At 62.2% G+C, this 45,993-nt stretch carries 47 protein-coding genes; 29 read left to right on the top strand and 18 right to left on the bottom strand.

Features of this window, described 5'->3' with window-relative positions:
• Nucleotides 1-293: transposase (locus tag CHB90_RS18130; RefSeq protein ID WP_141135827.1), on the top strand; the 293-nt coding region annotated here is incomplete at its 5' end.
• Here the strand turns inward: CHB90_RS18130 and yaaA are convergent.
• Nucleotides 251-1,051 (bottom strand): peroxide stress protein YaaA, encoded by an 801-nt coding sequence (gene yaaA, locus CHB90_RS18135; protein WP_089279266.1) that lies wholly within the window; start codon nucleotides 1,049-1,051, stop codon nucleotides 251-253. The genes CHB90_RS18130 and yaaA overlap by 43 nt on opposite strands.
• Nucleotides 1,052-1,227: 176 nt before the next feature.
• On the opposite strand from yaaA, the gene CHB90_RS18140 reads away from it, so the two are divergent.
• Nucleotides 1,228-1,479: a hypothetical protein gene (locus CHB90_RS18140; protein ID WP_089279267.1), complete on the top strand. Its 252-nt coding sequence runs from the start codon at nucleotides 1,228-1,230 to the stop codon at nucleotides 1,477-1,479.
• 71 nt (nucleotides 1,480-1,550) lie between these two features.
• On the opposite strand, the gene recQ is transcribed toward CHB90_RS18140, so the two are convergent.
• Entirely contained in the window at nucleotides 1,551-3,608 is a 2,058-nt protein-coding gene (gene recQ, locus CHB90_RS18145; RefSeq protein ID WP_089279268.1) for a DNA helicase RecQ, read from the bottom strand.
• Nucleotides 3,609-3,815: 207 nt separating this feature from the next.
• Nucleotides 3,816-4,109 carry a YggT family protein gene (locus tag CHB90_RS18150; protein ID WP_089279269.1) on the bottom strand — a complete coding sequence of 98 codons (294 nt, stop codon included), beginning with the start codon at nucleotides 4,107-4,109 and terminating at the stop codon, nucleotides 3,816-3,818.
• Nucleotides 4,110-4,242: 133 nt separating this feature from the next.
• Here CHB90_RS18150 and CHB90_RS18155 point away from each other — a divergent pair, with 133 nt between their 5' ends.
• From CHB90_RS18155 to arfB, 6 genes are all read left to right on the top strand, one after another.
• On the top strand, nucleotides 4,243-4,824 hold the full coding sequence (locus CHB90_RS18155) for an acyl-CoA thioesterase (protein ID WP_089279270.1): 582 nt from the start codon (nucleotides 4,243-4,245) through the stop codon (nucleotides 4,822-4,824).
• 99 nt (nucleotides 4,825-4,923) lie between these two features.
• Nucleotides 4,924-6,294, top strand: coding sequence for an MFS transporter (locus CHB90_RS18160; RefSeq protein WP_089279271.1), 1,371 nt, complete (start codon nucleotides 4,924-4,926; stop codon nucleotides 6,292-6,294).
• Nucleotides 6,291-7,208 (top strand): penicillin-insensitive murein endopeptidase, encoded by a 918-nt coding sequence (mepA, locus tag CHB90_RS18165; protein WP_089279272.1) that lies wholly within the window; start codon nucleotides 6,291-6,293, stop codon nucleotides 7,206-7,208. Before CHB90_RS18160 ends, mepA begins: the two co-directional genes overlap by 4 nt.
• Before the next feature lie 7 nt (nucleotides 7,209-7,215).
• A complete protein-coding gene (locus CHB90_RS18170; protein ID WP_245823292.1) occupies nucleotides 7,216-8,115 on the top strand; it encodes an esterase-like activity of phytase family protein in 900 nt (299 codons plus the stop codon).
• Nucleotides 8,116-8,215: 100 nt separating this feature from the next.
• Nucleotides 8,216-8,857, top strand: a complete 642-nt coding sequence (locus CHB90_RS18175) for a queuosine precursor transporter (protein ID WP_089279273.1) — start codon at nucleotides 8,216-8,218, stop codon at nucleotides 8,855-8,857.
• A 252-nt stretch (nucleotides 8,858-9,109) separates the two neighbouring features.
• The gene (gene arfB, locus CHB90_RS18180) at nucleotides 9,110-9,529 is read left to right on the top strand and encodes an alternative ribosome rescue aminoacyl-tRNA hydrolase ArfB (protein WP_089279307.1); all 420 of its coding nucleotides are present in this window, start codon (nucleotides 9,110-9,112) and stop codon (nucleotides 9,527-9,529) included.
• 114 nt (nucleotides 9,530-9,643) lie between these two features.
• Here the strand turns inward: arfB and CHB90_RS18185 are convergent, their stop codons facing one another.
• The 5 genes from CHB90_RS18185 to argH all read right to left on the bottom strand — a co-directional run bounded on the left by CHB90_RS18185 (nucleotide 9,644) and on the right by argH (nucleotide 15,461).
• The gene (locus tag CHB90_RS18185) at nucleotides 9,644-12,187 is read right to left on the bottom strand and encodes a DUF4175 domain-containing protein (protein ID WP_245823293.1); all 2,544 of its coding nucleotides are present in this window, start codon (nucleotides 12,185-12,187) and stop codon (nucleotides 9,644-9,646) included.
• 37 nt (nucleotides 12,188-12,224) lie between these two features.
• Nucleotides 12,225-13,490 carry a diaminopimelate decarboxylase gene (lysA, locus tag CHB90_RS18190; RefSeq protein WP_089279274.1) on the bottom strand — a complete coding sequence of 422 codons (1,266 nt, stop codon included), beginning with the start codon at nucleotides 13,488-13,490 and terminating at the stop codon, nucleotides 12,225-12,227.
• A 134-nt stretch (nucleotides 13,491-13,624) separates the two neighbouring features.
• The gene (locus tag CHB90_RS18195) at nucleotides 13,625-13,933 is read right to left on the bottom strand and encodes a DUF2834 domain-containing protein (protein WP_089279275.1); all 309 of its coding nucleotides are present in this window, start codon (nucleotides 13,931-13,933) and stop codon (nucleotides 13,625-13,627) included.
• Nucleotides 13,933-14,073, bottom strand: coding sequence for an argininosuccinate lyase (locus CHB90_RS26275; protein ID WP_141135921.1), 141 nt, complete (start codon nucleotides 14,071-14,073; stop codon nucleotides 13,933-13,935). The genes CHB90_RS18195 and CHB90_RS26275 overlap by 1 nt, the downstream gene beginning before the upstream one ends.
• The gene (gene argH, locus CHB90_RS18200) at nucleotides 14,070-15,461 is read right to left on the bottom strand and encodes an argininosuccinate lyase (protein WP_089279276.1); all 1,392 of its coding nucleotides are present in this window, start codon (nucleotides 15,459-15,461) and stop codon (nucleotides 14,070-14,072) included. The genes CHB90_RS26275 and argH overlap by 4 nt, the downstream gene beginning before the upstream one ends.
• A 21-nt stretch (nucleotides 15,462-15,482) precedes the next feature.
• Between argH and CHB90_RS18205 the strand changes: the two genes are divergently transcribed.
• The 5 genes from CHB90_RS18205 to CHB90_RS18225 all read left to right on the top strand — a co-directional run bounded on the left by CHB90_RS18205 (nucleotide 15,483) and on the right by CHB90_RS18225 (nucleotide 20,616).
• Nucleotides 15,483-16,049 carry a TlpA family protein disulfide reductase gene (locus CHB90_RS18205; protein ID WP_089279277.1) on the top strand — a complete coding sequence of 189 codons (567 nt, stop codon included), beginning with the start codon at nucleotides 15,483-15,485 and terminating at the stop codon, nucleotides 16,047-16,049.
• Between the two features lie 556 nt (nucleotides 16,050-16,605).
• Nucleotides 16,606-16,995 carry a hypothetical protein gene (locus CHB90_RS18210; protein ID WP_089279278.1) on the top strand — a complete coding sequence of 130 codons (390 nt, stop codon included), beginning with the start codon at nucleotides 16,606-16,608 and terminating at the stop codon, nucleotides 16,993-16,995.
• Nucleotides 16,992-17,918, top strand: coding sequence for a sterol desaturase family protein (locus tag CHB90_RS18215; RefSeq protein ID WP_089279279.1), 927 nt, complete (start codon nucleotides 16,992-16,994; stop codon nucleotides 17,916-17,918). The genes CHB90_RS18210 and CHB90_RS18215 overlap by 4 nt, the downstream gene beginning before the upstream one ends.
• A gap of 196 nt (nucleotides 17,919-18,114) precedes the next feature.
• Nucleotides 18,115-18,891, top strand: coding sequence for an OB-fold-containig protein (locus CHB90_RS18220; protein WP_089279280.1), 777 nt, complete (start codon nucleotides 18,115-18,117; stop codon nucleotides 18,889-18,891).
• A 24-nt stretch (nucleotides 18,892-18,915) separates the two neighbouring features.
• On the top strand, nucleotides 18,916-20,616 hold the full coding sequence (locus CHB90_RS18225) for a flotillin family protein (protein ID WP_089279281.1): 1,701 nt from the start codon (nucleotides 18,916-18,918) through the stop codon (nucleotides 20,614-20,616).
• A gap of 214 nt (nucleotides 20,617-20,830) precedes the next feature.
• Here CHB90_RS18225 and CHB90_RS18230 read toward each other — a convergent pair whose 3' ends face one another.
• The 3 genes from CHB90_RS18230 to hisC are packed head-to-tail and all read right to left on the bottom strand — an operon-like array spanning nucleotide 20,831 to nucleotide 23,468.
• Entirely contained in the window at nucleotides 20,831-21,469 is a 639-nt protein-coding gene (locus CHB90_RS18230) for an extensin-like domain-containing protein (RefSeq protein ID WP_245823294.1), read from the bottom strand.
• The gene (locus CHB90_RS18235) at nucleotides 21,466-22,386 is read right to left on the bottom strand and encodes a prephenate/arogenate dehydrogenase family protein (protein WP_089279283.1); all 921 of its coding nucleotides are present in this window, start codon (nucleotides 22,384-22,386) and stop codon (nucleotides 21,466-21,468) included. Before CHB90_RS18235 ends, CHB90_RS18230 begins: the two co-directional genes overlap by 4 nt.
• Nucleotides 22,383-23,468: a histidinol-phosphate transaminase gene (gene hisC, locus CHB90_RS18240; protein WP_089279284.1), complete on the bottom strand. Its 1,086-nt coding sequence runs from the start codon at nucleotides 23,466-23,468 to the stop codon at nucleotides 22,383-22,385. Before hisC ends, CHB90_RS18235 begins: the two co-directional genes overlap by 4 nt.
• Before the next feature lie 120 nt (nucleotides 23,469-23,588).
• Between hisC and CHB90_RS18245 the strand changes: the two genes are divergently transcribed.
• Complete coding sequence (locus CHB90_RS18245) at nucleotides 23,589-25,199, top strand: vWA domain-containing protein (protein WP_170941107.1); 1,611 nt, start codon at nucleotides 23,589-23,591, stop codon at nucleotides 25,197-25,199.
• A gap of 221 nt (nucleotides 25,200-25,420) precedes the next feature.
• On the opposite strand, the gene pncB is transcribed toward CHB90_RS18245, so the two are convergent.
• Together pncB and pncA are read right to left on the bottom strand one after the other, a co-directional pair.
• A complete protein-coding gene (gene pncB, locus CHB90_RS18250; RefSeq protein WP_089279286.1) occupies nucleotides 25,421-26,713 on the bottom strand; it encodes a nicotinate phosphoribosyltransferase in 1,293 nt (430 codons plus the stop codon).
• Between the two features lie 49 nt (nucleotides 26,714-26,762).
• Nucleotides 26,763-27,356, bottom strand: a complete 594-nt coding sequence (pncA, locus tag CHB90_RS18255) for a bifunctional nicotinamidase/pyrazinamidase (protein WP_089279287.1) — start codon at nucleotides 27,354-27,356, stop codon at nucleotides 26,763-26,765.
• 109 nt (nucleotides 27,357-27,465) lie between these two features.
• Here pncA and CHB90_RS18260 point away from each other — a divergent pair, with 109 nt between their 5' ends.
• Genes CHB90_RS18260 through CHB90_RS18270 form a run of 3 tightly spaced genes read left to right on the top strand, consistent with a single transcriptional unit; the run spans nucleotide 27,466 to nucleotide 30,658 of the window.
• A complete protein-coding gene (locus CHB90_RS18260) occupies nucleotides 27,466-28,683 on the top strand; it encodes an Hsp70 family protein (protein ID WP_089279288.1) in 1,218 nt (405 codons plus the stop codon).
• Nucleotides 28,684-28,723: 40 nt separating this feature from the next.
• A complete protein-coding gene (trhO, locus tag CHB90_RS18265) occupies nucleotides 28,724-29,644 on the top strand; it encodes an oxygen-dependent tRNA uridine(34) hydroxylase TrhO (protein ID WP_089279289.1) in 921 nt (306 codons plus the stop codon).
• A gap of 60 nt (nucleotides 29,645-29,704) precedes the next feature.
• Nucleotides 29,705-30,658, top strand: a complete 954-nt coding sequence (locus tag CHB90_RS18270; protein ID WP_089279290.1) for an aldose epimerase family protein — start codon at nucleotides 29,705-29,707, stop codon at nucleotides 30,656-30,658.
• A 106-nt stretch (nucleotides 30,659-30,764) separates the two neighbouring features.
• On the opposite strand, the gene fliP is transcribed toward CHB90_RS18270, so the two are convergent.
• From fliP to fliF, 4 genes are read right to left on the bottom strand one after another with little or no spacing between them, the layout of a single operon-like run.
• Entirely contained in the window at nucleotides 30,765-31,490 is a 726-nt protein-coding gene (gene fliP / locus CHB90_RS18275) for a flagellar type III secretion system pore protein FliP (RefSeq protein WP_089279291.1), read from the bottom strand.
• Nucleotides 31,491-31,495: 5 nt separating this feature from the next.
• A complete protein-coding gene (locus tag CHB90_RS18280; RefSeq protein ID WP_089279292.1) occupies nucleotides 31,496-31,783 on the bottom strand; it encodes a FliM/FliN family flagellar motor switch protein in 288 nt (95 codons plus the stop codon).
• Nucleotides 31,776-32,396, bottom strand: coding sequence for a FliH/SctL family protein (locus CHB90_RS18285; RefSeq protein WP_089279293.1), 621 nt, complete (start codon nucleotides 32,394-32,396; stop codon nucleotides 31,776-31,778). Before CHB90_RS18285 ends, CHB90_RS18280 begins: the two co-directional genes overlap by 8 nt.
• Nucleotides 32,393-34,021 (bottom strand): flagellar basal-body MS-ring/collar protein FliF, encoded by a 1,629-nt coding sequence (gene fliF, locus CHB90_RS18290; RefSeq protein WP_281256115.1) that lies wholly within the window; start codon nucleotides 34,019-34,021, stop codon nucleotides 32,393-32,395. The genes CHB90_RS18285 and fliF overlap by 4 nt, the downstream gene beginning before the upstream one ends.
• 116 nt (nucleotides 34,022-34,137) lie before the next feature.
• Here fliF and CHB90_RS18295 point away from each other — a divergent pair, with 116 nt between their 5' ends.
• The 6 genes from CHB90_RS18295 (at nucleotide 34,138) to CHB90_RS18320 (ending at nucleotide 37,836) form a co-directional block, all read left to right on the top strand.
• Complete coding sequence (locus tag CHB90_RS18295; RefSeq protein WP_089279295.1) at nucleotides 34,138-34,650, top strand: flagellar basal body-associated FliL family protein; 513 nt, start codon at nucleotides 34,138-34,140, stop codon at nucleotides 34,648-34,650.
• 11 nt (nucleotides 34,651-34,661) lie between these two features.
• Complete coding sequence (locus CHB90_RS18300; RefSeq protein ID WP_089279296.1) at nucleotides 34,662-35,009, top strand: hypothetical protein; 348 nt, start codon at nucleotides 34,662-34,664, stop codon at nucleotides 35,007-35,009.
• 36 nt (nucleotides 35,010-35,045) lie between these two features.
• Complete coding sequence (locus CHB90_RS18305) at nucleotides 35,046-35,693, top strand: MotE family protein (protein ID WP_089279297.1); 648 nt, start codon at nucleotides 35,046-35,048, stop codon at nucleotides 35,691-35,693.
• A 138-nt stretch (nucleotides 35,694-35,831) separates the two neighbouring features.
• Nucleotides 35,832-36,386 carry a L,D-transpeptidase gene (locus CHB90_RS18310; protein ID WP_089279298.1) on the top strand — a complete coding sequence of 185 codons (555 nt, stop codon included), beginning with the start codon at nucleotides 35,832-35,834 and terminating at the stop codon, nucleotides 36,384-36,386.
• Nucleotides 36,383-37,552, top strand: a complete 1,170-nt coding sequence (locus tag CHB90_RS18315; protein ID WP_245823295.1) for a geranylgeranyl reductase family protein — start codon at nucleotides 36,383-36,385, stop codon at nucleotides 37,550-37,552. Before CHB90_RS18310 ends, CHB90_RS18315 begins: the two co-directional genes overlap by 4 nt.
• A complete protein-coding gene (locus CHB90_RS18320; RefSeq protein WP_141135923.1) occupies nucleotides 37,549-37,836 on the top strand; it encodes a hypothetical protein in 288 nt (95 codons plus the stop codon). The genes CHB90_RS18315 and CHB90_RS18320 overlap by 4 nt, the downstream gene beginning before the upstream one ends.
• 15 nt (nucleotides 37,837-37,851) lie before the next feature.
• Here CHB90_RS18320 and CHB90_RS18325 read toward each other — a convergent pair whose 3' ends face one another.
• Nucleotides 37,852-38,523 (bottom strand): arylesterase, encoded by a 672-nt coding sequence (locus CHB90_RS18325; RefSeq protein WP_089279300.1) that lies wholly within the window; start codon nucleotides 38,521-38,523, stop codon nucleotides 37,852-37,854.
• 15 nt (nucleotides 38,524-38,538) lie between these two features.
• Between CHB90_RS18325 and CHB90_RS18330 the strand changes: the two genes are divergently transcribed.
• The 6 genes from CHB90_RS18330 to CHB90_RS18355 all read left to right on the top strand — a co-directional run.
• Nucleotides 38,539-39,231, top strand: coding sequence for an ABC transporter ATP-binding protein (locus CHB90_RS18330; protein WP_089279301.1), 693 nt, complete (start codon nucleotides 38,539-38,541; stop codon nucleotides 39,229-39,231).
• Nucleotides 39,228-41,744 carry an ABC transporter permease gene (locus CHB90_RS18335; protein WP_089279302.1) on the top strand — a complete coding sequence of 839 codons (2,517 nt, stop codon included), beginning with the start codon at nucleotides 39,228-39,230 and terminating at the stop codon, nucleotides 41,742-41,744. Before CHB90_RS18330 ends, CHB90_RS18335 begins: the two co-directional genes overlap by 4 nt.
• Nucleotides 41,745-41,831: 87 nt before the next feature.
• Nucleotides 41,832-42,746 carry an inositol monophosphatase family protein gene (locus CHB90_RS18340; protein WP_089279303.1) on the top strand — a complete coding sequence of 305 codons (915 nt, stop codon included), beginning with the start codon at nucleotides 41,832-41,834 and terminating at the stop codon, nucleotides 42,744-42,746.
• 319 nt (nucleotides 42,747-43,065) lie between these two features.
• Nucleotides 43,066-45,180 (top strand): ATP-binding protein, encoded by a 2,115-nt coding sequence (locus CHB90_RS18345; protein WP_170941108.1) that lies wholly within the window; start codon nucleotides 43,066-43,068, stop codon nucleotides 45,178-45,180.
• Nucleotides 45,174-45,509 carry a response regulator gene (locus CHB90_RS18350; protein ID WP_089279305.1) on the top strand — a complete coding sequence of 112 codons (336 nt, stop codon included), beginning with the start codon at nucleotides 45,174-45,176 and terminating at the stop codon, nucleotides 45,507-45,509. The genes CHB90_RS18345 and CHB90_RS18350 overlap by 7 nt, the downstream gene beginning before the upstream one ends.
• Before the next feature lie 247 nt (nucleotides 45,510-45,756).
• On the top strand, nucleotides 45,757-45,993 hold a 237-nt coding region (locus CHB90_RS18355; RefSeq protein ID WP_141135852.1), incomplete at its 3' end, for a transposase.

The raw sequence follows: 45,993 nt of genomic DNA on the forward strand, positions 1-45,993 counted from the left end.
CCGTCATACCGCCGCGCAAGAATGCCAAGCCGTGGAAGCCATCGACTGCAGGGGCTATCGCTCGGAACGAGGCGCTGCGCGCTTCGAAATACCTTGGCCGCGCCATCTGGAGAAAATGGAGCGGATACCACCGACGAAGCCGCGCCGAGACGAAGATGCATTGCGTGAAGCTGCTGGGGCAGAGCCTCATGGCGCGCGACTTCGATCGTCAGGTCGCCGAACTTCAGATCCGCGCCGCCGTGCTCAACGGCTACACCGCGCTCGGCATACCCGTCACAGAGCCTGTGGGATAATTGCGTCCGGGGAAAGGGGAACTCCGGACGTTACCGACTTTGCGCAACAAAGCCCCGCCAAGGTCGAAGTCGCGCAAACCTTCGATGTCAGTCAGACGTTTCTGAATGATAAAGCGCGCCATTGCCCCACGCGCCCGCTTGGCGAAAAAGCTTACAATCTTCGGCCCGCCTGGCTTGTCCTCCATGAATTGCGGCGTGATCACCCGCAATTTCAACGCCTTTTGCTGAACTGCGCCAAAATACTCCTGGCTGGCGCAATTCACCAGAACGTCTGTGCCCATGGCCTCTGCCTGTGCGTTCAGCGCCTTGGCGATCTGATCGCCCCAGTAGTCATACAGGGTGCCGCCGCGCCGCGTTTTCAGGCGAGAGCCCATTTCAAGCCGGTACGCCTGAAAGCCATCGCGCGGCCGCAGCAGACCATACAAGCCGGACAAGATGCGCAAGTGCTCCTGCGCCCAATCCAGTTCCTCACGCTCCAGCGACCCGGCCTCAAGCCCGATATAGGTGTCCCCGGCAAAAGCCAGCGCAGCAGGACGCAGATCCTCCTGACCGGGCTGGTCGGTGAAGGCACGGAACCGATCCCGGTTGAGCCGCGCCAAGTCATCCGACAGATCCATCAAACCCTTGAGGTCCTTCAGCGTCAGGTTGCGCGCCGTGCGCGCCAAACGCTGCGCATCGCTCTCGAACGCGGGCACTGTCATCTCGACCGCCCGCTCTTGCCAGTCCAGCCGCTTGGCCGGCGAAATCACGACAAGCATTCCGCGCCCCCTGTCCTTGTTTCGGTGTCCCTGATCTAGACCGGCGGCGGGTCAAGGTCCAGCAGGCGCGACCCTGTGTCAGGTCGGGAATACTGCCCGGAAAAGGGAAGGACTTTGCCAGTTTCAATTTGCGCTTATCCTGTCAATACCGTCCATTTCGAATCGGAGTTCCCATTATGAAACTGATGACTTTCGCAAAACTGATTGCCCTTGCCGCCGCTGTATCCGCCAGTCCGGCGCTTGCATGGAAAACCGTCCACAATCCTTTTGGGCACGACACCAAATGCGACAAGGTGAACTGCTTCACGCCGGGCACCGCCTACGAAATGGGTCACTACCACTATCTGAAATGCAAAGACCCCAAGAAATACCTGACCTATCGCGGCAACGTACTGCAATGCGTGCCTTACGCACATATTGCAAAATAAATCTCCTGCGTTCTTGCAAGACAGAGGCGCGCCATTCCGTGGCCCGCCTCATTCCACGTCAATCGCCTGTCCTACCCGGACCCGTTCTGCAAGACACCCCAAAAGGCCGCGCCAAACCTGTCGGCGCGCTTGTCGCCCAGCAGCGCACCCAAGGCATCTTCGCTTTGCGGCGGTCGATCTGCCAGTTTCGCCAACATGGAAGCCGAACAGGACAGCGGTTTCTGCGTGCCGTCCTGACCACGCAACAGGCTGGCCTGCGCTTCCATCAGCGCATCATAGACTCCCCCCGCCCCCGTGGCCGCCAGTTTGCGCCGCCGGGGGTGAACCTCTTCGACAGCCCCGTTCAGAACCTCCAGAAACGCCTCGCCGTACCGCTCCAGCTTTTTCGCGCCGATGCCGTTGACCCGCATCATATCGTCCAGCGAGGCCGGGCGCCGCTCTGCCATCTCGATCAGGGTCCGGTCTGGAAAGATCATGTAGGGCGGCACCTGCGCCTCGCGCGCTAGCGCCGTGCGCTTGGCCTTCAGGGCCGAAAACAGTGGCGCGTCCTCTTCCGGAACCAGTTCCCTGACCGCCGGACGCCGCTCAGTGGCCTTTGTCACGGCGTCCTTGCGCAAAGAGATCGTCTGTTCGCCCCGCAGGATCGGGCGGGCACGATCCGTCATCACCAGCGCCCCGTGCCGTTCCGCATCCGGGCGCATCAGGTCATGGCCCATCATCTGCCGGAACACCGCCTGCCATTGCCCCCGGCTGAAATCCTTGCCCACTCCGTAGGTGGGCAGGCTGTCATGACCGCGCTGACGGATCTTGTCGGTGTCCTTGCCCATCAGAATGTCGATCAGATGCCCGGCGCCAAAACTTTCGTCGGTACGCAACGCCGCCGACAGCGCCTTGCGCACCGCCAACGTGCCGTCGAACAATTCCGGCGGACTGTCGCACAGATCGCAGTTCCCACAGTTCCCGGCCTCTTCGCCGAAATATCCCAGCAAGACCTTGCGCCGACAGCCCTGCGCCTCTGCCAGCCCCAACAGCGCGTTCAGCCGCCCGTGATCGGCGGCACGGCGTTCCGGCGGGGCCATCCCCTCATCGATCTGCGACCGGCGCAGGCGGATGTCCTCAGGCCCATACAGGGTCAGCGTTTCCGCAGGCGCTCCGTCGCGCCCGCCGCGCCCGATCTCCTGATAATAGGACTCGATCGACTTGGGCAGATCCGCGTGGGCGACCCAACGGATGTCCGGCTTGTCGACCCCCATGCCAAAGGCCACCGTCGCCACCACAATCAAACCGTCCTCACGGGCAAAGCGTTCTTCGACATGGCGGCGGTCGCCCGCCTCCATCCCGCCGTGATAATGACAGGCCGAATGCCCCTCATCGCGCAGTGCCTTGGCAATGCCCTCGGTCTTGGCACGGGTGCCGCAATAGACGATACCGGACTGCCCTTTGCGGGCCGCGGCAAAGCTCAGGATCTGGGCGCGCGGCCCGTCCTTGGGTTGAAAGGCAAGGTGGATGTTCGGTCGGTCAAAGCCGCGCAAAAAGGTGGTCGGGGCCTCGCCGTCAAACAGCCGGGTGACGATCTCCTCGCGTGTCTCGACATCCGCGGTGGCCGTAAAGGCGGCCAGTGGCACGTCCAGCGCGCGCCGCAGTTCACCGATGCGCAGATAATCCGGGCGGAAATCATGGCCCCACTGGCTGACGCAATGCGCCTCGTCCACCGCGATCAGGGAAACGCCCGCCTGCGCCAGCATCCGCTGTGTTCCGCCATTGGCCAGTCGCTCTGGCGCCAGATACAGCAGCTTCAGTTCACCTGAATGCAGCATGTCCCAGACCGCGTCCGTCTCTTCGGGCGTATTGCCAGAGGTCAGCGCACCTGCGGCCACCCCAGCCTCACGCAACCCTCTTACCTGGTCGCGCATCAAGGCGATCAGCGGTGAGATCACCACGGTCACGCCCCCGCGCATCAGCGCAGGCAATTGAAAACACAAGGACTTGCCGCCACCCGTGGGCATGATGGCCAACACGTTCTGACCGCTCGCCACCGCATCAACGATCTCCCCCTGACCGGGGCGAAAGGCGTCAAAGCCGAAGATATCCTTGAGAAGCGCCTCGGCGGTCCCGGCGTCACGCGGCATGGGTAACCCTGTCGATGTGTCTGGATCTGCTCGTGCCCGGACAATCACACACTACGATTTGGTGAATCAACCCCTCCGAGCCGCAATATGAGCCATCACACCGCGCGAAGCCCCGGTTTCTTCTGTCCAGAAATATCCCGGGGGTGAGGCCGCAGGCCGAGGGGGTCATGCTGAAATCAGGCCTAGGGCATGACGCCCCCTGCCCGATCAATACCCGTAGAAAAAGCCCGCGTTGTTCCGCAGGATGATCTGCAGCGCATAAATGCCGACCAGCGTGATCAACGGCGCCAGATCCAGACCCCCCATCGGCGGCAGGATACTGCGGATGCGCGAATAGACCGGCTCCAGTAGCCGGTTCAGCCCTTCCCAGATAGAGGCAACGATCGGCTGCCGCAGGTTGAGGATCTGGAAATTGATCAGCCAGCTCATGATCACGTGGGCGACGATAACAAAGACCGCAATGCTGAGGATCATGTTCAGGATTTGAAAGAGCGACTGCATCCGATTGGCCTTTGTTCCGCGCGTTTTGCTGGCACAGACCTATGCGCAGACGCCCCCAAGAACAAGTGTGCCGCGAGGTCTTGATTGACGCGCCCGCCGCAGCGCAGCAACAAGGCCACAAAGGAGTCGTCTCATGTATCCCTTTCTGCGCCTCTTCTGGCAAAGCTTTCTTGCCCGCCGCGCCACGCGCATCGGCCTGTTTGACACTCAGGTCACCACCCACCTGTGCATGCCCTGGGATCTTGACATGTGGATGGAACTGAACAACGGGCGCACGCTGACGATCTACGATCTGGGCCGCATCCCTCTGGCCTACCGGATCGGGTTGATTGACACCCTCAAAAGCAAACGTTGGGGCCTGACTGTCGCAGGGTCGGTTGTTCGGTATCGCCGCCGCGTGCGCATGTTCGACAAGGTGCAGATCCACTCTCGTGTACTGGGCTGGGACAAGCGGTTCATCTACATCGACCAGTCGATGTGGAAATCGAACGGAGACTGTGCCAGCCACGCGGTCTATCGGACCGCCCTGACGGACGCCCAGGGCATCGTGTCAACGGATCGGTCGGCTGCTGCCCTTGGGGTCCCGGTCGACAGCCCGCCGCTGCCGAACTGGGTGCTCAAGTGGATCGAGGCAGAAGACGCCCGCCCCTGGCCGCCGCAGACCCAAAATCCGCCCGACACGATCGCCGCCAGCCGGGCCGAGGACGCCGCCTAGGCGTAAACCTCTGTTCCGCGCACAGGTTTCCCTTGCGCAAGCCCCCTTGCCACGCCATGCCGCGACAGGTTCTATCGCCGCAACGGGCAGGGGGCAGCCATGGCACAACCAACAAAAAGACAACGCATCTGGGGATGGATGTTCTTTGACTGGGCGCAACAGCCCTATGCCACCCTTGGCCTGACCTTTATCTTTGGCCCCTATTTCGCCGCCGTCGCCGCCGACTATTTTCTGGCGCAGGGCGCCGGAAGTGACGCCGCCAAGGCCGGCGCGCAAAGCCTGTGGTCCTCTGCCCAGACCGTTGCTGGACTTGCCATCGCCTTTTCCGCGCCGCTGCTCGGCGCTTGGGCCGATGCCACCGGGCGCAAACGACCGTGGTTCTGGCTGTTCACCGGGGTCGCCATTGCAGCGGCCTGTTCGCTGTGGATGCTGCAACCGGACGGCACCGGGCTGTACTTTGTGCTGGCGCTGTTCTGGCTGGGCTTTGTGGCCAGCGAATCCGCCTTTAACCTCAACAACGCGATTCTGCCCAGCCTTGGCACCCCGACAGAGGTGGGCCGCATCTCTGGCACCGCCACGGCCTTTGGCTATTGGGGCGGGGTGCTGTCGCTGTTCCTGATGCTGCTGTTCTTTGCCGAGAATGAGACTGGCAAGACGCTGATCGGCCTTTCCCCGGCCTTTGGCCTCGACCCCGAGGCACGCGAAGGCACCCGCTTTGTCGGGCCGTTCATCGGATTGTGGTTTGCCCTTTTCCTGATCCCGTTTTTCATGTGGAACCGGGACGATCCGCTAGAGCGCAAGACCCCTGAAAGCGTCCGTCGGGTGCTGTCGGACTTGCGTGGGTACGTCGGCAACGTCTGGCACCGCAAATCCTGCCGCAGCTTTCTGCTGTCCTCGCTGTTCTATCGCGACGCCCTGACCGCGCTTTATGCCTATGGCGGCATCTATGCGACTCTTGTGCTGGACTGGAAGGTGATCCAGGTCGGTGTTTTCGGCATCGTCGCGGCCATCGCCGCCGCCGTTCTGTCTTGGGCTGGTGGCTTGGCCGATCAACGGTTTGGCCCCAAGACGGTGATCCGCCTGTGCATCTGGATCCTGATCCTGGTCAGCACGATCATCGTCGGCATGTCCCGCGAAAACCTGTTTGGCATACCCTTGGCCGAAGGCTCTGCCGTGCCAGACGTGATCTTTTACATCTGTGGCGCGGCCATTGGCGGCGCTGGTGGCGCGCTCTACTCCGCGTCGCGGTCGATGATGGTACGTCACTGCGATCCGCTGCGCCCGGCAGAGGGGTTCGGCCTGTTTGCGCTGGCGGGCAAGGCCACCGCCTTTCTCGCCCCGGCAATGATCACCGTCTTTACCTATACCACCCAATCCAACCAGTTGGGCTTTCTCCCCGTCATCGGGCTTTTCCTGTTGGGCCTCATTCTGCTAGTCTGGGTCAATCCCGAGGGAGAAAGACCCGAATGATCCGATTTGTGACTGCCATTTCCCTTGTCCTCGCCTTGGCCGCCTGTGGCGGCGGGGGACGCGACATTTCTGGCGAGCGCACGGCGCTGCGCCCGCTCGACCCAGTGCTGTCGTCCAAACAGGCCAAACAACTGTTCGGCGCCAAGGCGCAGGGGTCGGACCAGTCCGCGGCCCCGCTTGGCGGATATGCCAAGGGATGCCTCGCCGGGGGGATGCAACTGCCAGAAACCGGCCCGACATGGCAGGCCATGCGCCTGTCGCGCAACCGCAACTGGGGCCACCCCGAACTGATCGACTATGTGCAAGACCTCAGCCGCAAGGCTGCAGCGCAACCCGGCTGGAACGGGCTGTACCTGGGTGATTTCAGCCAACCGCGCGGCGGCCCGATGCTGACCGGCCACGCCAGTCATCAAATCGGGCTGGATGCCGATATCTGGCTGCTGCCCGCCGACAACCTGAATCTATCGGTCAAGGCGCGCGAAAACATCTCTTCGATCTCGATGCGTCGCGCGTCAGGCGCCTATACCAACGACAAATGGACCAAACAGCACCACGAAATCCTCAAGGCCGCCGCCAGCGACCCCCGTGTGGCGCGGATCTTTATCTTTCCCGGCGCCAAGGTGCAGATGTGCAACGATGAAAAGGGTGACAAATCATGGCTGCGCAAGGTGCGGCCATGGTGGGGGCACCACTACCACTTTCACGTCCGGCTCAGCTGTCCCAAAGGGGCAACCGGCTGCGTCGATCAGGCCGCCCCGCCACCCGGTGACGGCTGCAAAGAGGCCGAGGGCTGGGTCGCCCGCATCCTGAATCCGCCGCCGCCTGACCCCAACGCCAAACCCTCGCCGCCAAAGCGGGAATTGACGCTGGGCGATCTGCCACGCCAATGCGCCGACGTTCTGTCCGCGAACTGATCATCGCGTGACATCGTCCTTGCACCGCCACCTGCGGACAGTTCTTGGCGTGGGCGCTGTTCTGTTGTCTCTGGCAGGATGCGTCGCGCAATCGGGCGACAAGGTGGAATTCCTCGGCCGCCTCGACTGGCCTGCACAGGCGCACGACATTGGTGGTTTTTCGGGACTGGAGCTGAGCGACGATGGCCGCCGGTTTGTCGCCCTGTCCGACCGGGCAAGTCTGATCGAGGGACAGCTGGTCCGCGAAGGCCCCCGCTTGACGCGCATCGAACAAGACGCGCCGCGCCGCCTGCGGGACCGCGCCGGCGCGCCCCTCACCGGGTCAAAAGCGGATTCCGAAGGGCTTGCCATCGGCCGCGACGGACAGATGTTCATCTCTTTCGAAGGCCATCACCGCGTCTGGTCTTACGACGGCCCGGGCCGACCACAGACGCTGAACAGCCCACGCGCCTTTTTGGGTTTTGAGGGCAACGGCGGTCTTGAGGCGCTGGCTATCGACACTCAAGGACGCCTGTACACCCTGCCCGAACGGTCTGGCCAGTTGATCCGTCCCTTTCCCGTGTGGCGCTTTGACAGCGGGCGCTGGCAGCAGGTCTATTCGATACCGCGCCAAGGCGGGTTTCTGCCCGTGGGCGCGGATTTCGGTCCTGACGGGCTGTTCTACCTGCTGGAACGGGAATTCACCGGCCTGGCGTTCCGGTCCCGGGTACGACGGTTTTCCTTCGGAGAGGACCGCGTCCTCTCCGAAGAAACCCTGCTGGAAACGCCAGCCCACAAACACGGCAACCTTGAAGGTCTCGCTGTCTGGCGCGACGAAACGGGTGCGATCCGTCTGACCATGGTGTCGGATGACAACTTTCAGGGCTTCCAGCGCAGCGAGTTTGTCGAATACCGCGTGACAGACTAACCCGCAGATCGCTTGACGCGGCACCACGCGCCCTTTAACAGCGCCCAATCCGGAAAAGCCGGATCAAGTCCCCGCAACCTTGTCAAAAACGGGTCACATCATGACACGCGCACATCTTCCCGGCATCCTTGCCATGGCCGCCATCGTTCTGGCGTCCAACATCCTCGTCCAGTTTCTGTTTGGCCAATGGCTGACATGGGGGGCGTTCACCTACCCGCTGGCCTTCCTGGTCACCGACCTGATGAACCGCCTCTACGGCCCCGGCCCGGCGCGGCAGGTGGTCTTTGCCGGCTTTGTCGTCGGCGTCATCTGCTCGCTGATCGGCACCCAAATCATGCTGCAAGGCGACGGGTTCACCTATCCGGCGGTCACGCTGAGGATCGCTATCGGCTCTGGTCTGGCGTTCCTGACCGCACAACTGATGGACGTGGCGATCTTTGACCGGCTGCGGCAAGGCACTTGGTGGCGCGCGCCGCTGGCCTCGACACTGGTCGGCTCAACGCTGGACACAGCGCTGTTCTTCACCATCGCCTTTTCGTCTGGCCTGACATGGATTGAGCCTGCAAATGACGTCAGCTGGGCCAACGAGGTGCTGCCCTTCCTCAACGTCGGACCCGACGCGCCGCTGTGGATGTCGCTCGCCGTGGCGGACTGGATGGTGAAACTCAGCCTCGCCCTTGTCGCCCTTATTCCCTTCCGAATGATCGTTTCAAAGGCACGCCCACAGCAGAAATCGGCTTGATACGCAAAAAAACCTTTGTGGTTCGCGATCCCCGTGGCACCATCATCTTGCGTTTTCAACAGCTGAAAGGAGGTGATCCAGTGTCGAGAGAAGCATTGGAGAGAGGTGTCGGAACAGTTCGGGAGGATGCGCTCTAGGGCAGCCCCTGGGGTCTAAATCCCCCGAATTGGCAGTGCCTAACCGGTCCCGCCTCCGTATTCTCGAAGGGCCGCTGATCTGGCGGCCCTTTTTCTTTTGCCCTACGTTATCCCCATGCTGCATGTCACCGATCATATCACCATTGAGGACTGGGAACTGACCGAACAGTTCATCCGCTCCTCTGGCCCTGGCGGGCAAAACGTGAACAAGGTGTCCACCGCCGTCGAATTGCGGTTCGAGGCAGAGCGCTCACCAAACCTGCCCCCCGCCGTCAAAACCCGCCTTCGTAAGCTGGCCGGTCGCCGCTGGACCAAGGAAGGCGCGCTGGTCATTCAGGTCGAAGATACCCGCAGTCAGGCCCGCAACCGCGAAATCGCACGCCAGCGCCTTGTGGAACTGGTGCAGAAAGCCACCGAAAAACCCAAACGCCGGATTCCGACCAAACCCACCTTGGGGTCCAAACGCCGCCGCCTCGATGCCAAGAAACAACGCGGCGCGGTCAAGGCAACACGCGGCAAGGTCGATCCCGACTGACGCGCCCCTAGCTTCTCTTTTGTAAAAATACTCCCGCCGGAGGCCCCCGAGGGACCGGCCAAAGGCCGGCCCCGAGAAAACCAGCGCGCGTCAGCGCTCTATTGGTTCCGCCTCTCAGAACCGCTCCAGCAGTCGATCCAGATAGTTGCGCTCTTCCTCGGGTCGGTCCAGTTCCCCCGACCGTTTGCGCAATTCGCCCAGCAGTTCCTCGGCACGGCGATAGACATCCTGCCCCTGCAACAGCCCCTCGTCGGTGCCGACCCGGCCAGTATTGCCAGAGTTGCGGCCCAAAGGATCGCGTTGTTGCGCCGGGTCGCCGCCTTGTGCAAATCCCTGCTCGCCCGTGCGCTGTTGCTGCTGTTCAGCCAGTGCCTCACCAAGGTTGCGCATCCCCTCACGAAGCGCCTCCATGGCACTCGACTGCCGGTCGATCGCCTCGGCCAGATCGCCGTCGCGCAAGGCGCGCTCGGCCCCGTCCATGGCCCCGTCCGCCCGTTCCAACGCCTCGGCGGCCCGTTCACCGGCCTCGGTGCCTTGGCCCGGCAGAGCCTGTCGCTGGCGGTTCAACTCATCGCGCAAGGCGCGTTGCCGTTCTGCAAGATCGCCCGCCAGATCGCCGCCGTCCCCCTGACCCGGATCGCGGCCACCTTCTCCCTGTCCGGGTTGGCGGTCTTGTGGTCCGGGCTGGCCCTGTCCGGGCTGCCGATCCCCCTGACCGCGCTGGCCATCGTTGAGATCACGGAACGACTCGTCCGACAGTTCCTGCTGCTCCCGCAGGGTGTCGGCCAGGCCTTCCATCGCCTGTTCACCCGGCGATTGCCCACCGCCGCCAGGGCCTTGGGTCATCTGCATATTGTCCAGCATCTCTTGCAACTGGCGCATGGCTTCTTGCGCCTCGGCCATGCGGCCCTGCTCCATCAGCTCCTGAATCTTGTCCATCATCCGCTGGATGTCATCCTGAGACATCTGGATCATGTTTTGCGGGTCCATCTGCTGACCCTCGGGGTTGTCCTGCGCTTGCTGGCGGCTCAACTGGCGCATGTAGTCATCGGTTGCCTCACGCAACTCCTGCATCAGTTCGGCGATTTCCTGGTCGGAGGCCCCATTCTTCATCGCCTCTTCCAGCCGCTCACGCGCCCGTTGCAGCCGTTCAAGCGCATCCTGCAAATCACCCTCTTCCATCGACAGGGCAAGATCCCACATCGCCTGCGCCAAGGCGCCCTGCTTTTCGTCCGTGATTGCCCCGTAAGTCGCCAATAGTTCCAACCGTGTGGTCAGCGTGCGAAGGCGCAACTGCTCGACGTCCTTGCGGAACAGATCCTCCGGTTCATTCAGGATCGCCTTGAAGATCTGCACGATCATCGCCGCGTTTTCGCGGTTCCACAGCAGCGACTGGCGCTGTTCGATCAATGCCGCCGCAACCGGATCGAAAAAGCGCCGCCCCGGCAGGGTCAGCGCCTCGGGTTCCGAAAGGCCCTTCTGGCCACGCCCATCCTCAACCTCCAGTGTCAGCTTGACCGGCAAGTTGGCCCAAGGGTGCAACGAAAAGTTCCCGACCAGCGCATTGGCAAAATCCGCCCGATTGCCCGAAACCGGCATCGACAGCGGCACCTCGATCATCTTGCGCTGTTCCGGCGCGATGGTGCGGCCATAGCGGCGGTCGACGGCGTCCAGATCCAGCACAAACCGCGCCGCGCCTGTCACTACGCCGTGGTCGTCCGTCGCGGTGTAGGGGATCTGTGCCTCACCCTCATAGCTGACCTCGATCTCGCCGTCGCGTTTCACCGTCGGGGCGGCGTCGGGGATCATCGCAATCTGCCACAGGCGTCCCCCCGGCCCATCGACTGCCAGTTCCCCCGACCGAAGCACGGCAAAGTCCTGCGCCGTGTCTTGTGCTGCGTCTGGCGTCAAATCGCGGCCCGACACGTTTTCGCGGATGGTTAGCGCGCCCACTTCGCCGTACATGCGCAGTGTGATCTCGGCGCCTTCGGGCGCTTCGATCGACGCGGCGGTGATGTCATTCAGGTAAACCGACGGCAGCCGCGTATAGGCGGGCGGCTGCATCCATCCCTCCCACGCCGGGCCCTGCGCCAGATCGGGGCCACCCGCCCCCATGCCGGTCACCGATTGTACCCGCACCAAAGAGCCGAACAGGATCGCAACAGACAGTGTCAAAAGTGCAACGTAGCGCAGGGCCAGCGGATCGTTGCGTGAGACGCGCAGGTCCGGCTCTACCGCGCGCGCCTCGGCCAGACGGCTGCGCATCCGCGTCTGGTGCGCGCGCCAGACAGCGGTGGAGGCAGCATCGCCACCACCAATCGCCTGCGTGTCCAACGATGCCTGAATGGGGTTGCCCCGCAGCGTAGCGTCAAGGCGTAGCACCGCCGCCGCGCGGGACGGCCAGCGGAACCGCCGCGCCCCGTACCAGATCGCCCACAGCGCCCCTGCGCCCAGAACGGCGCCAGCCGCCCAGACCCATTCCACCGCAACCTCGTCCTGTACGCCCAGCATCAGCAGGGCCAGCGCGAAGATCACGATGGACCACAGCGGCCAGAAGGCGCGCGCCAACCGTTCGGCGGCCATGCCGAGCCGGGTCAGCGCCAGCGGCCAGCGCAGGATGCGGAAGATATCGGTTGAGGGGTCGCGGGTGGGGGGCATATCGCTCCTCGCAATCAGGGACTGCGAGGAGGATGCCTCACAGCCATTCCGGGATGGTATCGCGATTTATGATCTCGTCAAAGGTCGGCCGTGCGCGGATAACCGCGAATTGATCACCATGGACCAGCACTTCGGGGATCAGCGGGCGGGTGTTGTACTCGCTGGCCATCACCGCGCCATACGCCCCGGCAGAGCGGAAAGCGACCAGATCACCGGTTTGCAAGGGCGGCATAAGGCGGCCCTTGGCAAAAGTGTCGCCACTTTCGCAAACCGGCCCGACGATATCGTATGGTGTCAGCTCTGCCCCGGCGGTTGCCTCTTTGACGGGCACAATTTCGTGATGCGCCTCATACATGGCCGGTCGGATCAGGTCATTCATCGCCGCGTCGAGAATCAGAAAGTCGCGGCCCTCGCCATTTTTGACGTAAATGATATCGCTCACCAGCAGCCCGGCATTGCCGACAATCAGGCGGCCCGGCTCAATCTCGATCTCGCAGCCCAGATGGCCGACGGTGCGCTGGACCAGCGCGCCGTAGTCCATTGGCAGCGGTGGCGCCTCATTTGAACGGGCATAGGGAATGCCCAGACCGCCGCCCAGATCCAGCCGCGAGATGTCGTGCCCGTCAGCGCGCAGCGCCTCCGTCAGGTCGGCGACCTTTTTGTAAGCCTGCTCAAACGGTTCCAGCTGTGTCAGCTGCGACCCGATGTGCACGTCAATACCGATGACCTTCAGCCCCGGCAGGGCCGCCGCCTCTGCATAGACCTCGCCGGCGCGGGCGATCGGGATGCCGAACTTGTTTTCGGACTTGCCTGTGGCGATCTTGGCATGGGTTTTGGCGTCCACGTCCGGGTTCACCCGCACGGTGATCGGTGCTGTGAGCCCCATGGAGGAAGCCACCTCAGAAATGGCGCGCATCTCTGGCTCACTCTCGACGTTGAGCTGACGGATGCCGCCTTCGAGCACCATGCGGATCTCATCCCGTGTCTTGCCAACGCCGGAAAAGACGATGCGGTCACCGGGAACGCCTGCCGCCTTGGCGCGGGCGTATTCACCGCCTGACACAACGTCCATTCCTGCACCCTCTGCTGCGAGGGTTTTCAGGATCGCCTGGTTCGACGCCGCTTTCATCGCGTAACAGACAAGGTGCGGGCCCCAGGCCAGTGCCTCATCGAACAGGCGGAAATGTCGGACCAGCGTGGCCGTTGAATAGACGTAGAACGGCGTGCCGACAGCGGCCGCGATTTCGGCCACCGGGACATCTTCGGCAAAGAGTTGCCCGTCTTGATAGATGAAATGATCCATGTCCGCGCTTTAGCCGAGAGCGCGCAAGGGGGCCAGCCCCCTCTTGGCCTGCGGCCAATTCACCCCCGGAGTATTTGGGCAAAGAAGAAGCGCAGCGGTGCGCCGGCGTCGGGCGGGGTTCACCCCACCGTCGTTCAGATGCGCCGCGTCCGGAACCATAGATACAGCGGCAACCCGCAACTGACCCCGATGCAAAAGGTGGCCGGGATCGCGAGCAGAGCCAGCCAGTTGCGGCGCACTGCAACCTCAGTCAGCACCCAGATCGTCAGCACAATTGCCGCGATGGTCAGATCCCATGTCAGACCGCGCGTACTGTCATTGACATACCAAGCGTCTATGAGCGTGCTCAGGCTCCAGCCATTCCCGGACAAGAAGGTCAGGAAATAGTACATCGGGTGAACCGCCCCCCACAGCGCCAGCGCCAGCCAGAGCCATCGTAACATCAGCCCTTGATCCCGACCTCGGCCTTGCCGGTCACGGTAACGCTCACGCCCGGGCTCGACGGTCCTTCGGGTGTTTCGGGTTCGCCATCTGCGCCGCAGGCGGCCAGTGCAAGCAGTCCGAGCAGTGCCAGAGTTCTCATGCCAAGCGCCCTTTCCAGGTTGCGATCTGTTCGCGCACACGTTGCGGCGCTGTGCCGCCATAGCTCATCCTTGAGCGGACAGAGTTGTGTACGCCCAGCACATCATAGACCGAGGCGTCAATATTCCCATGCACTTCCTGCATATCTTCCAGTGTCAGGTCGGGCAGGTCGCATCCTCTGGCCTCGGCCTTGGCCACCAGCGTGCCGGTGACGTGGTGGGCATCGCGGAACGGCAGGCCGGTTTCACGCACCAGCCAATCGGCAAGGTCTGTTGCGGTGGAAAACCCTGTTGCGGCCGCGCCTTCGAGGTTGGCCACGTTGGCGGACATATCGCGCACCATGCCCTCCATCGCGGCCAGTGCCAGCATCCAGTTGTCGGCGGCGTCGAAGACCTGTTCCTTGTCTTCCTGCATGTCCTTGGAATAGGCCAGCGGCAACCCTTTCATCACCATCATCAGCGCGACATTGGCACCGAAAATGCGCCCGATCTTGGCCCGGATCAACTCCGCGGCGTCGGGGTTTTTCTTTTGCGGCATGATGCTGGACCCGGTCGAAAAGCGATCCGACAGAGTCACAAAGCGGAACTGGGCCGAGGACCAGATCACCAGCTCTTCGGCAAAGCGGCTGAGGTGCATGGCGCTGATGCTGGCGACCGACAGGAATTCCAGCGCGAAATCGCGGGCGCTGACGGCATCCAGCGAGTTGCCCATCGGCTGGTCAAAGCCCAGCGCCTCTGCTGTCATGTGGCGATCTATGGGAAAGCCAGTGCCCGCGAGCGCGGCAGCACCAAGTGGCGATTCGTTCACCCGTTTGCGTGCGTCGCGGACGCGGGACAGATCACGCCCGAACATCTCGACATAGGCCATCATGTGATGGCCCCATGTCACCGGCTGCGCCGTTTGCAGATGGGTAAATCCCGGCATGACCCAATCGGCGCCTGCCTCTGCCTGTCCCAGCAGCGCCTGCATCAGCGCGGTCAGCCCGCCCTCGGCGGCGTCCAGCTGATCGCGCACCCACAGGCGAAAATCCGTCGCCACCTGATCATTCCGCGACCGTCCGGTGTGCAACCTCCCTGCCGGTTCGCCGATCACCTCTTTCAGCCGCGCCTCCACATTCATGTGGATGTCTTCCAGCGCGGTCGAAAACTCGAAGGTTCCGCTGTCGATCTCTGACAAGACCGTGAGCAAACCTTCCCTGATCGCTTCGGCATCGCTATCAGTGATGATGTTCGTGGCCGCCAGCATGGCGGCATGGGCACGAGACCCGGCCACATCCTGGGGCGCCAACCGCTTGTCGTAGCCGATCGAGGCATTAATTGCCTCCATGATGGCATCGGGCCCGGCGGCAAAGCGGCCGCCCCACATCTGGTTCGAGGTCTTGTCAGACATTGGGTGTCCTTCGGAGGTCATATGAAACGTCTCACGCTTGCGGCTCTCTATACTGCCGCATTGATGCTTGCAAATCCGGTCGCCGCCGACGTCGCGGCCGCAAAGGCCGCGGCCACGGGCGACATGCGCAAGATGGTCTTTCACGCCGAACCCAAAGCCGTCGGCACCGCGGATTTCATGACCTTTGAGGGCGCGCCGCTGAACCTGTCGGAATGGCAGGGCAAATGGGTGGTTCTGAATTTCTGGGCGACATGGTGCGCACCGTGCCGCAAGGAAATGCCGATGCTCGCCGACCTGCAAAGGGAACTGGGCGGTGAGGACTTCGAGGTTCTGACCATTGCCACCTCGCGCAATCCGCCGCCCAAGATGAAAGCCTTTTTTGACGAGATCGGCGTCGACAATCTGCCACTGCACCGCGACCCCAAGTCAATGCTGGCGCGGCAAATGGGCGTCTTGGGCTTGCCCGTGACACTGATCCTGAACCCCGCGGGGCAAGAGGTCGGGCGGTTGACTGGTGATGCGGATTGGTCGTCGGATGACACACGCGCCGTTCTGGACGCCTTGATGGACGTTGACGGCGACGCCTGATCGCAAGGACGCAAGGCCAAAGAGAAAACCCCGCCCGGAGGTCCGGACGGGGTTTTGGAGAGAGAGAGAGAGAGTAATTCTGGTTGGCCGGGCGTTTAGCGCCTCTGGCCGAACCGGGCTGTGTGATGCACTGGTACCCGCTGCACTGCCACCTCTTGGCGCGACCGAGATTGCGACGTTACGGCCACCAAGGTCAGCAGGCAAAAGATGGTCAAGGTTGTGATCACGTTTTCTTAGCTCCAGTTCATCGGCCCCCACCGACAAGTCCGAACTTGGGCAAAAGCGGGGCGGAGCTCAATAGTTTTCGCCCAACTTCGGCCAAGAAGCCCCATTTGAGGCGACAGTGTGCCCTGCATGCCAAGGCTGTTTCCGAAACTTGCGGCTTTTGCGCCTCATTTCATCGGGCCTCGTGCCTGTTCCGCTCGAATCAGGACGCATTTCACAGGCTTTGCGAACCGAATCCTGTGAGCCTTCCGACTTTCACGGGCTTCGGCTGACGCACCGTCGCTTTTGACAGCTCGGGCGCACTGGGCAAGATGGAACGTCAGGAGGAGACATGCCGCTGACCGTACTCATAGCGCTGGTGGTTCTGGGCATCGCAGGGGTTGCGCTGCTGATACACACCACCGGCCTGTCGCAGCCCTGCCGTTTCACGACAGAGGCAGAGGCGCGCGCCGCATGGACCCGCGAATTTCCGTTGACCGACGTCACGGGTGTCACCCTGTGTCGTTCGGGCCGTGCGGCGTTGATTGCCACGCCAAACGGCCCCGGCGTCGTCTGGCCAATGGGCGCGGACAGCACTGCGCGGAAGCTAACGAATGCACGCGTGACACCCCGCGATGGCGGGTTGACCCTGCATTTGTCGGACTATGCGGCGCCGACCGTCCGCCTATACCTTGATCCGGACGAAACCGCCCTCTGGGCAGAAAGGATCGGCACGACATGAGCGATCAGATCACTTTTCCCGATGTCGTGCAGCTTGCCGTGCCGTTCTTCATCGCCGCCATTCTGGCAGAGCTGCTGTGGATTCGCGTTTCCGGCAAGGGCGGCAGATATGAAACCCGCGATGCCATCACCTCATTGCTCATGGGGGCGGGCAATGTAACCGCAGGCATTGCGTTGGGCTTTATCGCCTGGGGCTTTTTCATGTACCTGTGGGGCCTTACACCGCTGGATCTGGGCACCGCGTGGTGGGTGATCCTGCTGTGCTTTGTGCTGGATGACCTGCGCTACTATTGGGTCCATCGCTTTGGCCACCGCATCCGCTGGGTCTGGGCCAGCCATGTCAATCACCATTCCTCGCAGCATTACAACCTGACCACGGCGCTGCGGCAGACCTGGACCTATACCTTTACCTTCATGATGGTGGTGCGCGCGCCGCTGATCCTGCTGGGTTTTCATCCGGCGCTTGTGCTGTTCTGCGGTGGGCTGAACCTGATCTATCAGTTCTGGATTCACACCGAGACCATCGGCCGGATGCCGAAATGGGTCGAGGCGGTGATGAACACACCCAGCCACCACCGCGTCCACCATGGCCGCAACGCGCGCTATCTGGATGCCAATTACGCCGGTGTCTTTATCGTCTGGGACAAGATGTTCGGGACGTTTGTTCCCGAACTGGACAAGGAGAAACCGGACTACGGCCTTGTCCACAACCTTGGCACCTTCAACCCGATCCGCGTCGCCTTTCACGAATGGGTCGGCATCTGGCATGACGTCACACAGCCGGGTCTCAGCCTTCGGGATCGGCTGATGTACTGTGTGGCGCCCCCGGGGTGGAGCCATGATGGCAGCCGTGAAACCTCGGACCAGATCAAAACGCGGCACCTTGCGGCACATCCAGAACAGCGTGGCACGCCCGGCTTTTGACACGCGACCAGTCCGCACCGGACTGTGCAGCGCCGCGAAGTCGGGCATTCCGGACTTTCCCTTTGACTCAGGCAACGCCATGCCTGTCATGATCCTGTTGCAGGGTCGGTCGATTTTGCCATCATAGTCTTGTAACAGGATCGTGAGATCACCAAATGATATGTATACCATTGTATACGCTAATTTCGGAGAAGGCATGTTCGAACTGCTTCTGTCAGACGGAATGTTCCCGTTCACCCTTGCGCTGGCCCTGCTGTTTGGGCTGCTGACCCTCGAGGTCGTCTTTGGCATCCTGGGCGGTACGCTGCTTGGCGCAGGCGCGGACGGTCTTGACGTCGATGGACCCGATCTGGACATCGATATGCCGGACCTCGGCGATCTGAATATCGATCTGGGGCTGGACGGCACGGACATCGATATCGGCGATCTCGAACTGGCAAATCCAGATCTGGACGGCCCTGACATGGACGGCCCGGACCTGGACGGCGACATGCCCGACGGCGCGCCGGACGGTCTGGCCAGCGCCGCCGCATGGCTCGGCTTTGGCAAGATGCCCGCGCTGATCTGGCTGGCTGCAATCCTGCTGGCCTTTGGCCTGTCCGGCCTAGTGTTGCAGGTGTTCGCCACCAATATCTTTGGCGGCCCCCTGGCCGCCTGGCTGACCTCCGTACCCGCCGCAGCCGCCGCGATCTGGTTTGCCCGCCAGTTCGGTGCGCTTTTTGCGCGCCTGCTGCCGAAGATGGAAACAGAGGCTCTGTCAGAACGCCATCTGGGACGCCGCGCCGGAATCGTGACCCAGGGCACCGCCGCCCGTGGCCGCCCGGCGGAGGTGCGCGTCACCGACCGGTATGGCAACATGCACTATCTGCGGGCCGAACCCTTGCGCGACGACGTGACCATTCCGCAAGGCACAGAGGTCATGGTCCTGCGCCACCGATATGAGACCGGCTACCTGCTGGTCGCGCTAACCTGAATTTTCGAACCATAGGGAACACACATGGACAATATTACACCCATTCTCATTATCGTCGTGGCCCTGCTGGCCTTCATCGTACTGATCATGTTGGTCATGGCCCGCCTCTATCGCCGCGCCACCCGAGAGGTCAGCCTTGTCAGAACAGGCGCGGGCGGCAAAAAGGTGATCATGGACGGCGGCGTTATTGTCATCCCGCTGTTCCATGAGGTCAGCCCCGTCAACATGAAGACCCTCCGCCTGGAGGTGACACGCGATGGCGAGGCCGCACTTATCACCCAGGACCGCATGCGCGTCGACGTGGGCGTGGAATTCTACGTCTCTGTCATGCCCACCGAAGAGGGCATCGCCCGCGCCGCCCAAACGTTGGGTGACCGGACATTCTACATCGACCAGCTGCGCGAGATGATCGAAGGTAAACTGATTGACGCCCTGCGCGCTGTGGCAGCCCAGATGAGCATGGACCAGTTGCACGAAAACCGCGCCGATTTTGTGCAAGAGGTGCAGAACACCGTCTCCGAAGATCTCACCAAAAACGGTCTGTCGCTGGAAGCCGTCTCGCTGACCGGGCTGGACCAGACCCCGTTTGACGCCCTGGACGAAAACAACGCCTTCAACGCGGTTGGTATGCGTCGCCTGGCAGAGGTCATCACCAAGTCCCGCAAGGAACGCGCCAACATCGAGGCAGAGGCAGACGTCGCCGTGCGCCGCGCCGAGATGGAGGCTTCGCGCCAGAAGATCGCCATCGAGCAGGATGAGGAACAGGCCCGTATCGAGCAAATCCAGCGCATCCAGACCATGCGCATGGCACAGGAATCGGAAATCGCCGCCCGCACCGAAGACAGCAAGCGCGAAACAGAACGCTCGCGCATCGCGCGTGAAGAATCCGTTCGTGGCGCCGAGATCGAACGTGAACGCAAGATCCGAGAAGCCGAGATTGCCAAGGAACGCCAGCTTGAGGTAGCCGAACAAGACCGCCAGGTCATCATCGCGCAAAAATCCGAAGAAGAAAGCCGCGCCCGCGCCAGCGCCGATCTGGCCCGCGCCGAGGCGACCAAGGCGATGGAGGCGGTGGTCACCGCCCGAGAAGTGGCAGAGGCGGAGCGGACCAAGCAGATCGCCCTGATCGAGGCCGCGCGTGAGGCAGAACGCCTTGCCACCGGCATCCGCCTTTCGGCGCAGGCCGAAAAAGACGCCGCCAGCGACCGCGCCAGCGCCCGCCGCGAAGAGGCGCAGGCCGATGCCGACGCCATCACCATCCGCGCCGAGGCCAAAAAGATGGACCTGCTGGCCGAGGCCGAAGGCCGTCGCGCCATTGCCGACGCTGAAAACGTCCTGTCCGCCGGGCTGATCGCCATGAAGATCGACCTCGCCCGGATCGAGGCGCTGCCAAGAATACTGGCCGAGGCCGTCAAACCGGCGGAAAAGATCGACTCGATCCGCATTCACCACCTCTCGGGCCTGAACGGCACGCAGGGTGGCGCAGGCGGCACCGGCGCGGGAGACAAACCCCCGGTCAATCAGGCGCTCGATTCGATTCTGGGCATGGCTGTGCAACTGCCCGCTCTGAAAAAGCTGGGTGAAGAACTGGGAATGACGATGGATGGCACCATCGACGGGTTGATGGGCGGCAACCCCGCCACCCCGCAGGCCAACGCGACAGACGACCCTGCCCCAACCGATGAGGCGCCCAACCCGGACACGCCGCCCTCTCCTGCGGCCTGACGGCCCAACCAAACCGGCAACGCCTTTACAGGGGCGTTGCCGCTGCACACCGCCTCACGCGCAAGCGTCCCAGCCGCCCCCCTGCGTTTCTTCTGTCCTGAAATATCCCGGGGGGCTCCGCAGGAGCGGGGGCAGCGCCCCCCGCAACACGGCCACAAACGCAACGCAAACAGACCGCGGTGACCCCGCCTATCGCGTCACCGCGCCAGTCACGTTACCGGCAATAGGCACCGTTTCCGTGCCGCCGGGTGTCAAAATGGAAATGGTCGCGGTGAAACCGGTCTGATTCCGGCCCCAGCACCGTACCAAAGACCCCGCAGGCCTCCTTGTGCATCCTGCGCAGCGCTTTGCCGTCCTTGCGTCTGCCCCAGCCTTCCTCGACCGTGATGCTGGACCCGTCCTTGAGCAACACCGCCGAAATGTCGATCGCCTTGCCGCGTCCATGTTCGGAAATCGGCGCGCCCGGCTGGTTGTTGCGAGTCCGACAGGAATAATGCGCCGCAACCTTCAGCCCCGAAACCCCGCCGCCACGCCGACCCACCGCCGGTTTCGCGCCTTCACGGACCCAGACCTCCAGCGCGCGAGCCGTCTTGCAGTCCATCAGCGCACTTTGCGTCAGGCGCACGTTGCCCACAGACTGCAGACGCACAGCGTCCTTGATTCCGCACCCCGACAGCTTACCCGGCACATTGCCGACAATCTCGCCCTGTAGGGCCGGATCGCCACAAAGCCCGCCGCCTTCACTGCCGGCAAACGCGTTTCCGATCCTGTCCAACCCGTTCGACACCCGCTCTCGCGCGCCACAGGAGCCAAGCATCAAAAGACAGCACAGACCAAGAGCGAGTTGTTTCACCGTTTTACCTTAGCGCGACCGAAATCCGGTTCATTGGTATCCTGACCAGCCTGCAAGATGCCACGGCGAATGGCCCGCGTATGGGTGAAATAGGCGTGAAGCTGCTCACCGTCGCCGGTGCGGATGGCCCGCTGCAGCGCCATCAGCTCCTCGGTAAAGCGGCCAAGGATCTCTATCGTGGCCTCCTTGTTGGTCAAAAACACGTCGCGCCACATGGTCGGATCACTGGCTGCGATCCGGGTGAAATCCCGAAAGCCCGCCGCCGAGAACTTGATCACTTCCTGATCCGACACCCGTCGCAGGTCGTCAGCCACACCCACCATCGTGTAGGCGATCAGGTGCGGTACATGGCTGACCACGGCGCAGACAAGGTCGTGATGTTCCGGCTCCATCACTTCTGTGTTTGCGCCCATCGCCTGCCAATAGGTCTCGACCCGCGCGACCGCGTCGGTGTCGGCCTCTTCACCCGGCACGACAAGGCACCAGCGGTTGTCAAAGAGCGAGGCAAAGCCCGCCTCGGGGCCGGAATGTTCTGTCCCTGCCATCGGGTGACAGGGTACGAAATGCACATCCGCAGGGATATGCGGTCCAACCTCGTCGATCACCGTGCGCTTGACGCTGCCCACATCAATCACCGTGGCTCCGGGTTTCAGATGCGGCGCAATCTCTTCGGCGACACGGCCCATGACACCCACCGGCGTGGCCAAAACCACCAGATCGGCATCCTGCACAGCCGCGACCAGAGTGTCGACAACCGCGTCGCACAACCCGATCCGCCGCGCTGTCTCTCGCGTGTCCTCGGACCGGGCATATCCGGTGACGTGTTCCGCCAGACCGCTACGCTTCATCGCCCAGAACATCGACGAGGCGATCAACCCCAGCCCGATCAGCGCCACGCGCGGATAGATCACACTCATCGCGCGCCCGCCTTGAACAACCCCACATAATGCGCCACCTGTCGGCACGAGGGTTCATCCCCGACCGTGATGCGCAGGCAATGGGGCAGATTGTATCCTGCCACCCGCCGCACGATCAGCCCCTGCTTTTGCAGGTACAGGTCACAGGCTTCGGCCTCATCCTGATCGGCAAACCGCGCCAGCACGAAATTCGCGGTCGAGGTGTCGCTGGGAACGCCGTGTTCGGCCAGAGCCTCGGCCATCCAGCCCCGCAGGCGGGTGTTCTCGCTCCGGCATTTCTCGACAAAGGTCGTGTCGCGCACCGCCGCCTCTGCCGCCGCCAGCGCCGTGCCGGACAGGTTGAACGGTCCGCGCACCCGGTTGAGCACGTCAATCACCTCTTTCGGGCCATAGCCCCAGCCGACACGCAACCCGCCCAGGCCGTACAGTTTGGAAAAGGTCCGCGTCATCACCACGTTGTCGCGGTGTTCGACCAGCTTCGCTCCACCGTCATAGCCCTCGACAAATTCCGCGTAGGCACCATCCAGCACCAACAGGCACTGTTCCGGCAGGCCCTCGGCCAGACGCTCAACCTCGGCCAGACCGATCATCGTGCCGGTGGGGTTGTTGGGGTTGGCGATGAACACCAGCCGCGTCCTGTCGGTACAGCCCGCAAGGATTGCGTCCACATCCGTGACCCGTTCACGCTCACGCACCTCGACCGGGGTCGCCCCTGCGGCCAGCGCGCTGATGCGGTACATGGCAAAGCCGTGTTCGGTATACACGACTTCGGCCCCCGGCCCGGCATAAGCCTGGCACAGAAAGGTGATGATCTCATCCGAGCCGACGCCACAGATCACCCGTTCAGGGTCCACGCCATGGACCTCGCCGATGGCATCCCGCAACGCCCGGTGGTCGGTGGACGGATAGCGGTGCAGTTCATGCACCGACCGCTTGACGGCTTCCTGTGCGGCGGGGCTTGGCCCGAACGGATTCTCGTTCGAGCTGAGCTTCACCACATTTGTAACGCCTTCGACATGGGACTTCCCGCCCACATACAGCGCGATGTCCATGATACCCGGCTGCGGTTTGATCGCTGTCATTCTGACCTCCTGAAGCCACCCGTGCATAGCGCTGCGCCCGCGCTTAGAAAAGCCACAAACGGGTTCCATTCCGCGCCGCGCAAGATACGATGCCGTCAAGGAGATTTCCGGAGACGCATTATGAAGACATTGTCTTATACATTTGTGGCCTTGATGGTGATCCTCATCGGTCTTCTGATCCTGGATTCCGGCGTTCTGGAACCCCGCATGGTGCTGCGTATCGCGTCAGACCCTGAAAACCGGGCGTTGGAACCGCTTATTCAGGACTGGGCCGGGGAAAATGACACCGACATAGAAATCACCTATCGCAATTCGACCGGTATCGCGCGTGAACTGGCCAAGGGGACAGGCACTGACTTTGACGCTGTCTGGCCCGCCAGCTCCCTGTGGATCGCGCTCGGGGATACGCAGAAGGTGGTGCAACATGATGTCTCTGTGTCGCGTTCGCCGGTTGTGCTGGGCCTGCGCACCTCTATCGCGAAAGAGCTTGGGTGGATCGGCCGCAGCGATGTGACCGTGCAAGATATCCACACAGCGGCAAAGGAGGGCAAGTTCCGCTTGTCGATGACCTCTGCCACGCAATCGGATTCCGGTGCCCTTGCCTATTTCGGCTTTCTTCACGCGCTGTCCGACACATCCGATGCGCTGACCATGGAGACCCTCGTCGATACTACCGTTCTGGACGACATGCGTGATCTGTTGGCGCAGGTGGATCGGACTGCCGGGGACGCTGACTGGCTGGCACAGGCACTGATCGACAACGGTGCCGTCTTTGACGCCATGATCAACACAGAGGCCCTGCTGATCGACGCCAATCAAAAGCTGATCGCAGAGGGCAGAGAACCACTGTATGCGATCTACCCGGCCGACGGGCTTGCCATGGCCGACAGCCCGATTGGCTACATTTCCAAAGGTGATGCGGACAAGGAAGCCAGATTTCTGGAGCTTCGGGCCTTTTTGACCACGCCAGAGGTGCTGGCTGTGCCGGCAGGCCAGGGCCGCCGCGTCGATCTTGCTGAACCGGACACCCCGGACGCGGACCCCGCGATCTGGAACCCCGATTGGGGCATTGATCTGGACCGCACCCTTGTGCCTGCTCCGACGCCGTCGTCTGAGGTCACTGCAGAGGCGCTCCGGCTATACCAGACCGACCTGCGCAAACCGTCGCTGACGGTCTGGCTGCTGGATGTCTCGGGGTCGTCTGGCGGCACACCGATACAAGAGCTCAAGGACGCCGTGGCCACTCTGCTGGACCCGGACGCTGCGGCCGCTCGCCTGCTGCAACCTTCGCCCCGCGATGTGACGATCCTCATTCCCTATAACCACAACATTCTGGACCCGATCATAATCGAAGGCGACCAGACCACCGCATCCGAACAGGCGCGCCGACTGATCGACACCTTGCAGGCCGATGGGGGCATGGATGTGTTTTACGCCCTGTACGAAGGGTTTGAGGCCTTTCGACCGCAGGCCGATGACGGCACGCTGTCCGATTTCCTGCCCGCCATCATCGCGGTGATTGACGGCCCCTCCGACACCGAAACCCGCACGCCACTGCTGGCCCATATGGACCAGACGCCCTACACCCGCGCCATCCCGATCCATACAATCGCAATGGGCGATGCCGACCCGGATCAATTGGCCCAACTGACAAGACTGTCCGCCGGACGCCTGTTCACCGGGGGCAAGGATCTTGCAGAGGCGCTGTGGGCTGCCAGAGGCTACAACTGACGGGTTGTCAGGGCTGTTTCCGCGTCTTGCATACACCAGCGCAGCAACCGTTCCTGCCGCGGTCTCCTGAAACCTGCCCACGTTCCTGCGCCTGACCGGCGCACCTACTTTGGTCTTGGGATCGCGGCAGGCAATCTTGTCGCCGGGGATGGTGGGCGGGGCAATGTGCGCAGCACGAGCGCCGTCCCCATCCCCACCCAATCCGGGACATGACTGGGGTGTCAGACGACGACCTCCATCGCTTCCTGATCTCCCACGCCGAAAACCCGCTTGTAGCGCGCGATTTCCTCCGCCGGGCCCATGGCCTTGTTGGGGTTGTCAGACAGCTTGACCGTCGGTTGCCCTTCGGCGCTGACCGCCTTGCAGACAAGGCTGAACGGGGCCAGCCGGTCATCCGGCGTCAGCCCGCGGAAATCATTGGTCAGCAAGGTGCCCCAGCCAAAGGACACCCGCGCACGGCCATCGAATTGCCGGTAGAGTTCCAGGATCTTCTTCTCATCCAGCCCGTCCGAAAAGATGATCAGTTTTTTACGCGGATCTTCTCCGCGGCTTTTCCACCAGTTGATCGCCACCTCGGCCGCCGTCGCCGGATCACCCGAATCGATGCGGATGCCGGTCCAGCCTGCCAGCCAGTCCGGCGCGCGTTTCAGGAACCCTTCGGTGCCATAGGTGTCGGGCAGAATGATCCGCAGGTTGCCGTCATGCTCTTCCTGCCAGTCGGCCAGCACGTCATAAGGTGCCCGTGCAAGGGCCGCGTCGTCCTCGGCCAATGCAGCGTAAACCATTGGCAACTCATGCGCATTTGTGCCGATCGCCTCCAGATCGCGGTTCTTGGCGATCAGGCAGTTCGATGTCCCGACAAAGCTGTTGCCCAGCCCCTCCAGCATCGCCTGCACGCACCAGTCCTGCCACAGGAAGGAATGACGCCGCCGCGTCCCGAAATCCGCGATGCGCAATTCCGGCACCTGCCGCAGGTCTTCGACCTTTTGCCACAGCTTGGTCATCGCGCGGGCGTACAACACCTGCAATTCGAACCGGCCCATGTCATGCAGCACCGCGCGCCCGCGCAGTTCCATCAGGACCGCCAAAGCCGGGATTTCCCACAGCATGACCTCGGGCCATTTGCCCTCGAACGTCAGTTCGTACTGATCACCGACACGTTCCAGATGATAGGGCGGCAGGCGCAGGTTTTCGAACCACTCCATGAAATCGGACCGGAACATCTGGCGTTTGCCGTAAAACGTGTTGCCGCGCAGCCAAGTCCCCTCGCCCCGCGACAGCGACAAAGACCGGATGTGGTCCAGCTGTTCGCGCAGCTCACCCTCGTCGATCAGCTTGGCCAGCGGCACATGTTTGGATCGGTTGATCAGCGAAAAGGTGACGTTGGTGTCACGCTTCTTGCGGAAAACCGACTGACACATCAAAAGCTTGTAGAAATCCGTGTCGATCAGCGACCGCACGATCGGATCGATCTTCCACTTGTGGTTCCAGACCCGGGTTGCAATGTCGACCATGTCGGCCCTCCGTCGCGTGAGTAATCAGGATAAACCGAAAGCCCCGGAGTCACGCAAGCGTAACACCGGCCTGACGCATCCCGTCCAAGGCAGTCTGCAACGATCCCTCTAGGTCAATTGCCCGGCACAGATCCTGTAGAACCGTCACCTGAAACCCCAGTTTGGCCGCATCAACCGCCGAAAAGTTCACGCAGAAATCCGTGGCCAGCCCAACCATGGTCAACCGGTCGATTCCCCGCGTGCGCAGATACCCCTCCAACCCGGTGGGGGTCTGGTGATCGTTCTCGAAAAACGCGGAATAACTGTCGATGGCCGCGCGAAATCCCTTGCGGATGATCATGTCGGCCCTGTCGACCTCCAGGTCCGGGTGGAAATTGGCCCCAGGCGAGCCTTGGATGCAATGGTCGGGCCACAGCACTTGCGGCCCGTAGGGCATCTCGATCAGCTCAAAGGGGGTCTTGCCCTGGTGCGAACTGGCAAAGGACGAATGCCCCGCCGGATGCCAGTCCTGCGTCAGTACCACGGCGTCAACCTCGGCCATCAACGCGTTGATTGGCTGGACAATCTCATCGCCTCGATCAACCGCCAAAGCGCCGCCGGGACAGAAATCATTCTGAACGTCGATCACGACCAGAGCGTGCATGGATCGTCTCCCTTTCCTTGTCGCGCGCAGCATAGGGACGCGATTTCGGAATTGCCATGCCGCGCGGTGGCTGATACTCGTGCCGCCCTTCCGAACAGGAGATACGATCATGGCACGGCTTGGCGTGGATTTCGGCACGTCCAACACGGGCGCCGCCGTCATGGCGGGTGGCCGCCCCTACGCGATCCCGCTGGAACCCGGTGAGCAGACGCTGCCCACGGCGATCTTCATCGACTTTGCCGAACGCCGTTTTCTCTATGGCAGCGCGGGGGCGCGGGCAATGATGGACGGGACCGAAGGCCGGTTCATGCGCGCGCTCAAGAGCATCCTTGGCACGCCGCTGGCCCGTGAACCACGCCGGTTGCTGAACGAACGCCTGACCCTGATTGAGGTCATCGCCCGCTTTCTGACAGAGATTCGCAGCCGCGCAGAGACCCACACCGGCCTGACATTCGACAGCGCCCTGTCGGGACGGCCGGTGCATTTCCACTCTGCCTCTGCCACCCGTGACGCACAGGCGCTGGAGGATCTGACAGAGGCCTACCGCCTTGCCGGGTTCAAATCGGTCGATTTCCTGCCAGAGCCAGAAGCCGCCGCGCTGGCGGTGGATGGCACGGGTCGGATGCTGATCGTCGATATTGGCGGCGGTACATCGGACTTTACGATTTGTGACCGAACGGACGGGCAAACCCATGTCATCGCCAGCGGCGGCATCCGCCTTGGCGGCACCGATTTCGACAAGGCGCTGAGCCTTGCCCATGCCATGCCGCTGCTTGGCTACGGCGCGCAGATCGGGGCAGAGATCGGGGCCAAGACCCATGCCGCCCCGCGCGCGCTGTTCCACGATCTGGCCAGCTGGGAAAAGATCCCCTTTGTCTATGACGCCGCCATACTGCGTGAGGTGCAACGCTGGATCCGCCTTGCGCCGCAACCGCAGCTGTTCGAGCGGTTGGCCGATGTGCTGGAATCCCACCTTGGTCACGACATCGCCTATGCGGTTGAGGCCGGCAAGATCGCCGCCAATGGTGCCGACGTTGGGGAGATCGCGCTGGGCGTGGTTGAACGCGGGCTGACCGTGACACTTGCGGCAAAGGCGCTGAACGCCGCCCTCGAATGCTATGGCCAAGAGATCGCCACCTGCGCGATGGACACGCTGCGCACGGCGGGCTGCACCCCCGAAAGCGTCGATCAGGTCGTCTATGTCGGCGGGTCCAGCCTGCTGGGCGCGGTCCGTGACGCCATGACCCGCGCGCTGCCGCAGGCCCAGCCCGTCTACAGCGAAGTCTTCACCGCCGTGGTTCACGGCCTTGCCATTGCGGCAGAATAGCCGCTGGACGGCTGCCCATTCGCTTCGTATCGACGGTCCCATGTTTACCGTTTGCGCCCTATACCACTTTACCCGCTTTGATGACACGGCCGCCCTGCAGGGACCGCTGCTGGACCTGTGTCAGGCTCAACAGATCACCGGCATCCTGCTGCTGGCCCAAGAGGGGATCAACGGCACCATCGCCGGGCCTGCCTCCGGGATCGACGCTGTTCTGTCGCATATCCGCGCCCTGCCTGGCTGCGCCGAATTGGAGTGGAAACTGTCAACCGCAGCCGAGCGGCCCTTTGCCCGCATGAAAGTCCGGCTGAAGAAAGAGATCGTCACCATGGGACAGCCTGACGTCGACCCGCGCGCCCGTGTGGGTCACTACGTCGATCCGGTTGATTGGAATGAATTGATTCGCAGCCCGGACGTGGCGGTGATCGACACGCGCAATGATTATGAGGTTGCCATCGGCAGCTTCGAGGGCGCGGTAGACCCGAAAACCGATACGTTCCGGGACTTTCCCGCGTGGTGGGAGGCCAACAAGGAGCGATTTCACAACAAGCGGATCGCCATGTTCTGCACCGGCGGCATCCGCTGCGAGAAATCCACCAACTACCTGCTCAGTCAGGGGGTTGAGGATGTTTATCACCTCAAGGGCGGTATCCTGAAATATCTCGAAGAGGTGCCAGAGGTCGACAGCAGCTGGCAGGGATCGTGTTTTGTCTTTGACGGGCGGGTTTCTGTGGAGCATGGGCTGCGCGAGGGCCCGCATGACCTGTGCCATGCCTGCCGCCGTCCGATCCTGCCCGCAGACCGCGCGCGCCCTGAGTATGAACACGGTGTGTCCTGTCATCTGTGCGTGGACGAAACCTCGGCCGAGGACAAGACGCGGTTTCGTGAGCGGCAAAAGCAGATCGCCTTGGCCAAGGAACGCGGCGGACGGCACCTGCACACGGACATCCCGAACGAGGATTGAGTGCCGACGCTATGCCCTGTGCCCGTCCTCTGATATGGCTGGACGAAGTCAGGGGGCGTGATGACAGACAAGATTTCCAGCCATGTGCTGCACGACGGTGACAGCCGCATCACTGTATTGTCCATCGGCTGCGCGGTGCAGGATTGGCAAGTCGGAGGCCGGCGCGTCGTGCTGGGCTATGACACCGCCGAAGCCTACCGCGAGAACCCGATGTCGGTGGGGATTGTCGTGGGTCGGGTGGCCAACCGGACCGCGCAGGGGCGGTTCTCACTAAATGGTCAAGTCTGGCAATTGCCCGTGGGGTCGGGCGGGCACCACCTGCATGGCGGGCCACTGGGCCTTGGGCGGCAAAACTGGCACATGACCCCCGAGGGCGGCCGTGCCGTGCGCCTGACGCTGCATTCGCCTCATCTGGATCAGGGCTATCCCGGTGCGGTAGACTTTGAGGTGCGCCTGTCATTGAACGGCGGCGCACTGACCTGGGAGATGACCGCCACCCCGGACCGCGAGACCCCGATCAATCTGGCGCAACATCTCTATTTCAACGTCGCGGGGACGGGGACCGTGCGCGATCATACCCTCCGCCTGAACGCGTCGCACTGTACGCCTACCGGGCCGGACCAGATCCCAACCGGCGAGCGTCTACCCGTTGACGGCACCCGGTTCGACTTTCGGACCGCGCGCCGGATTGACGCCGCCGATCCGGACAGCTTGGGCTATGATCTGAACTATGCACTGGACGACGGCGCGGGTCCGGCGGCAGAGGTGATTTCACCCGACGGCATGCGGCTGCGCCTGTGGACTGACCGCCCCGGACTACAGGTTTATACGTCCAACACGCTGACGCCGTTTGCGTCTCCCCTGCCGGGGGGAAACCATGGGCCATTTGGTGCCATCTGCTTGGAAGCACAGGACTTTCCCAACGCGCTCAACACGCCCGGTTTCGGGTCGGTCCTTGTGTCGCCAGATGCGCCCTACCGGCAAGTGACGAGCATCGAGATTGTCCCGACCTGAGGTCTCAAGTGCATCCAGTTCCACCGATAGCAGACCGAAAGTGGCGACAACTGCAGCCAATGCATGATGGTCGCGCATTGGCCGCCGTTGTTAACCATGATTTCGGCTAAAAGTACCCACGCACCAAACTGCCAGCCAGCAACGCCCAACCGTCTGCCAGCACGAAGAAGGCCAGCTTGAATGGCAAAGAGACGATGGCAGGCGGCACCATCATCATACCCATCGACATCAGCACCGCTGCCACCACGAGATCGATGATCAGAAATGGCAGGAAGATCAGAAACCCTACCTGAAACGCACGGGCGATTTCGGACAGCATAAAGCTGGGAACCAGTACCGACAGCGGCGCGTCCGGCGACAGGGCGGTTCCGGCGGCGTCCGGGCGCAGATCGGCCATGGCGCTGAAAGTGTCGGGATCGACCCGCCCGACCATGAAGTCGCGGAACGGGGCAATCGTCAGCAAGGCCGCTTCTTCAACCTCGATCTGTTCGTCCATAAGGGGTTGCAGACCCGTCTCCCAAGCCTCGGTAAAGACCGGCTCCATCACAAAATAGGTGAGAAACAGCGCCAGGCTGACAATCAGCATGTTGGGGGGCGACTGTTGCAGGCCAACGGCCTGCCGCAGGATCGCCAGCACCGTCACCATGAAAGGAAAGCAGGTGACCATGATGGCGATGCCCGGCGCGAGGCTCAGCAAGGTGATCAGCGCAATCAACTGGACGGAAGTGGCGGTGACAGAGCCACCCTCGCCCATCTCGATCGCGATGGATTGCGCCTCTGCCGCGCCGGACAGCAGCAGGCACAGCGCCAGGGCAGGCAGGAAAATACGCATGAGACTCAGGCCGGCGACTGCAAGTCGACCACCTCGGTGATGCGCACCGCAAGTTGCCCCGCTCCATCGCCCTCGACCACCTCCAGCACACCGATCGCGATCAGCTTTTCGCCGACATACAGTTCCACCGGATCATCCAGCTGCTTGTCCAGCGTCAGCACAGATCCCTCATTGAGTTGCAAGAGTTCCCGCACCAGCGGGCGGGCACGGCCGACGGAAACCGTGATCTCTATCGGGACCGAGGTAAAAGGTGTCCCTGTGTCGGCGCGAGGCGCGGCTTGTGCGCTATCCATGTTTCATCTTCCTCCGGTTGTCGTGGGCAAAGCCTTCCACGGCCTCGGCCACGGAGGCGATCAGGTCGCTCAGGTCAATTTGTCGTTCGGTCTGGCCAAAACGGATATCGGCCTGCTCCTCGGCCAGGGTGTCGTCCGGCGTGATCTGGATCGGAAATCCGACGTCCCGATCCAGCAGTGGCATGATGGCATCGACCCGTTTCGGATTGACGGCGATGACCACCTCCATTGCGCCAATCTCCCGGCTCATGACCTGTAATTGTTCAACGATGTGTTGGCCCAGCGTTTCACGGGCAATCTGCGGCAACAGCGACGCGATCATTTCGTCCAACAGCGGCGTCACAGCGTTCATGACCTGCGAATAGGCCTCATGATACGAAAAACTGAGATCCTGAAGATGCTGTCCAAAGGCGCTGGAAATCCGTGAACGGTCATCCGACTGCGCCTTGACCGCATCGTCCCAGCCGGCCCGATACCCCTTTTCAAAGGCTTCGAGTTTTTGTCCCTCCAGTTCGGCCTCCGTGATGCCCGGCTCTGCCGGGGCCGTCTGGAGGGCAATGTAGCCCGGGATGACGCTGCCGAAATCCTCCAGCAGTGCTGCAAGCCCGCTCATGACGCGCCCTCCTTGTCTTCCTCAAGCCAACTGCGCAGAATCTCGACCGTTTCGGTCTTGCGCGCCTCGATCAGGTTGCGCAAACGGTCGACCGGATCCTCCTCTGTCGGCGTGTCGAAATCGACCATGCCCATTCCACCGAAATCCGGCCCGTCCGCGAGCGCGGGAAGATTGTCAAAACCGCCTTCTGGCTCGATCTCTCCGACCAGCGGTTCAGCCCTGGCAGCAGAGCCTCCGGGTGCAGGCAAGGCGCCAGCGGCGGCCGCGCCATCATTTGCGCCGCCACGCGACAGGATCGGACGTAGTACGAACAAGCCAAGGATCAGCGCCACAACAGCAAGCACTCCCATCTGGATCAGACGCATCGTGTCGATCGATCCTTTGAATAACCCGGGCTCAAGCGGTCCGGTGCCCAGTCCTTCGGGCCGTTCAAAGGGCAACGAACGCAGGGTGATCTGGTCGCCGCGCGCATCATCGAAACCAACTGCGGACGCCACCAGTTCGCGCAGCGCCTCAAGCTCAACCTCAGGGAGCGGCACAAATTGCTGCGTGCCGTCGGCAGCGGGCACATAGGTGCCGTTGACCAACACAGCGACAGTCAGGCGCTTGATCGCACCGGGTTGGCGGGTGATTTCACGCGTCGTCTCGGAAATTTCATAGTTCACCCGTTCGCGGGTTTCGGCCTTGGAGGTCAGCGAGCTGTCCGGCCCGCCGCCAGCCGCCCCATCGGGAAGGTTGGACGCCACGGTAACGCCCCCGCCGCCGCCGGTGTTTTCGGCTTTGTCGGTACGCTCTTCGGTTTCGGTCGAGATCACAACCCGCCCCTCTGGGTCAAAGCTGCGTTCGCGAATCAGTTCCGTTTCCGTGACGGTGGCGACACTGACCTCAACCACCGCATTGCCGGTGCCAACCCGCGCCTCCATCAGGCGTTGGACCCGGTCCCGCAACAGCGCCGCGCGGTCGTCTGCCGTCACTCCGCCGCCGATCTTGTCCTCTGCGCCGATCAACCCGCCCTTGCCGTCGATCACTGCGACATTCTCCGGGGTCAGACCCGGAACCGCCGAGGCCACGAGAAACTTCAACGCCCGGGCCTGGGAGGCGCTCAGCACAGCCCCGGTTGTACTGACAGAGATAGAGGCCGTGGGCGTCACGTCCCGCTGAAAGGGATTCGCGCTGGAATTGGCGATATGCACCCGCGCTGTTGCGATCTGGGGATTCGCCACAATGGTTCGCGCCAGTTCACCTTCCTTTGCGCGCCAGTAGGCGGCATCGAACATCTGGCTGGTGGTGCCGAACCCGGACAAGCCGTCCAGCAGTTCGTATCCCTGACCGCTATTGGCGGGCAGTCCCTCGCTGGCCAGGGTGAGTCGCAGGGCATCCCGATCACTTTCCGGGACATAAATCGCGCCCGCCCGCACGTCATATTGTACGCCGCGCGCCTCTAGGGCCTTGACCACGTCACCGGCGGCATCGTTTTCCAAGCCCGCGTAAAGCAAGGCCATGTTCGGGGCGGACGCCAGTCGCGTCAGCCCAAGAACCGCCATCATGACCACCACTGTGGCGCCGATGACGATCATGCGTTGGCGCCCGGCAAGGGCATTCCAGCTCGACAGTATCTGGTTCAAGACTGACCTCCACTCCAAACATTCTGTTCGGTTGTGCTGAGGTTGACCCATTCGCCTTAACAATCAGTTAGCCCATTTACCCTATACCGAGGTCACTGCCGACGAAGAGGTTTAGAATGTCTGACGCCACCGTTGATGAAACTGAACAAGATGCGAAGAAATCGTCAAAGCTTCCGCTGATCATCGGGCTGGTATTGGCGTTGGCGGGTGGCGGCGGCGGATTCTATGCGGTGCAATCCGGGCTGCTGAGTGTCGGGAAATCCGATGAGACGGGTGGCCACCCGCCTGCGGACCACGGCGATCCGCATGTTGAAACAAAGGCCTTGCCGGATGTGAGCTTTGTCGAAGTACCGCCGGTGCTGATCTCGCTTGGACCGGGCGCACAGGCCAACCATTTGCGGTTTCGCGCCAGTCTTGAGGTGCCGTCACAATACCAGGCCGAGGTCGAAAAGATCCTGCCGCGTATCCAGGACGTGCTGAACAGCTATCTGCGCGCGCTTGAGGCTCACGACCTAGAAGCGCAGGGCGCTCTGGTGCGTTTGCGTGGCCAATTGCTGCGTCGGATCAAACTGGTGGCCGGCGAGGATCGCGTGCGCGACCTTCTGGTACTGGAATTTGTCCTGAATTGAGGGAGACGGGAATGGAAGTGATTGCAGATATCCTGCTGGTGGCCGGTGCGCTTGGGGCCGGGTTTTACTGTTTTATCCTTGCGCGACGGCTGTCGCGCTTCACCGATCTGGAAAACGGTGTCGGCGGTGCGGTGGCTGTGCTGTCAGCGCAGGTCGATGATCTGACCAAAACCCTGGGCGCCGCACAGCAAAGTGCGGGCGAATCGAACAAGTCGCTTGGCGCATTGACCGAGCGGGCCGAAGACGTGGCGCGGCGGCTCGAACTTCTTGTGGCCTCGATGCACGACCTGCCGCAGAATGGTGCCCCGCCGCAGAACGACGCCAAAGACCCTGTTTTTCTGCGCCATCCGCGCAACTGACGCCCCCGACAAGACGATGAACGAATGAGGTAAGGCATGGCAAAGGCAAAGGGCTCGGCGGGTAAACCTGCCAAACGGCGCAGCAAACGCAAGCCGCGCGGCGCGCTGGCGGCGATATGCGCGCTGTTGGTGACATCAGGGCTGTTGCGGGTGGCAATCGGCGCGGGAGAAGCACTGGCTCGCGAAGAAGGCGACGCGCCAAAGCCCGCAGCAGCCCATGTATCCGAACCGCCTGTCAGCGCCGATCCCAATGGGGAAATACGCCTTGTCGCCGAGGCCGATTTCCAGCCGCTGCTGGACGCATTGAACGCACGCGAGGCACGCGTGCGCAAAAGCGAATCAGCGCTCGACGTGCGTATGCAGGCGCTGGCCGTGGCCGAGACGGAAATTGAACGCAAGATGACCGCTCTTGCCGTCGCCGAATCCAGCCTCAGAAAGACCCTGACGCTGGCCAGCACCGCCGCAGAAGACGACATCGAAAAGCTGACCAACGTCTACGCCAACATGAAACCAAAGCAGGCTGCCGCACTCTTTGAAGAGATGGACCCCGAATTCGCCGCCGGGTTTCTGGCACGGATGCGCCCCGATGCGGCGGCGGCAATCATGGCGGGCATGACACCTCAGTCCGCCTATCTGGTCAGCGTGATTCTCGCCGGGCGAAACGCCAATGTCCCAAAGAACTGATCGAACTTTTGCCAAAACGACTTCAAAACTGGTACTGCACAGCAACGTGACGCCGATCTCAACACGTCGGGATTGCTTTTCGAGACGTCTTGGGCGACATGTCTTGCCGCCGTTCGTGTCATTTTTCCGGGGTCTGCCATGATGAAACGCCGTACATTCCTCACCGCTGCTGCGGCTGCCGCCGCGCTCCCCGCGCCTGCGCTGGCTTTTTCCCTCGACCCGATATACCGGCCGCAGAATGTGGGGATCAAGGCGGACATGGCGCCGGGCCAGATCCTGATCTTGTCCAGGGCGCATTTCCTCTACTATGTCGAAACTCCGGGGCAAGCCCGTCGCTATGGCGTGGGCCTTGGCACCGCCGGGCAGGCGATTTCCGGCACCTACGACGTCGGCGGCAAGAAGAAATGGCCAACCTGGCGTCCCACCAATGCGATGATTGAGCGTAATCCCTCGGCCTACGGAAAATTCATCGACAACGACTACGTCCAACCCGGCGGTCCGGGCAATCCGCTGGGCGCGCGTGCGCTGTATCTGTATCGCAATGGGCGCTACACCTTCAATGCGATCCATGGCACCACGGCCCCCCGGTCGATCGGGCGGTCGGTTTCAAACGGCTGCGTGCGGATGATCAACGATCATGTGATTGATCTGTATGAGCGTGTCCCGGCGGGAACCAAAGTTACCGTTCTGTGACGACGGGTGCCGCGGCGCACCGGGTTGATCGTTTTGACCTGATCGTTCTGGGCGCCGGACCCGCTGGTGCATCCGCCGCCTTGACTGCGGCGCAATCCGGTTTGCGCGTGGCTTTGGTGGACAAGGCGCGTTTTCCTCGGGACAAGCTATGTGGCGGCGGTCTGACCGGACGCGCCATCACACTATATAGTCGCATTTACGGCGCGCCTCTTCCTCCCGTACCGCTAGAGCGGCGCGACAGTTTTGCGTTTCACGCGTTTGGTCAGGACCTTGGTGAAAGCAAGGATGCGCCGCCTTTGCATCTTTGCATGCGATTCGAGCTGGACGCATCCCTTGTGCGCTCCGCTCTTGACCGGGGTGCTGTCGATTTTACAGGATGTAAGGGAACACTCGACCCGGATGGACCCGCCGTCGATCTGTCCGATCGCCGCCTTGAGGCGCCACTGCTGATCGCAGCAGACGGCGTGAACAGTCCCACAGCCAGAACCCTGTTCGGCCGATCCTATGACAAGTCCCGGATCGGTTTCGCACTTGAGGTGGAACGCCCCGGGGCAGAACCGGACCGCCCGCTGCGAATTGATTTCGGCGCTGCCGATTGGGGCTATGGGTGGCAGTTCCCCAAGGCCTCCGGCACTACCATCGGCGTCGGCGGAGTGCTGGCCCGCAACAGCGACATGAAAGCCGCGCTGCAACGCTACATGGACGTACTGGACGTGCCCGATACACTGACCGTCAAAGGTCAGTTCCTGCCGTTCGGGGATTTCCGCCCGACACCCGGCAAGGGGTGCATCCTGTTGGCAGGCGATGCTGCCGGGCTTGTCGATCCGATCACCGGAGAGGGAATCGCCCATGCGCTTGACAGCGGTGCGCTGGCCGCCAAGGCGGTGCAGCAGGCCCTGACTGCAGGTACACCTGAGTTGGCGCTGTCGATCTACAAGCAAAGCCTGCGTCCGATTCACCGTGGGTTACGCCATGCCCGGCTGCTTCGAAACCTGATGTTCCGTCCCAGCTTGCGGCCCGCCTTTGTCCGCAGCTTTCGCAATTCGCGCACCTTGCGCAGCGAATACCTGCGCCTCATGGCCGGAGAGACAGAGTACGGGGCCCTTATGCAGAAAATGATCGCCCGACTACCGGGGTTTGCCTGGCGCGCGATGAACGGCACATGAACAATCCTAAACAAATGCCGCCCGACCCGAAGGCAGTTCTTAAGCCTTTGTTAGGGGATGACAGCCTACCTTGCCAAAGGATGGAGGGTTCGATGGCGGTTTTTTCTTTTCTTCTCGGCAGCATGATCGGACTTGCTTGTGCCCTGATTGGGTGGCTGGTTTATGATATGTCGCTGTTTGCGGGTATCGGTCTGTATCTGAGCACCAGCATTCTGGTGGGTATGGCGCTGGTTCTCACTACGGTCCATGCACATGACAACACGGGCCATGAGGTTGGCGCCTGAGGCAGACCCTCGGCACTAGTTCCCAACACGTTCGATCAGGGACTCTACCATTGGGCCGACTGCGTCGACAATTCGCACCACACCTGTTGCGTTGGGATGGATACCGTCCGGCTGCATGAATGCGCGCAGGTCGGCTGGCGCTTCGCCGTCCTGCATCAACCCGGCAAAGAAACTCTCCAGGTAGAGCGCGTCATAGGACTGCGCCAGGTCCGGGTACAGCGCATCAAAGGCGGCCTTGTAGTCTGGCCCGTAGTTGCCGGGTGCCTGCATCCCGATCAGCAACACCTCCAACTCACGCGCCTCTGCCACCTTGAGGATTCCCTCGATGTTGGCGCGGGACACCGCCGGATCGATCCCACGCAGCAGATCGTTGCCCCCCAGTGCAACGATCATCGCCTGTATTTCGGGCGTCAGCGACCAGTCCACCCGCGCCAAACCGCCCGCCGTGGTGTCGCCGGACACCCCGGCATTCACAATCCGAACGTCATGCCCCCGCGCCGCCAGCCAGTCGCGCAGCTGCGGCACAAACCCCTCTTGTTCGATCAGACCGTAGCCCTGCGTCAGGCTGTCGCCCAGCGCAAGAATATGAACCCGTTCCGCCGTCGCCCCCGTGGCAAGCAGTAACAGCATCCCCGTCAGCGCCTTGCTCAAACCGCCCGACAGCCCATATGTGATCCAACGCAACATCTCCGGAGATCTCCTTTGTCCGAGCCTGTCCTGTCGCTTCAAGATGTCACTCTCAGCCTCAGGGGCAATGCCGGACTGGTGGAAATCCTGCACAAGGTTTCGCTGGACGTGACACGGGGCGAAACACTGGGCCTGATCGGCCCGTCAGGATCGGGAAAATCGTCGTTGTTGATGATCATGGGCGGGTTGGAACGCGCGACTGCCGGCCAGGTACGCGCATTGGGCCATGACCTGACGGCGATGGGCGAGGACGCGCTGGCCCGTTTCAGACGTGACCACATGGGTGTGGTGTTCCAGTCTTTCCACCTGATCCCGACAATGACCGCATTGGAAAACGTCGCCACGCCGCTGGAACTGGCCGGTGATCGCCACGCATTTGACCGCGCGCGCGCCATGCTGGACAAGGTCGGCCTGTCACACCGTGCCGACCACTATCCGGCGCAGATGTCCGGCGGTGAGCAACAGCGCGTCGCGCTGGCCCGCGCGTTGGCGCCAGAGCCGGACATCCTGTTGGCGGATGAGCCCACTGGCAACCTTGACGGGGTGAATGGTGCCGCCATCGTCGATCTGCTGTTTGGTCTGTCGCGCGAACATGGGGCAACGCTGGTCCTTGTCACCCACGCGCATGATCTGGCCGCCCAATGTGATCGCGTTGTGCGGCTGCGTGACGGCCAAGTCGATGACGCGGACCTGAGGGCCGCCGAATGAGCCTGACCATCGCCGCACGCCTTGCCCGGCGTGAGCTGCGCGGCGGATTGCGCGGCTTTCGCATCTTTCTGGCCTGCCTTGCGCTTGGGGTTGCGGCCATTGCGGGCGTCGGCTCTGTCCGGTCAGCCATTCAGGCGGGACTGGAGGATCAAGGCGCGGTCCTGCTGGGCGGCGATGCACAGGTGGAGTTTACCTATCGCTTCGCCACCGACGCAGAACGCCTCTGGATGGACGACACCGCCGACGCTGTGTCCGAAGTCACTGATTTCCGGTCAATGGCGACGGTATCCCGCGATGACGCCACCGAACGCGGGCTGACGCAGGTGAAATCCGTCGATGCCGCCTATCCGCTACTGGGTGAGATGGTGCTGGACCCGCCGCTGCCTCTGGCAGAGGCGCTGGACGGGCGGGGCGCGGTCATGGCGCCGATCCTCGCGGACCGTCTGGGCCTGCAAACCGGGGACCGGTTTCGCCTTGGCACTCAGGAATTCACACTGCGGGCCAGGATCGTGACGGAACCTGACGATGCCGGGGACGGGTTCGGACTTGGGCCGCGCACGATTGTGCGAACGCAGGATTTGCAGGGCTCCGGCCTGCTGTCGGCGGGATCACTGTTTGAAACGGAATACCGGATGCGCTTGCCCGAGGGCACCGACCTCGACACCGTCAAGGCAGAGGCCCTGCGTCGGTTTGAGGACACCGGGCTCAGCTGGCGGGATGCCCGCAATGGCGCACCCGGGATCGCCCGGTTTGTCGAGCGGTTGGGGAGTTTTCTGATCCTTGTCGGTCTGTCCGGACTGGCTGTGGGCGGCATTGGTGTGTCGGCGGCGGTGCGTGCCTATCTGGCTGAAAAGACATCGGTCATTGCCACTCTACGCACGCTGGGGGCGACCCGCGCGGTGATCTTTCAGACCTATTTTCTGCAAATCGGCGCGCTCAGCCTTTTGGGCATCGCCATCGGGTTGGTGTTGGGCGCGGTTGTACCCCTGCTCTTTGCGCCATTGATCGCCGGGGCGCTGCCGGTTCCGACCATCTTTACCTTGCACCCTGCCCCCTTGGCAGAGGCGGCATTGTACGGGCTGTTGACGGCCCTCTTGTTCACGCTCTGGCCGCTCGCCCGGGCAGAGGAGGTGCGCGCCGCGACGCTGTTCCGCGATGCCCTGGACAGCGCGCGTTTGCTGCCCGCCGGGCGCTATGTCTTTGCGACCCTGGTTCTGATCGCAGCGTTGCTGGCTGCGGCGGCGGTCTTTTCCGGCAATCCGGCGCTGACGCTCTGGACGGCGGGTGGCATTGCGGCGTCCTTGCTGGTCCTCGCCTTGGCGGCCTGGACCATTCGCTGGCTGGCGCGTTTGGCGACTCCGGCGGCACGCGGGCGCCCGGTGCTGCGCTGGGCGCTGGGGGCCATCGGCGGACCGCGCGAAAGCGCCGGGTCGGTGGTCCTGTCGCTGGGCCTTGGCCTGACCGTTCTGGCCGCCATCGGCCAGATCGACGGCAACCTGCGCAGTGCTATCCAGCGCGATCTGCCCGAGATCGCGCCCTCCTATTTCTTTGTCGATATCCAGAAGGACCAGATGCCCGGCTATCTGGACCGGTTGGAAACCGACCCCGCCGTCAGCCGCATCGACAGCGCCCCCATGTTGCGCGGCATCATCACGCGGATCAACGGTCAGCCTGCGGTTGAGGCGGTTGGCGAACACTGGGTTCTACGCGGGGATCGCGGAGTAACATACTCTGAGACACCCGGCGCGCGCACCACGGTCACCAAGGGCACATGGTGGCCCGAAGGGTACGATGGTCCGCCACAGATCAGCTTTGCCGCCGAAGAAGCCCAAGAGATGGGGCTGGAACTGGGCGATGAAATCACCGTCAACATCCTTGGCCGCGATATCACCGCCAGCATCACCTCTTTCCGCCAGGTTGATTTTTCCACCGCCGGAATCGGTTTTGTCATGACGATGAATCCCGCTGCCCTGTCCGGTGCGCCGCATACCTTTATCTCGACCGTCTACGCCGACGAAGCGGCAGAGGCGCAGATCCTGCGCGATCTTGCCAACGCCTATCCCAACATCACCGCGATCCGGGTGCGGGACGCCATCGACCGGGTCAGTGAGTTGCTGGACGGCATTGGCCAGGCGGTGCGCTGGGGGGCGGCGGCCACGCTGCTGACCGGGTTCCTTGTGCTGATCGGCGCGGCGGCGGCAGGCGAAGGCGCGCGCACCTATGAGGCGGCTGTGCTGAAAACCCTGGGCGCAAGCCGCACCCGCATCCTGCGCAGCTTTGCGCTGCGCGCCGGGTTGCTGGGGGCCGCCGCCGGGGCGGTTGCGCTGGGCGCGGGCATCACCGGGGCCTGGGCGATCATGACATTTGTCATGGAAAGCGAATTTGCGGTAATCTGGCCGTCCGCGTTTGCCATTGTCTCTGGCGGTATTCTGGCTACGCTTCTGGCTGGCCTTGCCTTTGCCTGGGGGCCGCTGGCGGCCCGCCCGGCGGGGGTTCTGCGCGCCCGCGAATGACAAAAGCGGACAGGCTGTCACCTTGCGCCGTGGCGTTTGGGCTGGCAACACCAAGGCAACGAAATGCAAACTCCGGATGTTCGAACCATGACTGATTCCCTTCCGATGCCGGTCACGGCGCCTCTCACATCGGCGCAGCGTACCCAGCTGTTCAACCTCGTCCGCCGTGCCGCCAAAGCGGAAATCATGCCGCGCTTTCGCAAGCTGGGCAGCCACCAGATCGGAGAGAAATCCGGGCCGCATGATCTAGTGACAGAGGCTGATACCGCCGCAGAGGCCATGATCACTCGTGGGCTTCAGACCTTTTTTCCCTCCGCTTTGATCGTTGGAGAAGAGGCCGCTGCGGCCAAGCCGGAACTGGTCGAAAAGATCGCCGAGGCAGAGCTGTGTTTTACCATCGACCCTGTTGATGGCACCTGGAACTATGCCAAGGGCCTGCCGTTGTTCGGGGTCATGGTCTCTGCACTGCGCTTTGGGCGGCCGGTGTTCGGCCTGCTGTTTGATCCGGTGCTGAACGATATCGTCTGGGCCGACAGCGACCATCCCGCGCAATTGCAACTGCCCCGACGCGGTCGCCGTTTTGTCGCCACCGCACACGACCAGCACAAGACTCTGGATCAACTGAACGGCTTTGTTCCGCTGTTCCTGATCCCGCAGGACAAGCGCGAAAAGGCCGCGATCGCGATGACGAAATTCGGCCGCGTCTGGTCGTTGCGTTGTGCCTGTCATGAGTTTCGCACCCTGGCACAGGGCGAGATCGACTTTGTCCTCTTTCCCAAGCTGACCGCATGGGATCAACCTGCCGGTGTCATCGTGACCCGGCAGGCGGGGGGCCATGTGGCCATGCTGGACGGGTCCGAATACCGCGGTGACCTGACCTCGGGCTACCTGTTGGCCGCAAGCGATGAGGCCACATGGGGATTGGTGCGCGATGCGTTCGATTTCCTGCTGGATACTCCGCAGGACGCACCGCCCACCGAACAGGAACAACCCGACATCTGATCGACGGAACTGTGGGTGATTACTCTTGCAGCACCGCCGTCCAAAGGGACAGGTGCTTGCGCACAGGCTCGGTCCCGGGCCCCCTGTTGCCGATCTAAATCAAAGTGTTACCTTCCAGCGGCTAAAGGTTGTCCGATAGATTGAATTGCGGCTAGTCTGCAATTCGGGCCGCGTCCCTTTTTCGGACGGCCTGTTGGAGTGCGTCCGCAGTATGTTGATTTCGATTGTACAAAGTCTGATCGCTTTGATTCTTGCGGCCGCGCTGCTCTATCTCGTTTTTTCCAACCCACGGTTTGCCAATCAGAGTCGCAAAACCGATATGGTTCTTGGCCTCGTTTTCGGCATCTCTATCATTGTGCTCTCAATCAACGCCTATGTGCTCGAGGCCGGCGCACTGCTGACCGCTGTGGCAGGGGTGTTGATTTTTGCGGGATATATGGGCGGACTTCCGGCTGCCTTGATCACGCTTCTGGTTGCTGTCTGCATCCGGATCTGGATCGGTGGCAGCTTGCTCTCAGTCGGCTTGATCGCGCTGTTTGGATATGCGCTCTGCGGACTTGCGTTGCGCAGGCTGGCCCCGTTCGAAGCGTGGCCAAAACCTCCTCTGCGTGCGTTTTTCTATGGTCTGGCGGCGCACCTGATTGTTCAAACCATGATAGGCGCCGCCGTGGCGCTATCGGGAACATGGGTGGAAACGGACTCCATACTGTTGGACATGTTGGCCTTTTACATGGTGGGCAGCCTCTCTGTCCTCCTGATGTGGTTGGCCATTTCGCAAAGCGTGAAACTTGCCTCCATCGTTCAGGACAACGTCCGACTGCTGCGACGGATACGGCTGGTTATGGACCACAACAATATGGGTGCGTTCAGCTATGTCGGATCACCAAAGAAACTGGTTGTCGATCAGGGCCTTTTGGATCTCTTCGGGCTAGAGGGGACGCCGGGGCCAATGGACCCACAGGCATTCATCGACCTGCTGCACCCTGATGATCGGGACCAGGTTATCGACGTGATCCAGAATAGTCCGGTGGTCACTGAATTGCTACACGCCCATGACTTTCGAATTATCAGGCCGGATGGAACTCAAGTCGATGTTCGCTCTGTCCGCGCGACAGAGATCGACGAAGCCACTGGCAAAGTTCGTGTTGTCGGGCTTCACACCGACCTGTCTGATTTTCGCAAGGCCGAACGACAAAGGAACGAGGCGGAACACCAGATCGCTGTCATCGCCGAAAACATTCCGGGCATGATTTATCAGGGCATCTGGGAAAAAGGTGCACCGCGTGAGTTCACCTATATCAGCAAGAAATGCATCGACATCTGGGGTTTTACCCAGGAAGAGCTCATGGCTGACAACAGCCTGCTGTCCAAAGGACAAGACGAGGAAACGGTCATTTTTGCCCGCAATGCCGTCAACAAGTGTATTGAAACCGGCAAACCGGCTGGCGTCCGAATACCGGTTCGCGCCCGCGACGGCACGGTGCGCACGGTCGATATGCACGCAAGAACCACCGACCTTGCCGACGGGACACATCGCGTGGACGCGATTTTTATCGATGTCAGTGCCGAAGTTGCCGCGGAAGAAAAGGCCGTCAAGCAAGAGGAGCAGGCCCACAGGTCACAAAAGCTGGAGTCCATTGGCAAACTGACCGGCGGTGTGGCGCATGACTTCAACAACATCCTTGCCGTGATCATGGGCAATCTGGAACTGTTGCGCGAAGAAATCGACGATCCGACCAAGCGCGAACTGATCGATGCCGGGCTGGAGGCCAGCCACCGGGGCGCAGAGCTGACCCGAAGCATGCTGGCCTTTGCCCGCCGCGCCCGACTGACACCGGTGCTGCTGGATCTCAATGCCGTTGCCCTGCAAGCCAAGAACTGGATGCGCCGGGCGCTGCCGGAATCGGTCCAGATCGAAACCTCGCTGCTGGCCGGTCTTTGGACCGCAAATGTGGATGCAGCCTCTTTGGAAAGCGCATTGCTGAACCTGATCCTGAACGCCCGCGACGCTGTGGGCGGTCACGGCAAGGTAACAATCGAAACGGCCAATGTGCGGATAGATCAGGCCTATGTCGATTCCCGGAATGAGCCGCTTGAACCGGGGCGCTATGTCATGCTGGCCGTCAGCGATACCGGCACCGGGATTGATCAGGAAACGCTCGACAACATTTTCGAACCCTTCTTCACCACCAAACCGCCCGGCTCTGGTTCTGGGCTAGGGCTGTCGATGGTGCTAGGCTTTGTCAAGCAATCCGGCGGCACGGTGCAGGTCTATACGGAACCGGGTCAGGGCACGACCTTCAAGCTGTATTTCCCCGCCAGCGATGAGACCCCCATGGCCAAAGCGGCCTCCTCCCGGACGTTTGTTGCACGCCCCGTTGGGAAATCGCGCATTCTGTTGGCAGAGGACGAGGCCGCAGTCCGCAAATGCTGATCGCAACGCTGGAAACCGCAGGCTACGTTGTGGATGCAGTCGGGTCGGGCGACGCCGCACTGACGCTATTCCAAAGCGATCCGCATTTCGATCTTCTGGTCACCGATATCGTCATGCCGGGGGAATTGCAGGGCACCAATCTGGCCCGCGCCATCCGCGAAACCCATCCGGACCTGCCAATGATCTTCATGTCCGGATATGCCGCCGAGTCGACGGTTCACGGCAACGGGTTGCGCCCCGACGATATCCGACTGATGAAACCTGTCCCTAGGGACGATCTGCTCAACGCTGTCGCCCGCGCGCTGAAACCCGCCTCAGAACCCGGTTGAGGTTGCGCACGCAGGTGCGTCAGGAAGACTGCTCATCGAGTTTCTCAGCCTCGTAGGCCAGCATCTCACGCAGCTTGTCAATGGCGATGGGCTTGAACAGGGTCATTCCCGGATCCTGTTCGCGGGCTTTTGCGATCATGCGCGCTGCAATTGCATTTGACGGTATCCGTCCGTTGTGACCGCTCTGACGGTGAGCCTCTGCTGTCGATAATGTCCATGATCGATAATGGACATCTTGAGGCACTCCATGACGGGCATGAAGGGACAGAAGAAGCGGTTCTGGTCTGACGAGGAGAAACGCTCGATCTGCCGGCAAACATGCGCGCCCGGTGTGTCGGTGGCGCAGGTTGCGCGCCGGTATGCGATGAACTCGAACCTGATCTTCACCTGGCTGCGGGATCCGCGTTTCGCGCCGGCCGAAGCCGAAGCGTCCAGTGGTGCCAAGGATGACACTCTCTTCCTGCCGGTCGAGATCACCGGCTTG

It is taken from the genome of Antarctobacter heliothermus (assembly GCF_900188425.1).
In the GTDB taxonomy this organism is placed as follows: Bacteria; Pseudomonadota; Alphaproteobacteria; order Rhodobacterales; family Rhodobacteraceae; genus Antarctobacter; species Antarctobacter heliothermus.

What these genes read in the sequence shown, in the direction of transcription:
- CHB90_RS18155 (WP_089279270.1), top strand. Translation starts at nt 4,243, where the DNA reads ATGTATCCCTTTCTGCGCCTCTTCTGGCAAAGCTTTCTTGCCCGCCGC.
- CHB90_RS18210 (WP_089279278.1), top strand. Translation starts at nt 16,606, where the DNA reads ATGCCGCTGACCGTACTCATAGCGCTGGTGGTTCTGGGCATCGCAGGG.
- CHB90_RS18335 (WP_089279302.1), top strand. Translation starts at nt 39,228, where the DNA reads ATGAGCCTGACCATCGCCGCACGCCTTGCCCGGCGTGAGCTGCGCGGC.
- argH (WP_089279276.1), bottom strand. Translation starts at nt 15,461, where the DNA reads ATGTCTGACAAGACCTCGAACCAGATGTGGGGCGGCCGCTTTGCCGCC.
- CHB90_RS18285 (WP_089279293.1), bottom strand. Translation starts at nt 32,396, where the DNA reads ATGAGCGGGCTTGCAGCACTGCTGGAGGATTTCGGCAGCGTCATCCCG.
- CHB90_RS18295 (WP_089279295.1), top strand. Translation starts at nt 34,138, where the DNA reads ATGTCTGACGCCACCGTTGATGAAACTGAACAAGATGCGAAGAAATCG.
- hisC (WP_089279284.1), bottom strand. Translation starts at nt 23,468, where the DNA reads ATGACAGCGATCAAACCGCAGCCGGGTATCATGGACATCGCGCTGTAT.
- CHB90_RS18245 (WP_170941107.1), top strand. Translation starts at nt 23,589, where the DNA reads ATGAAGACATTGTCTTATACATTTGTGGCCTTGATGGTGATCCTCATC.
- CHB90_RS26275 (WP_141135921.1), bottom strand. Translation starts at nt 14,073, where the DNA reads ATGAGAACTCTGGCACTGCTCGGACTGCTTGCACTGGCCGCCTGCGGC.
- arfB (WP_089279307.1), top strand. Translation starts at nt 9,110, where the DNA reads ATGCTGCATGTCACCGATCATATCACCATTGAGGACTGGGAACTGACC.
- lysA (WP_089279274.1), bottom strand. Translation starts at nt 13,490, where the DNA reads ATGGATCATTTCATCTATCAAGACGGGCAACTCTTTGCCGAAGATGTC.
- CHB90_RS18340 (WP_089279303.1), top strand. Translation starts at nt 41,832, where the DNA reads ATGACTGATTCCCTTCCGATGCCGGTCACGGCGCCTCTCACATCGGCG.
- CHB90_RS18300 (WP_089279296.1), top strand. Translation starts at nt 34,662, where the DNA reads ATGGAAGTGATTGCAGATATCCTGCTGGTGGCCGGTGCGCTTGGGGCC.
- yaaA (WP_089279266.1), bottom strand. Translation starts at nt 1,051, where the DNA reads ATGCTTGTCGTGATTTCGCCGGCCAAGCGGCTGGACTGGCAAGAGCGG.
- CHB90_RS18280 (WP_089279292.1), bottom strand. Translation starts at nt 31,783, where the DNA reads ATGGATAGCGCACAAGCCGCGCCTCGCGCCGACACAGGGACACCTTTT.
- CHB90_RS18215 (WP_089279279.1), top strand. Translation starts at nt 16,992, where the DNA reads ATGAGCGATCAGATCACTTTTCCCGATGTCGTGCAGCTTGCCGTGCCG.
- CHB90_RS18220 (WP_089279280.1), top strand. Translation starts at nt 18,115, where the DNA reads ATGTTCGAACTGCTTCTGTCAGACGGAATGTTCCCGTTCACCCTTGCG.
- CHB90_RS18345 (WP_170941108.1), top strand. Translation starts at nt 43,066, where the DNA reads ATGGTTCTTGGCCTCGTTTTCGGCATCTCTATCATTGTGCTCTCAATC.
- CHB90_RS18235 (WP_089279283.1), bottom strand. Translation starts at nt 22,386, where the DNA reads ATGAGTGTGATCTATCCGCGCGTGGCGCTGATCGGGCTGGGGTTGATC.
- CHB90_RS18175 (WP_089279273.1), top strand. Translation starts at nt 8,216, where the DNA reads ATGACACGCGCACATCTTCCCGGCATCCTTGCCATGGCCGCCATCGTT.
- CHB90_RS18260 (WP_089279288.1), top strand. Translation starts at nt 27,466, where the DNA reads ATGGCACGGCTTGGCGTGGATTTCGGCACGTCCAACACGGGCGCCGCC.
- pncA (WP_089279287.1), bottom strand. Translation starts at nt 27,356, where the DNA reads ATGCACGCTCTGGTCGTGATCGACGTTCAGAATGATTTCTGTCCCGGC.
- CHB90_RS18140 (WP_089279267.1), top strand. Translation starts at nt 1,228, where the DNA reads ATGAAACTGATGACTTTCGCAAAACTGATTGCCCTTGCCGCCGCTGTA.
- CHB90_RS18310 (WP_089279298.1), top strand. Translation starts at nt 35,832, where the DNA reads ATGATGAAACGCCGTACATTCCTCACCGCTGCTGCGGCTGCCGCCGCG.
- CHB90_RS18305 (WP_089279297.1), top strand. Translation starts at nt 35,046, where the DNA reads ATGGCAAAGGCAAAGGGCTCGGCGGGTAAACCTGCCAAACGGCGCAGC.
- CHB90_RS18195 (WP_089279275.1), bottom strand. Translation starts at nt 13,933, where the DNA reads ATGTTACGATGGCTCTGGCTGGCGCTGGCGCTGTGGGGGGCGGTTCAC.
- recQ (WP_089279268.1), bottom strand. Translation starts at nt 3,608, where the DNA reads ATGCCGCGTGACGCCGGGACCGCCGAGGCGCTTCTCAAGGATATCTTC.
- pncB (WP_089279286.1), bottom strand. Translation starts at nt 26,713, where the DNA reads ATGGTCGACATTGCAACCCGGGTCTGGAACCACAAGTGGAAGATCGAT.
- CHB90_RS18325 (WP_089279300.1), bottom strand. Translation starts at nt 38,523, where the DNA reads ATGTTGCGTTGGATCACATATGGGCTGTCGGGCGGTTTGAGCAAGGCG.
- fliP (WP_089279291.1), bottom strand. Translation starts at nt 31,490, where the DNA reads ATGCGTATTTTCCTGCCTGCCCTGGCGCTGTGCCTGCTGCTGTCCGGC.
- CHB90_RS18270 (WP_089279290.1), top strand. Translation starts at nt 29,705, where the DNA reads ATGACAGACAAGATTTCCAGCCATGTGCTGCACGACGGTGACAGCCGC.
- CHB90_RS18225 (WP_089279281.1), top strand. Translation starts at nt 18,916, where the DNA reads ATGGACAATATTACACCCATTCTCATTATCGTCGTGGCCCTGCTGGCC.
- CHB90_RS18150 (WP_089279269.1), bottom strand. Translation starts at nt 4,109, where the DNA reads ATGCAGTCGCTCTTTCAAATCCTGAACATGATCCTCAGCATTGCGGTC.
- mepA (WP_089279272.1), top strand. Translation starts at nt 6,291, where the DNA reads ATGATCCGATTTGTGACTGCCATTTCCCTTGTCCTCGCCTTGGCCGCC.
- CHB90_RS18350 (WP_089279305.1), top strand. Translation starts at nt 45,174, where the DNA reads ATGCTGATCGCAACGCTGGAAACCGCAGGCTACGTTGTGGATGCAGTC.
- CHB90_RS18205 (WP_089279277.1), top strand. Translation starts at nt 15,483, where the DNA reads ATGAAACGTCTCACGCTTGCGGCTCTCTATACTGCCGCATTGATGCTT.
- CHB90_RS18160 (WP_089279271.1), top strand. Translation starts at nt 4,924, where the DNA reads ATGGCACAACCAACAAAAAGACAACGCATCTGGGGATGGATGTTCTTT.
- trhO (WP_089279289.1), top strand. Translation starts at nt 28,724, where the DNA reads ATGTTTACCGTTTGCGCCCTATACCACTTTACCCGCTTTGATGACACG.
- CHB90_RS18320 (WP_141135923.1), top strand. Translation starts at nt 37,549, where the DNA reads ATGAACAATCCTAAACAAATGCCGCCCGACCCGAAGGCAGTTCTTAAG.
- CHB90_RS18185 (WP_245823293.1), bottom strand. Translation starts at nt 12,187, where the DNA reads ATGCCCCCCACCCGCGACCCCTCAACCGATATCTTCCGCATCCTGCGC.